The organism is Stenotrophomonas acidaminiphila (assembly GCF_014109845.1).
GTDB classification, from domain to species: Bacteria; Pseudomonadota; Gammaproteobacteria; order Xanthomonadales; family Xanthomonadaceae; genus Stenotrophomonas; species Stenotrophomonas acidaminiphila.
This window is the reverse complement of the sequence record NZ_CP043567.1, coordinates 2,096,338-2,151,432: the sequence shown is the minus strand read 5'-3', so window position 1 is coordinate 2,151,432 and position 55,095 is coordinate 2,096,338. Positions and strand designations below refer to the sequence as shown.

53 protein-coding genes (1 of these 53 only partly in view) are annotated in these 55,095 nt (G+C 70.6%); 14 read left to right on the top strand and 39 right to left on the bottom strand.

The genetic code is table 11. From position 1 onward, the window contains the following. The first annotated feature begins 80 nt into the window (after positions 1-80). Complete coding sequence (locus F0P95_RS09725) at positions 81-1,193, top strand: tetratricopeptide repeat protein (RefSeq protein ID WP_232528669.1); 1,113 nt, start codon at positions 81-83, stop codon at positions 1,191-1,193. 27 nt (positions 1,194-1,220) lie between these two features. Here F0P95_RS09725 and F0P95_RS09720 read toward each other — a convergent pair whose 3' ends face one another. The 4 genes from F0P95_RS09720 to F0P95_RS09705 all read right to left on the bottom strand — a co-directional run bounded on the left by F0P95_RS09720 (position 1,221) and on the right by F0P95_RS09705 (position 3,646). Then, complete coding sequence (locus F0P95_RS09720; RefSeq protein ID WP_182333997.1) at positions 1,221-1,553, bottom strand: zinc ribbon domain-containing protein YjdM; 333 nt, start codon at positions 1,551-1,553, stop codon at positions 1,221-1,223. Between the two features lie 81 nt (positions 1,554-1,634). Further along, positions 1,635-2,528 carry a DUF4097 family beta strand repeat-containing protein gene (locus F0P95_RS09715; RefSeq protein WP_182333994.1) on the bottom strand — a complete coding sequence of 298 codons (894 nt, stop codon included), beginning with the start codon at positions 2,526-2,528 and terminating at the stop codon, positions 1,635-1,637. Positions 2,529-2,540: 12 nt separating this feature from the next. Continuing rightward, positions 2,541-3,071: a hypothetical protein gene (locus F0P95_RS09710; protein WP_182333992.1), complete on the bottom strand. Its 531-nt coding sequence runs from the start codon at positions 3,069-3,071 to the stop codon at positions 2,541-2,543. Next, positions 3,068-3,646: an RNA polymerase sigma factor gene (locus F0P95_RS09705; RefSeq protein ID WP_182333990.1), complete on the bottom strand. Its 579-nt coding sequence runs from the start codon at positions 3,644-3,646 to the stop codon at positions 3,068-3,070. The genes F0P95_RS09710 and F0P95_RS09705 overlap by 4 nt, the downstream gene beginning before the upstream one ends. A gap of 367 nt (positions 3,647-4,013) precedes the next feature. Between F0P95_RS09705 and F0P95_RS09700 the strand changes: the two genes are divergently transcribed. The 3 genes from F0P95_RS09700 to F0P95_RS09690 all read left to right on the top strand — a co-directional run bounded on the left by F0P95_RS09700 (position 4,014) and on the right by F0P95_RS09690 (position 6,498). Then, positions 4,014-4,595 carry a mechanosensitive ion channel family protein gene (locus F0P95_RS09700; protein ID WP_182333989.1) on the top strand — a complete coding sequence of 194 codons (582 nt, stop codon included), beginning with the start codon at positions 4,014-4,016 and terminating at the stop codon, positions 4,593-4,595. A gap of 139 nt (positions 4,596-4,734) precedes the next feature. Then, a complete protein-coding gene (locus F0P95_RS09695) occupies positions 4,735-5,985 on the top strand; it encodes a sugar transporter (RefSeq protein WP_182333987.1) in 1,251 nt (416 codons plus the stop codon). Between the two features lie 48 nt (positions 5,986-6,033). Continuing rightward, positions 6,034-6,498: a GNAT family N-acetyltransferase gene (locus F0P95_RS09690; protein WP_182333985.1), complete on the top strand. Its 465-nt coding sequence runs from the start codon at positions 6,034-6,036 to the stop codon at positions 6,496-6,498. An 88-nt stretch (positions 6,499-6,586) separates the two neighbouring features. Here F0P95_RS09690 and F0P95_RS09685 read toward each other — a convergent pair whose 3' ends face one another. Further along, positions 6,587-6,853, bottom strand: a complete 267-nt coding sequence (locus F0P95_RS09685; RefSeq protein WP_056932757.1) for a DksA/TraR family C4-type zinc finger protein — start codon at positions 6,851-6,853, stop codon at positions 6,587-6,589. Positions 6,854-6,929: 76 nt separating this feature from the next. Continuing rightward, a complete protein-coding gene (locus F0P95_RS09680) occupies positions 6,930-7,487 on the bottom strand; it encodes a DUF2058 domain-containing protein (RefSeq protein WP_182333983.1) in 558 nt (185 codons plus the stop codon). A gap of 64 nt (positions 7,488-7,551) precedes the next feature. Between F0P95_RS09680 and F0P95_RS09675 the strand changes: the two genes are divergently transcribed. Together F0P95_RS09675 and F0P95_RS09670 are read left to right on the top strand one after the other, a co-directional pair. Next, complete coding sequence (locus F0P95_RS09675; protein WP_182336917.1) at positions 7,552-8,094, top strand: M48 metallopeptidase family protein; 543 nt, start codon at positions 7,552-7,554, stop codon at positions 8,092-8,094. Then, positions 8,091-8,801 (top strand): rRNA pseudouridine synthase, encoded by a 711-nt coding sequence (locus F0P95_RS09670; protein ID WP_182333981.1) that lies wholly within the window; start codon positions 8,091-8,093, stop codon positions 8,799-8,801. Before F0P95_RS09675 ends, F0P95_RS09670 begins: the two co-directional genes overlap by 4 nt. A 32-nt stretch (positions 8,802-8,833) precedes the next feature. Here the strand turns inward: F0P95_RS09670 and F0P95_RS09665 are convergent, their stop codons facing one another. Genes F0P95_RS09665 through sstT form a run of 3 tightly spaced genes read right to left on the bottom strand, consistent with a single transcriptional unit; the run spans position 8,834 to position 11,069 of the window. Then, on the bottom strand, positions 8,834-9,139 hold the full coding sequence (locus F0P95_RS09665; protein ID WP_054664471.1) for an AzlD domain-containing protein: 306 nt from the start codon (positions 9,137-9,139) through the stop codon (positions 8,834-8,836). Beyond that, complete coding sequence (locus F0P95_RS09660; RefSeq protein ID WP_182333979.1) at positions 9,136-9,858, bottom strand: AzlC family ABC transporter permease; 723 nt, start codon at positions 9,856-9,858, stop codon at positions 9,136-9,138. Before F0P95_RS09660 ends, F0P95_RS09665 begins: the two co-directional genes overlap by 4 nt. Before the next feature lie 2 nt (positions 9,859-9,860). Further along, the gene (sstT, locus tag F0P95_RS09655) at positions 9,861-11,069 is read right to left on the bottom strand and encodes a serine/threonine transporter SstT (RefSeq protein ID WP_182333977.1); all 1,209 of its coding nucleotides are present in this window, start codon (positions 11,067-11,069) and stop codon (positions 9,861-9,863) included. A 114-nt stretch (positions 11,070-11,183) separates the two neighbouring features. Here sstT and F0P95_RS09650 point away from each other — a divergent pair, with 114 nt between their 5' ends. Next, a complete protein-coding gene (locus tag F0P95_RS09650; protein WP_182333975.1) occupies positions 11,184-12,758 on the top strand; it encodes a phospholipase D family protein in 1,575 nt (524 codons plus the stop codon). 24 nt (positions 12,759-12,782) lie between these two features. Here F0P95_RS09650 and F0P95_RS09645 read toward each other — a convergent pair whose 3' ends face one another. The 4 genes from F0P95_RS09645 to F0P95_RS09630 all read right to left on the bottom strand — a co-directional run bounded on the left by F0P95_RS09645 (position 12,783) and on the right by F0P95_RS09630 (position 16,192). Beyond that, a complete protein-coding gene (locus F0P95_RS09645) occupies positions 12,783-13,850 on the bottom strand; it encodes an HDOD domain-containing protein (protein ID WP_182333973.1) in 1,068 nt (355 codons plus the stop codon). A gap of 49 nt (positions 13,851-13,899) precedes the next feature. Continuing rightward, on the bottom strand, positions 13,900-14,190 hold the full coding sequence (locus F0P95_RS09640; protein ID WP_182333971.1) for a hypothetical protein: 291 nt from the start codon (positions 14,188-14,190) through the stop codon (positions 13,900-13,902). Positions 14,191-14,280: 90 nt separating this feature from the next. Further along, positions 14,281-15,498 (bottom strand): MFS transporter, encoded by a 1,218-nt coding sequence (locus F0P95_RS09635; protein WP_182333969.1) that lies wholly within the window; start codon positions 15,496-15,498, stop codon positions 14,281-14,283. A 58-nt stretch (positions 15,499-15,556) separates the two neighbouring features. Beyond that, positions 15,557-16,192 (bottom strand): LysE/ArgO family amino acid transporter, encoded by a 636-nt coding sequence (locus tag F0P95_RS09630; protein ID WP_054664451.1) that lies wholly within the window; start codon positions 16,190-16,192, stop codon positions 15,557-15,559. 125 nt (positions 16,193-16,317) lie between these two features. Between F0P95_RS09630 and F0P95_RS09625 the strand changes: the two genes are divergently transcribed. Next, positions 16,318-17,223: a LysR family transcriptional regulator ArgP gene (locus F0P95_RS09625; RefSeq protein WP_054664448.1), complete on the top strand. Its 906-nt coding sequence runs from the start codon at positions 16,318-16,320 to the stop codon at positions 17,221-17,223. Positions 17,224-17,253: 30 nt separating this feature from the next. On the opposite strand, the gene F0P95_RS09620 is transcribed toward F0P95_RS09625, so the two are convergent. The 3 genes from F0P95_RS09620 to F0P95_RS09610 all read right to left on the bottom strand — a co-directional run bounded on the left by F0P95_RS09620 (position 17,254) and on the right by F0P95_RS09610 (position 19,943). Beyond that, complete coding sequence (locus tag F0P95_RS09620; protein WP_182333967.1) at positions 17,254-17,979, bottom strand: transporter; 726 nt, start codon at positions 17,977-17,979, stop codon at positions 17,254-17,256. Between the two features lie 77 nt (positions 17,980-18,056). Beyond that, complete coding sequence (locus F0P95_RS09615; protein ID WP_182333965.1) at positions 18,057-18,974, bottom strand: M14 family metallopeptidase; 918 nt, start codon at positions 18,972-18,974, stop codon at positions 18,057-18,059. Positions 18,975-19,055: 81 nt separating this feature from the next. Next, positions 19,056-19,943, bottom strand: a complete 888-nt coding sequence (locus F0P95_RS09610) for a 1-acylglycerol-3-phosphate O-acyltransferase, YihG family (RefSeq protein ID WP_182333963.1) — start codon at positions 19,941-19,943, stop codon at positions 19,056-19,058. A gap of 137 nt (positions 19,944-20,080) precedes the next feature. Here F0P95_RS09610 and rnt point away from each other — a divergent pair, with 137 nt between their 5' ends. Then, positions 20,081-20,716, top strand: coding sequence for a ribonuclease T (gene rnt, locus F0P95_RS09605; protein WP_425515854.1), 636 nt, complete (start codon positions 20,081-20,083; stop codon positions 20,714-20,716). A gap of 39 nt (positions 20,717-20,755) precedes the next feature. Here rnt and F0P95_RS09600 read toward each other — a convergent pair whose 3' ends face one another. From F0P95_RS09600 to F0P95_RS09565, 8 genes are all read right to left on the bottom strand, one after another. Continuing rightward, positions 20,756-23,818 (bottom strand): ligand-binding sensor domain-containing diguanylate cyclase, encoded by a 3,063-nt coding sequence (locus F0P95_RS09600; protein WP_182333962.1) that lies wholly within the window; start codon positions 23,816-23,818, stop codon positions 20,756-20,758. Between the two features lie 104 nt (positions 23,819-23,922). Beyond that, positions 23,923-25,323 (bottom strand): ATP-binding protein, encoded by a 1,401-nt coding sequence (locus tag F0P95_RS09595; protein WP_182336914.1) that lies wholly within the window; start codon positions 25,321-25,323, stop codon positions 23,923-23,925. After that, positions 25,323-26,024 carry a response regulator gene (locus F0P95_RS09590; RefSeq protein WP_182333960.1) on the bottom strand — a complete coding sequence of 234 codons (702 nt, stop codon included), beginning with the start codon at positions 26,022-26,024 and terminating at the stop codon, positions 25,323-25,325. Before F0P95_RS09590 ends, F0P95_RS09595 begins: the two co-directional genes overlap by 1 nt. Positions 26,025-26,077: 53 nt before the next feature. Continuing rightward, positions 26,078-27,595 (bottom strand): beta-N-acetylhexosaminidase, encoded by a 1,518-nt coding sequence (locus tag F0P95_RS09585; protein WP_182333958.1) that lies wholly within the window; start codon positions 27,593-27,595, stop codon positions 26,078-26,080. Positions 27,596-27,691: 96 nt separating this feature from the next. Then, entirely contained in the window at positions 27,692-29,032 is a 1,341-nt protein-coding gene (locus F0P95_RS09580) for a metal-dependent hydrolase family protein (RefSeq protein WP_182333956.1), read from the bottom strand. A gap of 105 nt (positions 29,033-29,137) precedes the next feature. After that, the gene (locus tag F0P95_RS09575) at positions 29,138-30,184 is read right to left on the bottom strand and encodes a S66 peptidase family protein (RefSeq protein ID WP_182333954.1); all 1,047 of its coding nucleotides are present in this window, start codon (positions 30,182-30,184) and stop codon (positions 29,138-29,140) included. A 303-nt stretch (positions 30,185-30,487) separates the two neighbouring features. Next, on the bottom strand, positions 30,488-32,110 hold the full coding sequence (locus F0P95_RS09570; RefSeq protein ID WP_182333952.1) for a sensor domain-containing diguanylate cyclase: 1,623 nt from the start codon (positions 32,108-32,110) through the stop codon (positions 30,488-30,490). 182 nt (positions 32,111-32,292) lie between these two features. Next, positions 32,293-35,838, bottom strand: a complete 3,546-nt coding sequence (locus tag F0P95_RS09565; RefSeq protein WP_182333951.1) for a methylmalonyl-CoA mutase family protein — start codon at positions 35,836-35,838, stop codon at positions 32,293-32,295. A 282-nt stretch (positions 35,839-36,120) separates the two neighbouring features. Here F0P95_RS09565 and F0P95_RS09560 point away from each other — a divergent pair, with 282 nt between their 5' ends. Beyond that, positions 36,121-37,218: a Glu/Leu/Phe/Val dehydrogenase dimerization domain-containing protein gene (locus F0P95_RS09560; protein WP_054664416.1), complete on the top strand. Its 1,098-nt coding sequence runs from the start codon at positions 36,121-36,123 to the stop codon at positions 37,216-37,218. 73 nt (positions 37,219-37,291) lie between these two features. Here F0P95_RS09560 and F0P95_RS09555 read toward each other — a convergent pair whose 3' ends face one another. Further along, on the bottom strand, positions 37,292-40,123 hold the full coding sequence (locus F0P95_RS09555; RefSeq protein ID WP_182333949.1) for an autotransporter serine protease: 2,832 nt from the start codon (positions 40,121-40,123) through the stop codon (positions 37,292-37,294). 184 nt (positions 40,124-40,307) lie between these two features. Here F0P95_RS09555 and F0P95_RS09550 point away from each other — a divergent pair, with 184 nt between their 5' ends. The 3 genes from F0P95_RS09550 to F0P95_RS09540 all read left to right on the top strand — a co-directional run bounded on the left by F0P95_RS09550 (position 40,308) and on the right by F0P95_RS09540 (position 42,586). Next, positions 40,308-41,483, top strand: coding sequence for a thiolase family protein (locus tag F0P95_RS09550; RefSeq protein ID WP_182333947.1), 1,176 nt, complete (start codon positions 40,308-40,310; stop codon positions 41,481-41,483). Positions 41,484-41,605: 122 nt separating this feature from the next. Next, a complete protein-coding gene (locus F0P95_RS09545; RefSeq protein ID WP_182333945.1) occupies positions 41,606-41,947 on the top strand; it encodes a hypothetical protein in 342 nt (113 codons plus the stop codon). Between the two features lie 243 nt (positions 41,948-42,190). Then, the gene (locus F0P95_RS09540; RefSeq protein WP_182333943.1) at positions 42,191-42,586 is read left to right on the top strand and encodes a hypothetical protein; all 396 of its coding nucleotides are present in this window, start codon (positions 42,191-42,193) and stop codon (positions 42,584-42,586) included. A gap of 115 nt (positions 42,587-42,701) precedes the next feature. Here F0P95_RS09540 and F0P95_RS09535 read toward each other — a convergent pair whose 3' ends face one another. The 9 genes from F0P95_RS09535 to rlmD form a co-directional block, all read right to left on the bottom strand. After that, positions 42,702-44,345 carry an acyl-CoA dehydrogenase family protein gene (locus F0P95_RS09535; protein ID WP_182333942.1) on the bottom strand — a complete coding sequence of 548 codons (1,644 nt, stop codon included), beginning with the start codon at positions 44,343-44,345 and terminating at the stop codon, positions 42,702-42,704. Positions 44,346-44,433: 88 nt separating this feature from the next. Next, a complete protein-coding gene (locus F0P95_RS09530; RefSeq protein ID WP_182333940.1) occupies positions 44,434-45,663 on the bottom strand; it encodes an FAD-dependent oxidoreductase in 1,230 nt (409 codons plus the stop codon). Between the two features lie 72 nt (positions 45,664-45,735). Next, on the bottom strand, positions 45,736-45,942 hold the full coding sequence (cspE, locus tag F0P95_RS09525) for a transcription antiterminator/RNA stability regulator CspE (protein WP_003488188.1): 207 nt from the start codon (positions 45,940-45,942) through the stop codon (positions 45,736-45,738). 90 nt (positions 45,943-46,032) lie between these two features. Continuing rightward, the gene (locus F0P95_RS09520; RefSeq protein ID WP_182333938.1) at positions 46,033-46,779 is read right to left on the bottom strand and encodes an S-methyl-5'-thioinosine phosphorylase; all 747 of its coding nucleotides are present in this window, start codon (positions 46,777-46,779) and stop codon (positions 46,033-46,035) included. A 231-nt stretch (positions 46,780-47,010) separates the two neighbouring features. Next, positions 47,011-47,562: a hypoxanthine-guanine phosphoribosyltransferase gene (locus F0P95_RS09515; protein WP_054664375.1), complete on the bottom strand. Its 552-nt coding sequence runs from the start codon at positions 47,560-47,562 to the stop codon at positions 47,011-47,013. Next, positions 47,562-48,569 carry a beta-N-acetylhexosaminidase gene (gene nagZ / locus F0P95_RS09510; protein WP_182333936.1) on the bottom strand — a complete coding sequence of 336 codons (1,008 nt, stop codon included), beginning with the start codon at positions 48,567-48,569 and terminating at the stop codon, positions 47,562-47,564. Before nagZ ends, F0P95_RS09515 begins: the two co-directional genes overlap by 1 nt. Positions 48,570-48,623: 54 nt before the next feature. Continuing rightward, on the bottom strand, positions 48,624-49,319 hold the full coding sequence (locus F0P95_RS09505; protein WP_182333934.1) for a DsbA family oxidoreductase: 696 nt from the start codon (positions 49,317-49,319) through the stop codon (positions 48,624-48,626). A gap of 26 nt (positions 49,320-49,345) precedes the next feature. Then, a complete protein-coding gene (locus F0P95_RS09500) occupies positions 49,346-49,849 on the bottom strand; it encodes a CYTH domain-containing protein (protein ID WP_182333932.1) in 504 nt (167 codons plus the stop codon). A gap of 212 nt (positions 49,850-50,061) precedes the next feature. Then, positions 50,062-51,399: a 23S rRNA (uracil(1939)-C(5))-methyltransferase RlmD gene (gene rlmD, locus F0P95_RS09495; RefSeq protein WP_182333930.1), complete on the bottom strand. Its 1,338-nt coding sequence runs from the start codon at positions 51,397-51,399 to the stop codon at positions 50,062-50,064. 124 nt (positions 51,400-51,523) lie between these two features. Between rlmD and F0P95_RS09490 the strand changes: the two genes are divergently transcribed. Then, positions 51,524-52,240 carry an Hpt domain-containing response regulator gene (locus F0P95_RS09490; protein WP_182333928.1) on the top strand — a complete coding sequence of 239 codons (717 nt, stop codon included), beginning with the start codon at positions 51,524-51,526 and terminating at the stop codon, positions 52,238-52,240. A 24-nt stretch (positions 52,241-52,264) separates the two neighbouring features. On the opposite strand, the gene recO is transcribed toward F0P95_RS09490, so the two are convergent. The 5 genes in view from recO to lepB are tightly spaced (at most 54 nt apart) and all read right to left on the bottom strand, a layout consistent with a single transcriptional unit that may run on beyond the window. Then, complete coding sequence (gene recO, locus F0P95_RS09485; RefSeq protein WP_182333926.1) at positions 52,265-52,987, bottom strand: DNA repair protein RecO; 723 nt, start codon at positions 52,985-52,987, stop codon at positions 52,265-52,267. A gap of 54 nt (positions 52,988-53,041) precedes the next feature. Then, positions 53,042-53,941, bottom strand: coding sequence for a GTPase Era (era, locus tag F0P95_RS09480; protein ID WP_182333924.1), 900 nt, complete (start codon positions 53,939-53,941; stop codon positions 53,042-53,044). Further along, positions 53,938-54,612 carry a ribonuclease III gene (gene rnc / locus F0P95_RS09475; RefSeq protein WP_054664356.1) on the bottom strand — a complete coding sequence of 225 codons (675 nt, stop codon included), beginning with the start codon at positions 54,610-54,612 and terminating at the stop codon, positions 53,938-53,940. Before rnc ends, era begins: the two co-directional genes overlap by 4 nt. Further along, positions 54,605-54,973, bottom strand: coding sequence for a DUF4845 domain-containing protein (locus tag F0P95_RS09470; protein WP_182333923.1), 369 nt, complete (start codon positions 54,971-54,973; stop codon positions 54,605-54,607). The genes rnc and F0P95_RS09470 overlap by 8 nt, the downstream gene beginning before the upstream one ends. Before the next feature lie 27 nt (positions 54,974-55,000). Next, a protein-coding gene (gene lepB, locus F0P95_RS09465; protein ID WP_054664350.1) for a signal peptidase I crosses the window boundary here: on the bottom strand, positions 55,001-55,095 show its final stretch. 724 nt of this gene lie beyond the right edge of the window; the window shows 95 of its 819 coding nt (coding positions 725-819); its start codon lies beyond the right edge, outside the window; its stop codon occupies positions 55,001-55,003.

The window sequence follows — 55,095 nt, the reverse complement described above, 5'->3', positions numbered from 1 at the left end:
TGTGGATTGCGCGGCGGCCGTGCCGGCGCCCACGGACAGGCATACACTGGCAGCGCCGCAGCACCTCACCGGTGGTCGCCATGATCGCTTGGAACGCCTTTGCCCTGCTCGCCGCCATCACCCTCGCCCCACCGGAAGCGCCGGTCGCGCCACCGACGCCCGAACAGATCATGGCGATTCCCCCCGCGCTGAAACAGCGGGTACGCGAAGAGGTCATCACCCCCTCCCTCTCCCCGGAGCAGCGCCTGCATCGGCTGGTCGAGCTGGTTTTCCAGCCACGCGCTGCGGATGCGAACGCCAGCCTGGATCCGGCACTGCGGTACGACACCGCCGCGACCCTGACCGTCGCCGAAGCCTGGTCCCAGCGCCGCGCCAACTGCCTGTCGTTCACCCTGCTGTTCGTCGCCCTGGCGCGCGAAGCGGGCATCGACGCCGAAGTCCAGGAAGTCGGGCGGGTCGTCACCTGGTACCAGGAACAGGGCGTGGTCTACAACGCCGGGCACGTCAATGTCGGACTGCGCGTCAACGGCCGCAGCGCCACCCTGGATCTGGACCAGAACGTGCTGTACGACCGCCGTGGGCCGCGCCCGGTTTCCGATCGGCGCGCGCTGGCCCATTTCTACAACAACCGCGGCGCCGAGTTGCTGGCTGCCGGCCAGGTCGCGGCGGCCCGCGCGCATTTCCGCATGGCGCTGGAGCAGGAGGGACGCTTCGCACCGGCATGGAACAACCTGGGCGTTCTGGAGACCCGCCTGGGCGATACCACGGCAGCGCTTGCCGCATTCGACAAGGCCCTGGCCATCGCCCCGGACCTGCCCTCCGCGCTGTCCAATGCCAGCGCGCTGTACCTGCGCATCGGCGACACGCAGCGCGCGGCGCGGCTGGACGCGCGGCTGCGGCGCGAGTACCAGCATGACCCGTTCTACCAGTTCATGCAGGGCGTGGACGCCGAGCGACGCGCCGACTATCCCGCCGCCATCCACTACTACCGGCATGCGGTGCGGCTGTACGCCAGCGCCCACCAGTTCCACTTCGGCCTGGCGCGGGCCTACTCGCTCAGCGGCGACAACCGCCGCGCACTGCGCGAACTGGAACGGGCCCGCGCGCTCGGCGGCAGCGACAGCCAGCGCGCGATCTACCAGGCCAAGCTGGATACGCTGCGCAGGCTCAGCGCCCGCCACGCCGGGCATTGACGCGCCCGGCGCCCGCCACGCCGGGGTTCAGGCCTTGCGCAGGAAGCAGGTCTTGAGCACCAGGCCCTTGATCTTGTCCGAGTTGCCTTCGATGTGTTCGGCATCGTCCTCGACCAGGCGGATGTTGCGGATCACCGTGCCCTGTTTGAGCGGGATCGACGACCCCTTGACCTTCAGGTCCTTGATGACGGTGACCGTGTCGCCGGCAACCAGCACGTTGCCGTTGCTGTCGCGCACCACCAGCGCCGATTCGCCGGCCTCGCCCGGGGTCCATTCGTGGCCGCAATCGGCGCAGATCCACAGCGCGCCGTCGGGGTAGACGTTCTGCGACGAGCACTGCGGGCAGGAAGAAACGGGCATGGCGACTCCAGACGATGACGTTGCAAGCCCGCTATTGTAGCCGCCCGCCCCGGCGCACCGGGGCGGACGCGCCGGGGACGCTCAGCGCGCGCCGAGGTCCACCCGCACATTGCCCGAATGCGAGGTGATGGAAATATCGCCATCGCCGCCGCCGATGCGCGCGTCCAGGCTGCTGCCCGGCCCGTAGCGCGGGCGTTCGACCTGGCCTACGTCCGAGCGGATGGAGCCGCTGAAACTGCTGACCTTCAGCTGCGCGGAGGTGCGCGCCGGCAGCGCCAGCGAGATCGGCGCGCTGACCGTCTGCAGGCTGATGCGCCCGCCCGGCTGCAGCCCGGCGCTGCGCACGCCGAGGCCGCCGGAGACGGTTTCCACGTCGAGCCGCTGCACCGCCGACAGGTCCAGGTCGACCGACCCGGATACCGAGTTGGCCGCCACCTCGCCGCCGCTGCTGCCGGCGGCATTGATCGCGCCGCTGACCGTGCGCAGTTCCAGCCGCGGGGTACGCAGTTGCGAGCGGATCGCGCCGCTGACGGTATTGAGGCTGGTCTGCCCGGCCTGCCCGCGCGCGGTGATGCCGCCACTGACGGTGTTGGCCTGCAGGCGCCGCAGGTCGACATCGGCCACGTCCAGCGCCGCGCTGACGGTGCCGGCCTGCAGTTCGCTGCCGCGCGGAACCCGCAGTTCCAGCACCGCACCGCGGCTGCCACGACTGTTGCGCGGGTACACCACCTTCAGCTGCACCCGGTTGGCGCTGTTCTGTACCTCCAGCCGCTGGCCTTCGCCGAGGGTACCGGTCAGCTGCACCTCGTTGCGGTCCCAGCCGCGCACGCTCACCGAGCCGGCGATGTTGCTGATCTCCACCCGCCCGCCGCTGGACAGCGCGTGGCGTTCATTGACCGGCGTCTGCGCCAGGGCCGGGGCCAAGGGGGCCAGCAGCGCGACGGCGGCCAGCAGGTGTCGCAGGGAAACATTCATGGGGATTCTCCTTCAGGTGGGAAGACCGGCGGCATCCAGGCCCTGCCGGGTAAGTTCAAGACGCAGCGCGTAGGTGCGCCGCAGTTGGCCAAGCAGGAAGCCGGCATCGGGGCTCTGCGCGATCGCCGAGCGGATGCTGCCTGCACTGGCATCGAGTTCGCGCAGCGCCGGGGCGAGTTCGGCGGGCACGCTGTCCTGCGGAATCGCCGCCAGCGCCTGGCGGTAGCTGGCGGCCAGGGCATCGGCCTGCGCCTCCAGCGGCGAAATCTGCGTGGCCTGCGCCTGCGGTGGCTGCACGGCCCACCAGCGGCCGGCGCCGAGCAGCGCCAGCGCGGCAACCGCCGCGGCCGCGGCGACGGACGGCCAGCGCCGGCGGCGCCGGGGCGGCGTGGCGATGGCGGGCCGCTCGCGCGGCGCCTCGTGCAGCTGCGTGGCGATGCGCTGCCAGGCCGCGGCCGGCGGCACCCGCTCGGAAGGAAGCTGGCGCAGGCGCGCGGCCAGGTCGTCGTGGTCGTGGTCGTAGTCGGAATCGTGTTCGTTCATGGTGTTTCTCCCAGACGCGCGCGCAACAACCCGCGCGCGCGATGCAGCTGTGCCTTGGAACTGCCGACGGCCATCTGCAGTTCCTCGGCGATCTCGTGGTGTTTCCAGCCCTCGATGTCGTGCAGTACCAGCACCGCACGGGCGCGCGGCGGCAGGGTCTCCAGCGCGCGCTCCAGGTCCAGCCCGGTGGCCTGGCAGCGGCTGGACGCCGGCATCTGCGCCAGCACGTCCATGCCGCCCTCGCCGATGTCCAGCGCCTCGAACGCGGCACTGGCGCGCAGCTCCATCAGCGCCGTGTTCACCGCCATGCGGTGCAGCCAGGTGCCCAGCGCGCTCTCGAACCGGAACTGCGGCAACTTGCGCCAGGCCTGGATGAAGGTCTCCTGCAGCGCGTCCTCGGCGCGCGCCGCGCTGCCACCGCACAGCCGCCACAGCAGCGCGTACAGGCGTGGGGCGTGGCGGCGGTAGATGCGCTCGTAGGCATGGCTGTCGCCAGCAGCGGCGGCACGCGCCAGCGCGGCGTCGTCGGCAGCCTGCGGAAAAGGGGCGGTGGAAGTCACGGTGGCGTCGAGCATATCCGTTGGATGCGGCGGCCAGCGGAAAGGTTTAAAGCCGCCTGCGATCTTTTCGCCGGGGCGGCGCGGCGGCCACGCCGGCATGGGCTGACAAGGTCGCGCCGGCTGGCCGACAATCCCGCTTCGCCCCCCGCCTGCCAACCATGTCCCTGTCCACCGCTGCCCGCACCGACGCCGGCGCCGCGCCCCGTCGGCGAGCCCACCGCGGCCGCTGGCGCCCGGCGTGCGCGGTACGTACGGCGGCCCCGCGCCGGCCCATGCCCGGGCCATGGCGCGGCAGTACCGGCGGCATGGCCACGCACCGCTTACCCGAACGTTGCAACGCAGGTGCCCGCGACCGGGCACGGCGCCGCAAGGAGACAGACCGATGAAAAACTACCTGCCCGAATGGATGCACGGATGGATCAACCTGCTCGACACCGCGCTGGTCGTCATCCTGATCCTGCTGGTGGCATGGCTGCTGCGCCTGCTCACCCGGCGCCTGCTGGCGCGCCTGGGCATGCACTACACGCTGCCGCCGCAGGTGGAAACCGCGGCCCGGCGGCTGTCCAACTTCGTGATCGGCAGCGCCGCGCTGGTGGCCATCCTCGACCAGCTCGGGGTATCGCCGACCATCCTGTGGACCGCGTTCACCGGTTTCGCCGCGGTCGGCGCGGTGGCGTTCTTCGCCGCCTGGAGCGTGCTGTCCAACATCTTCTGCGCGCTGCTGATCTTCACCACCCGGCCGTTCCGCCTCGGCGACCGCATCGAACTGCTGGAGAACGGCGAAAAACCCGGGCTGAAGGGCCAGGTGATCGACATCAACCTGATCTACACCACGCTGCAGGAAATCGGCGGCCCGGCCGAAGGCACGCTGATGCAGATCCCCAACAGCCTGTTCTTCCAGCGCGGGCTGCGGCGCTGGCCGGCCACCGCCGCCCAGGCGCACGTGATCCAGGGCGACGGCTGACCCCTGCCGGCGACGAGCGCGGCGCCGTCGCCGTCGCCCAGGGCGTACCACAGCGTTCCGCGCGTGCGCGGCCGGTGCGTGCGAAAATCCGGCCGCGGCACCCGCAAGGGGCCGTCCCCCACCGGCTCTCCCTTCCGCAATGCCCCGCTCTCCCACGCCCTCGTGTCCCGCCCCCGCTGCGGACACCGCTTCGCCCGTTCCCGTCGTCCGCAGCGACCGCCAGCGCTGGCTGGGGGTGGTCGCGCTGGCCATCGCCGCGTTCGTATTCAACACCAGCGAATTCGTGCCGGTCGGGCTGCTGAGCGACATCGGCGGCAGTTTCGGCATGCCCATCGAACACGTCGGGCTGATGCTCACCGCCTATGCCTGGGTGGTCGCATTGACCTCGTTGCCGGGCATGCTGCTCACCCGCGACATCGACCGCCGCCGCCTGCTGCTGGGCGTATTCACGCTGTTCGTCGCCAGCCACCTGCTGTCGGCGCTGGCCTGGAACTTCGGCGTGCTGATGCTCAGCCGCATCGGCATCGCCCTGGCGCACGCGGTGTTCTGGGCGATCACCGCCTCGCTGGCGGTGCGCATCGCGCCGGCGGACAAGCGCCCGCAGGCGCTCGGCCTGCTGGCCACCGGCACCTCGGTGGCGATGGTGCTGGGCATTCCGCTGGGCCGCGTGGTCGGCGAACTGCTGGGCTGGCGCGTCACCTTCCTGGCCATCGGCGGCGTCGCCCTGCTGGCGATGGGGGTGCTGGCACGGCTGCTGCCGCCGCTGCCCAGCCAGAACAGCGGCTCGGCGCGCAGCCTGCCGCTGCTGCTGCGGCGTCCGGCATTGCTGGCGCTGTACCTGCTGGTGATGGTGGTGGTGGCGGCACAGTTCACCGGCTACAGCTACATCGAGCCGTTCGTGCAGCAGGTCGGTGGCTTCGATGCGCACGTGACCACCTGGGTGCTGCTGCTGTTCGGCGGCATGGGTTTCTTCGGCAGCGTGCTGTTCTCGCGGCTGGGCATGCGCTGGCCGCGCGGTTTCCTGCTCGCCGCCATCGGCACCCTGGCGCTGTGCCTGCTGGGCCTGCGCCTGGCCACCGGCGGCGCCTGGATGCTGTACGCGCTGGCCTCGGTGTGGGGCGTGGCGATGATCTGCTTCGCGCTGTCGATGCAATCCAAGGTATTGCGGCTGGCGGCCGACGCCACCGACGTGGCGATGGCGCTGTTCTCGGGCATCTTCAACATCGGCATCGGCGCCGGCGCGCTGATCGGCAGCCAGGTCGGCCTGCACCTGGGCATGCAGCACATCGGCCTGGTGGGCGGGCTGCTCGCCAGTGCCGGCTGGCTGTGGTGGCTGTTCGCGATGCGGCGCTGGGCCGCCAGCTTCCGCACCGTCGACGCACCGCGCTGATCCGGCGCAACCGCTATGCTCGGGCCCTGCACGACGAGGGACGGGACGATGCCAGCTCGGATCACGGTACGCGGTGGACACGCGGGCGATGCGGCCGCGCTCTGCGGCCTGGTGACGCCGCTGGCGCGGCACCTGCTCGATGCCGGGCCCGGCACTGCGCCCTGCACCCACCCGCTGCTGGCCACATTCACCGCGGAGAGCTTTGCGCAGCGGTTGCTTTCCCCGCAGTTCGCGCACTACGTGGCCGAGCAGGACAACCGGTTGTGCGGCATGATCGCCCTGCGCGATGGCAGCCATGTCCAGCACCTGTTCGTCCGCGACGATACCCGCCGGCGCGGCATCGCGCGCCAGCTCTGGGAACACGCGCTGCGGCTCCACGGCGACCGCGCCTACACGGTCAATTCGTCCGAAATCGCGGTTCCGGTGTACATCCGGTTCGGCTTCATCGGCAGCGGCCCGGCGCAGACGGCCAGCGGCGTGCGTTTCGTGCCGATGCAGCGGCGGGTGCGGTAACGGGCAATCGCCGCTGCAGGTGCCACCGGCGGCAATGCATCAGGCCGTACGCACGGGCGCCCCTGCGCGGCCGCTACCGGCCCGCTCCTCAGCGCAGTTGGCTGTCCTTGCTGCCGCGGCGGTTGTAGCCGCTGTGCGCCGATTCCTCCACGTCCAGCGCCTGCTGGCAGGCCACGCACAGGCGCACGCCGGGAATGGCCTTGCGCCGCGCCTCGGGAATCGGCGCATCGCATTCCTCGCAGCGCTCCAGCCCGGGCCCGCTGGGCAGGCGGCTGCGGGCGCGCTTGATCGCGTCCTCGACCGTGGCGTCGATCTGATCCTGAACGGCGGTGTCTCCCGCCCAACCGGTGGCCATGGCTGGCTGCTCCGAAGTGACCCGGTTCCAGCCTAGCGCAATCGCCTGTACGCCGGGCCAATGCACCGCGGCGGCATCACCACACCAGGTCGTCGGGCACCACGAACTGCGCGTAATAGGCGTCGTCTTCGGCATTGCCGCTGGACGCCGGCGTCTCCCCGGCCTGGCCGTGGTCGAGCACGATCAGGCCGGCATCGCGCTCGCGCACTTTCTCCGCGGCCAGCCGTGGCACCAGCTCGAACCCCTCGCCGTGGCGCACGATCACCAGCGTGCCGGCGGCCAGCTGCCGGCGCAGCGCCTCGTCCACCAGCAGGGTGCGGATCGCCGCGCCGTCGCTGAAGCGGTACTCCAGTTCGCCGCGGCGCGGCACCCGGCGGTCGGCGATGATCTGCCGCGCCTGCGCACGCAGTTCCTCGGCACGGCGCTGGATGTTGCGCTCGGCGGCCAGTACGCGGTCGCGCTCGGCCTTTTCCGCGCGCGCGCGCTCGGCTTCCAGCTGGCTTTCACTGGGGCCGGCAGGCGCGCCCTTGGCGTGCCGCGCCTTGTTCTGCTCGCGCGCGACCTGCGCGACCTGGGATTTCTTCACCAGGCCGGCCTTGAGCAGTTGCTCCTGCAGGGGGTTCGCCTTTGCCATGTTTCGCACTACGTGATCGGAACGATACGGCATGATACCGGCCCACACCCGCCCGCGCCCGCCGATGCAGCCCCTGAACTACCTCGCCGGCTACCCCGAACACCTGCAGCAGCGCGCCCGCGAGCTGCTGGCGCAGGGTGCCCTGGGCGAGGCCGTGCGCCGCCGCTACCCGCAGCCGCATGCGGTGCGCAGCGACCGCCAGCTCTACGACTACGTGCAGGCGCTGAAGGAACGCCACCTGCGCCAGTCGGTGCCGCTGGGCAAGGTGCTGTACGACGGCAAGCTGCAGGTGCTCAAGCACGCCCTGGGCCTGCACATGGCCGTGTCGCGCAACCATGGCGGCAAGCTCAGGGCCAGCCGCGAGATCCGCATCGCCAGCGTGTTCCGCGATACCCCGGCGCCGTTCCTGCGCATGATCGTGGTGCACGAACTGGCGCACCTGAAGGAGGCCGAGCACAACAAGGCCTTCTACCAGCTGTGCCTGCACATGGAGCCGGACTACCACCAGCTGGAGTTCGACCTGCGCCTGTACCTGACCGCACTGGAGCACGAGGTTCCCCGGCAGGCGCTACACTCGCCGCCCGCCGCACCTGCCCGCCCCCGATGACCACCCCGATCCGCCTCGACAAGCGCCTCGCCGCGCAGCTGAACTGCTCCCGCGCCCAGGCCCGGCACTACATCGAGGGCGGCTGGGTCAGCGTCGACGGGGTGGTGGTGGAAGCACCGCAGGCGATGGTGGCCGGGCAGACCGTCACCCTCGCCGCCGGTGCCGCCAGCGAACCGGCCGAGCCGGCGACGCTGCTGCTAAACAAGCCGGCCGGCTGCAGCGCCGCGGACCTGTCCGCGCTGCTGCGCGAGGAGGCCCGTTTCGCCGACGACGCCTCCGGCATCCGCCTGCTGCACCGCCATTTCCTGCGCCTGGAAACGCCGATGCCGCTGGACGACGACGCCTGCGGACTGGTGGTGCTTACCCAGGACTGGCGCGTGCGCCGCCACCTGCTCGAGACCGGGGCATCGCTGGAACAGGAATACATGGTGGACGTGGACGGCGAAGGCAGCCCCTGGGCGCTGCCGAGGCTGACCCACGGCCTGGAGTACCAGGGGCGCGCGCTGCCGCCCTGCAAGGTCAGCTGGCAGAGCGAACAGCGCCTGCGTTTCGCGATCAAGGACGTGCGGCCGGGCCAGCTGCGGCACATGTGCGCCGCGGTCGGGCTGCGCGCCACCCAGGTACGCCGGCTGCGGATCGGCCGCATCGGCCTGAACAGGATGCCGGACGGCCAGTGGCGTTATCTCGCTTCCGCCCAGCGCTTCTGAGCCACGCCGCCGCCGGCAACGGCGCCGGGCGGCTACGCCAGCAGCCGCAGCACCGCCGCCGCCAGCGCACCGGCCAGCACCACGCCCAGGAACGGCAGCCGCAGCAGCAGGGCCAGTGCGGCCGCCGCCAGCGCCCCCAGGCGTGCGTCCAGTACCACGCCCTGCCCCGCGGACACCGCGTTCATCGCGGTCAGCGACGCCAGCAGGCCGATGGTCAGCGCACCGGCCACGCGGGTCATGCGCGCCGATTCCATCCAGCGCACCGGCACCAGGTAGCCGCAGAACTTGACCGCCCAGGCCACCGCGCTGGCCAGCAGCACCCAGCTCCACAGGCTCATCGGGTGCCCGCCGGGTCGTGGCCGGGGGTCACGTCCGGCTCCAGCCCTTCATCGGCCGGCCCGCACCCGAACCAACCCCACAGCGCGGCGACCGCGGCCGCCAGCAGGATCGGCACGCCCGGCGGCACCCAGGGCAGCGCCAGCACCGTCACCAGCGCACACGTCACGGCGATGGCCAACGGTTCGCGCGCACGCAGCCGCGGCCACAGCAGGCCGAGGAAGGCCGCCACCGCGGCGCCGTCCAGTCCCCAGCGGCGCGGGTCGCCCAGCGCATCGCCCAGCAATGCCCCGAGCAGGGTGAACAGGTTCCACAACAGGTACACGCCCACCCCGGCCACCCAGAATCCGCGGCGCTGCTCGGCCGGCGCGTCCTGGCCGGCGGCGGTGGCCGCCGATTCGTCGATGGTCAGCTGCGCCGACAGCGGGCGCAGCCAGCCGCGCGGCCGCAGCATGCGGTTGATCTGCGCACCATAGACCGCGTTGCGGATGCCCAGCAGGGTGGCCGCGCCGAATGCGGCCATGCCGCTGCCACCGGCACCGATCACGCCGATGAAGGCGAACTGCGAGCCGCCGGTGAACATCAGCAGGCTCAGTGCCGCGGTCTGGCCGACGCTGAAGCCCGAGGCCACCGCCAGCGCCCCGAAGGACACGCCATACAGGCCGGTGGCCAGGGCGATGGACAGGCCGATGCGGACCGCGGGCGTCAGGCGCGGGGCCATCCTCAACCGCGCCCGCGCGCCTGTTCGGCAGCGGCCACGAACACCACGTCGGTGGAGGAGTTGAGCGCGGTTTCGGCAGAATCCTGCACCACGCCGACGATGAAGCCCACCGCCACCACCTGCATGGCCACGTCGTTGGAAATGCCGAACAGGCCGCAGGCCAGCGGGATCAGCAGCAGCGAGCCGCCGGGCACGCCGGACGCACCGCAGGCGCCGATCGCCGCCACCACGCTCAGCAGCAGCGCGGTGGGCAGGTCCACGGCGATGCCGAGCGTGTTGACCGCCGCCAGCGTCAGCACCGAGATGGTGATCGCCGCGCCGGCCATGTTGATGGTCGCGCCCAGCGGGATCGCCACCGAGTAGGTTTCCTCGTGCAGGCCCAGCTTGCGGCACAGCTCCAGGTTGACCGGGATGTTGGCCGCCGAGGAACGGGTGAAGAACGCGGTGATGCCGCTTTCGCGCAGGCAGCGCAGCACCAGCGGGTACGGGTTGCGGCGGGTGGTCAGCGCCACGATCAGCGGGTTGCCGACGAAGGCCATGAACAGCATCGCGCCGACCAGCACGCACAGCACGTGCAGGTAGTTCGCCAGCGCGCCCAGCCCGGACTCGGCCAGCAGCGAGGCGACGATGCCGAACACGCCCAGCGGCGCCAGCCGGATCACCATGCGCACGATCCAGGTGATCGCCGCGGACAGGTCGCCGACCATCGCGCGCGTGCCGGCGCCGGCGTGGCGCAGCGCCAGCCCCAGTCCGATGGCCCAGGCCAGCAGGCCGATGTAGTTGGCATGGGCCAGCGCGTTGACCGGGTTGTCGACAACCTGCATCAGCAGCGTGCGCAGCACCTCGCCGATGCCGCCCGGCGCGCTCAGCCCGGCGTCGGTGGGCGCCTTGAGCAGCAGCGTGCTGGGGAACAGGTAACTGGCCAGCACGCCCACCAGCGCCGCGGCCAGGGTGCCGGCCACGTACAGCAGCAGGATGGTGCGGATGTGGGTTTTCTGCCCCTGCTGGTGGTTGGCGATGGAGGCGGTCACCAGGACCAGCACCAGCACCGGGGCCACCGCCTTCAATGCCGATACGAACACCGTGCCGAGCAGGCCGGCCGCGTGCGCGCCCTGCGGCCAGGCCAGCGCCAGCGCGATGCCGGCGAGCAGGCCGATGATGATCTGGACCACCAGGCTGGGGGCACGGAAGGAGCTGGAACGGTTGTGCATCGGTGGGCTCGGGCAGGACAAACCGCGATTCTCCCCCAGACCGGCCGCCGCCCACACCCCCGGAACGTCATGACCGACCCGGCGGCATCACCCGGACCCCGCTAGGATGCACGCATGGAACCTTCCCCGTCCCGCGGCAGGCGCCTGCTGCGCCTGTGCACCCGCATCCTCGCCGCGCTCCTGCTGCTGGTCGCCAGTGGCCTGCTGCTGGGCGACTGGCTCACCCCGCGCGCGGTCGGCGAGCCCTCCACCGCACTGCCGCCGCGGGCCGGGCAGACCCCGCTGGACCGTGCGCTCGAAGCGCAGCTCGCCGCGCACCCGGGGCAAAGCGGCGCGGCCTACCTGGTCGACGGCCTGGAAGCCTTCGCCGCGCGCTCGGTGGTCACCCGCCAGGCCGGCCGCAGCCTCGACCTGCAGTACTACATGTGGCACGACGACATGGTCGGCCACCTGCTGGTGAACGACGTGTACGCGGCGGCCCAGCGCGGGGTGCGCGTGCGGCTGCTGCTGGACGACATGAACGCAAAGGGGATGGATGCGCAGCTGCTGGCGCTTGACGCCCACCCGCGCATCGAAGTGCGCCTGTACAACCCGTTCCGCAACCGCGAGGGCCTGTGGCGCCTGCTGGAGATGGTGCAGCGGGTCTTCAGCATCAACCACCGCATGCACAACAAGGCCTGGATCGCCGACGGCCGCGTCGCCATCGTCGGCGGCCGCAACATCGGCGCCGAGTACTTCGACGCGCGCCCGGACGTCAATTTCCGCGACCTGGACCTGCTGCTGGCCGGCCCGACCGCCGGCGAGGCCAGCGCCATCTTCGACGCCTTCTGGAACAGCCGCGCCGCCGTGCCCATCGCCGCCCTCGCCCCGCCGTCGGCGCGCCAGCTCGACCAGCTGGTCTCGCGCACCGAGCTGGATACACGCCGGGCCGAGGCGCTCCCCTACCTGCAACGGCTGCGCGAGCGGCTCACCGGCACCTATGTCGGCGGGCGCCTGGCGCTGCACTGGAGCGACCGCATCCAGGTCCATTCCGACCCACCGCTCAAGCACCGCGACAACGACCGCAGCGACTGGCTGGTGACGCGCCTGGGCGCGGAGCTGGGCCAGGCGCGGCACAAGACCCTGCTGATCTCGCCGTACTTCGTCCCCGGCGACACCGGCACCCGCGAGCTGCTGCAGCAGGTGGCCAACGGCGTGCACGTGGGCATCGTCACCAACTCGCTGGCGGCCAACGACGTGGCCGCGGTGCACAGTGGCTACATGCACTACCGGCTGCCGCTGCTGCGCGGTGGCGCCCAGCTGTACGAACTCAAGGCGCGCGGCAGCGGCGGCCGCAGTTCGGCCTTCGGCAGCAGCGGCGCCAGCCTGCACACCAAGGCCATCGTCGTCGACGACCGGCGCGGCTTCGTCGGATCCTTCAACCTCGACCCGCGCTCGGCGTACCTGAACACCGAAATGGGCGTGCTGTTCGACGATCCGGTGCTGGCCGCGCAACTGCGCGAGGAGTACCTGCGCCTGTCCGGCCCCGACCTGAGCTACTACCTCTATCTGGACAGCGCCGGGAACCTGCGCTGGCTGGACCACGTGCGGACGCCGCCAACCGGGTACGTCGTCGAACCGGATACCACCTGGCTGCAGCGCGCCACCGCCCGCGTGATCAGCTGGCTGCCGCTGGAATCACAACTGTGATCGTGCCGCGCCGCGATGCGCGGCTCAGCCCTCGCCCGGCGCGTCCGGGCTGACCCGCTTCCACAGCCAGCCACCGACATGACCGGGAACGCAGGCGGACAACGTGTCCAGTGCCTGCGCTTCCTCCAGCAATCCGTCCCGGCACAGCATCGACAACGCCGCGGCCAGTTCGCCGACCTCCAGCGAACGCGCCAATGGCGTCGACGGCGCGCCCTGCCCGCCAGCCTCCAGCGCCGCGGCGACATCGGCGGAAAGCTGCCATGCGCGCGCGATCCGCGCCGCCAGCAGCGGGGTGCACCGTTCCAGCAGGGACAGCAGCAGCGCCGGCGAAGGCGCCAGCGTCTGCCGGTGCGAATAGGCGTCGGCGGTGGCGCGCAGCACCATCACCATCGCCAGCCCGCGCAGCAGGCCGGCCAGCTGCGCGGAGAAACCGTCCTCGCGCTCCACGCTGCGGGCATGGTCGGCCGCGGCCAGCGACATGCGCAGGGTGTAATCCCATACCCGCTGCGAGAACCGGCCGCCATCGCCGTCGGGAGGGTTCATCACCGGCTGCACCAGCGCCGCGGAGATGATCTGGCGGATGCCTTCGTTGCCGACCACGGTCACCGCGCGTTCGATGCTGCGCACTTCCTGCTGCTGGAAGCGGTACAGCGCGCTGTTGGCGATGCGCAGCAGGTTGACCGTCAGCAGCGGGTCGCTGCCGATGATGCGGCCGATGGAACGCGCCGAGGCGGTGCTGTCGTTGACGCTCTGGATCAGCTGCGGCAGCAGGTGTGGACGCCGCGGGATGTAGCGTTGCGACAGGTCCGCGCGCTCCAGCACCGCCATCACCGTATCGCCGATCTGGCGGTGCCCGGCCGCATCGGGCAGCTCCGCCGCGTCGTCTTCGATGCCGAGCGCGGCACGCAGGAAGCGCTGGCGCATCCGCGGCAGCAGCACCGGGTCCATTGCCGGCGCTGCAGCGTGGTCGGCATCGGCGGCCTCGGGGACGAAACTCCAGGCCGCGTCCGCGCGCCGCCGGCCGAACCACCACGCCGCACCCGCGCCGGCCAGCAGCGCGGCCAGCAGCGCGGAGACGATCACCGGCTCCACTGCTGGCATCCCGGTCGGGCAGGAGCTGAAGGCCGCATGCAGCGCCCCGTTACCTGTCGGCTTTTTCCAGACGGATGCCGAGCGGACCGCCCAGCGAACCGTCTTCGTTGATGGTGAAATTCAGCGACGCGCCCTTCTGCGGCAGCGCCACCTTCAAGGTATCGCCCTCGCGCACATAGGTGGTTTCCTGCGAGATGCCCATCGCCTCGATGGTGACCGTGCCGCCGGGCGTGAAGCTGTACCGGGTGACGCCCATCGCATCGGCATAGACGCCCTTGATCCCCTGGCTGCAGGCCGACAGCAGGCACAGCATGGCGATGACGGGCAGGTACTTCTTCATTGCTTCCCCCGGGGTAATGGCGCGGCCATCCACGGCCGCCGCATGCGGATTGATTCTGCCACAGGCCGGCGGCGACCAAGCCGCCGGTCGTCAGTCGTCTGCGTCCGCCCGTGCGCCGCCGGCAACAGCGGCCTGCGGCAGCGGCGCGCGCACGAAGCGCGCGGACAACCGCAGCGCATAGACCAGGCCGGCGACCAGCGCCAGCCCGGCACCGCTGGCGAACGCCGCGCCCAGCCCGAAGCGCGCGGCGACCAGGCCAGCCAGCACCATGCCGGCGCCGATGCCCACGTCCAGCGCGCAGAAATACGTGGCCACCGCAGTGCCGCGGCGGGCGTGGCCGCCGAGATTGACCATCATCGTCTGGTAGGCCGGGTACACCACCCCGAAACCGAAGCCGGCCAGCAGTCCGGACAGGTAATACGTCGCCGGCGCGGCCGCGTACGCCATCAATCCCAGCCCGGCGACGATCGCCAGGCTGCCGCCGTTGGTCGCCAGCACCACCCGGCCGCCATCGATCAGGCGCCCGGAAAAGGCGCGCGAGACCATCATGCCCACCGCCATCAGGGTGAAGAAGATGCCGGTATTGCCGGCGCCCAGCTGTTTGCCGTGGAGCGCGGCGAAGGCCAGCAGCATGCCGTAGCCCAGGCCGATCACGGCCAGGTTCAACGCCAGCGGGATGCCGCGCACCAGCAGGAAACGATCCAGCGACAACACCGTGGCGGCGCCGTCGCGCCGCTTGCGCGGCGCATGCACCCGCGACGCCACCAGCAGGCCGGCGATGCCGGCGGCCACCGCCGCCTCGAAGATCACCTGGAACGGATGGTGGTCCATCAGCCACAGCCCGGCCATCGGGCCCAGCGCCATCGCCAGGCTGCTCATCAGCCCGAACAGGCCGATGCCCTCGCCGCGGCGCGCCGAGGGAATGATGTCGATGGCCTGGGTGTTGGCCGCGGTGCTCATCACCGCGAAGGTCACGCCGATGCCCAGCCGCACCAGCACGAACACCAGCACGGTGTGCGCCAGCAGGTAGCCGGAGGTGAACAGCACGTAGGCCGCCAGCGCCATCAGGTAGGCGTGCTTGGCGTTGAAGCGATCCACGATGAAACCGGAAAACGGCCGCACCAGCAGCGCCGCGATCACGTAGCTGGACAACACCAGCCCCACCGTGGCCTCGCCGATCCGCAACTGCTCCACGAGATGGAACGGCAGCGTCGGCATCAGCACGTAGAACGACATGCCCATCAGGAAGTTGGCGATGCACGCCAACACGAAGCCCCGTGTCCACAGCGCGGGCCGCGGCTGGCTCATGCGCGCCCCGGTACCACATGGGCGCCCGCGCGGATGCGCCTGCGCAGCGCCCGGGCCATCAACCGACGCCGCGCAGCGCCAGGGTCAGCGCCAGCACGCTCAGGATCACCGCGATGGTGCCGTCCAGCACCCGCCAGGTGCCGGGCTTGTGGAACAGCGGCGTCAGCAGGCGCGCGCCCAGGCCCTGCGCGGTCAGCCACAACGCGCTGGCGGTGACCACGCCGGCGGCGAACGCCATGCGCGCGTGGCCGAAGTTGTCGGCGATCGAACCGATCACCACCATGTCCAGCCAGAAGTGCGGGTTGATCACCGAGAATCCGGCCGCGGCCATCATCGCCGCGCGGCGCGAGGACTCGGCGCTGTCATCCAGCTGCATGCCGCCACCGCCGGCCACGGCCCGCCGCGCCGACTGCAGCGCATACCAGACCAGGAAGGCGACGCCGCCCCACAACAGCACCGTGGTCAGCCACGGCAGCTGGTCGGTGAGCGTGCGCAGCCCGGCCACGCTGGCGAAGATGAAGGCCGCGTCGATGGCGAAGCAGGTGGCGATCACCGGGATCACGTGCTGGCGCAGGATGCCCTGGCGCAGGATGAACGCGCTCTGCGCGCCGACCACGGCGAAAAGACCGATGCCGGTACCGGCACCGCTGAGCCAGGCGGCGCTGGTGGCCTGGGCGGTTACGACGGAAAACATGGGGGAACTGCCTGTCTGCAAAGAGGGGGGACGGCACCGGGGGTGCGTCGATGGCGGCAATTGTCGCAGTGCAGCATCGAGAAGTGGAGCTAAACTTCTTAAACCCTCATTAGCCAGACTTAATCATGCGCATCGATCATGCCCAACTCCGCGCCCTGGCCGCGGTGATCCGCGAAGGCAGCTTCGAACGCGCCGCGCTGGCACTGAACGTCACCGCCTCGGCGGTATCGCAGCGGATCAAGGCGCTGGAGGAACGCGTCGGCAAGCTGCTGGTCCGGCGCACCACCCCCACCGAGGCCACCGCCGAGGGCCAGGTGCTGGTGCGCCTGGCCGAGCAGACCGCGCTGCTGGAGCGCGACGCGTTCGAGCGGATCGGCCTGTCCGACGCCGACCTGCCGCGCGCCAGCATCCCGGTGGCGGTGAACCACGACAGCATGGAAACCTGGTTCCCCGAAGCCGCGCTGGCGTTCGCCCGGCTCGGCAGCACCACGCTGGACCTGCATACCGAGGACCAGGACCACACCGCGGCGCTGTTGCGCCAGGGTGCGGTGCTGGGCGCGGTCACCACCCTGTCCGAGCCGGTGCAGGGCTGCCAGATCCACGCGCTGGGCAGCATGCGCTACGCCGCCACCTGTACCCCCGAGTTCCATGCGCGCCACTTCGCCCGGGGCGTCACCGCGCAGGCCCTGGCGCAGGCCCCGGTGCTGGTGTTCAACCGCAAGGACGACCTGCAGGCGCGCTATGCCCAGCGCCTGACCGGCTCGCAGCAGCCGCTGCAGGCGCCGACCTGGTGGATCCCCTCCACCCGCGCCTTCGTCCACGCCAATCTCGGCGGCCTGGGCTGGACCATGAACCCGCTGCCGCTGGTGCGCCGCCACCTGGACAGCGGGCGCCTGGTCTACGTCAAGGCGCGCGCCTGGGAGGACATCCCGCTGTACTGGCAGCACTGGAAGGGCGAGGTCGCCTCGATGGCGCTGCTGACCCGCGCCATTCTGCAGGCCTCCTCGACCCTGATCCGCAGGCGCCGCTGAGCGCGCCGGTGCGCACCGCCCGGGACCGCGTCAGTCGAAGTACAGCGCCAGCCCGACGCCGCCCTGCCAGTCGGCGGTCTCTGCGTCCAGCCCGCGCAGGAACGAGACGTCGAGCTGCAGCCACGGCGTCGCCATCCAGGCCAGCCCGGCGCCGGCGGCGCGCATGTGCTGGGCGTCTTCGCCGTAGCCGGCTTCGACATAGGCCGCCACGTCCTCGCCCAGCGGGAACCCGTAGCTGGGCGAGAACAGCCAGCCGCTCCCTTCCGCGCCCCATTGCCGGTCGGCGTACAGCGCCAGGCTGGTGTCGGCCGGCAGCGCCCAGGCCACGCTGACGCCCGCGTCGCGGACGTGGCCATCGCCGCCCAGCGGGGCGCGTCCCCAGGGCAGCGTGGTGCCGAGCCTGAAGGCGACCGTCAGCGTGTCGCTGGCCAGCGCCGGCGCCCACTTCAGCGCGACGCTGCCATCGCCGCCGCCTTCGGCACGCTCGCGCAGGCCGGCGCCGCGGATGCGCTGGCCGCTCCAGGTGTCCGCGCCCAGCTGCAGCTCCACGGTTGGGGCCAGGCCAAGCCGCAGCAGCGTGTCGGCCGTCCATGCGGTGGTGGTCACCCCGCCGCTGCGGTCGCGGCTGCCATCGGGCAGGCCCTGCTCCCAGGCGAGCACACCCTTGCCCACCGTGCTGGCCGAGAAACCGATGCCCGGCCGGTCATAGGCCGGCGCCTGTGCCGCCTGCGCGCCGGCGCAGGCCAGCAGTGCCATCGCCATTCCCGTCAGAAACCCGTGCATGCCCTGCCGCCCCGCTGTGCTGGAGCCCGGCAGTGTACGCACGGGACCGCTCAGCGGTGCGCCAGCGCGTAGGCCAGGGCGCCGGCGACCGCGGCCACCTGGGCGTCGTCGCACTGCTCGGGCGTGGCGCGCGGGCTGTCCGGGTAGACCTCGGTGGTGGTGGTATGGCGCGCGCCGGTGATGCTCGCGCACAGGCCCAGCGCCTTGAGCGGGTATTCGATGACGCCATGCGCCACCACCGGCGAGCCGATGATCCGGCCCTGCGCATCCGGCGGCGCGATGTGGGTGACCTTGGCCACCGCCGCGATCACCGCCTGCTGGAACGCCGGCTGCGGGTTGAGCGAATCGGCGCACAGGTAGAAGCCGTCGGGGACGCTGTCCGGTTCGAACGGTTTGCCGTCGCGCGCGGCCAGCGCCGGGCGGAACTCGCTCTCGTCGCTGTCGGTGGTCTCGTGCAGGTCGACGTGCATCAGGAAGCGCCCCGCCAACGGCTGCACCAGCGCCATCAGCGCCGCCGATTCCGGGGCCGGGCTGGCGGCGATGAAGTTGCGGTTCGGATCCAGCGCCAGCGCGTTCCAGCGCTGGATCCGCTCGTAGCCCCACGGGCTCACGCAGGGCGCGACCAGCAGGTTGCAGCGGCCGGCGTAGTCGGCCGCGTGCCGCTCGACGAACTTCAGCGCCCCCAGCACGCCGCTGGTTTCGTAGCCGTGCACGCCGCCGGTCACCAGCGCGACCGGCAGGGCGTCGTCCCAGCCACGGCTGCGGATGGCCAGCAACGGGTAACGACCGGAGGGATAGTCCAGTTCCCCGTAACCGGCCACCTCGAAGCGGTCGCGCAGGGCGTCGATCCGGGCCAGCACGTCGTCGGCATAGCTGCGCTGCACGCGCTGCCGGGCCAGCCATTGCGCCTTTTCCGCCGCGCCCCAGGCCTGGCCGGGGGTTCCGATGGGATAGAAGGCGGTGGTCATGGCGGCTCCTGGATGTGACGGACAGGCGCGCACTCTACACCGCCGGGCACGGCAGCGATGCCGCACCCGGGCCCGCCTGCGTCATCTGCCGGTATCGGCGAGCAGCCGGGCGATGTCCTCGTCCTTCTGCTGCCACATGCCGTTCATCCACTGCTGGAAGCGCGCGCGGAAGGCACGGTCGCCCTGGTAATCGCCGGCGACCAGCTCGGCCGGGATCGGCCGCTCCCGCACCAGCACCTTCACCTCGGGCACGCGGTTGGCCATCAGGTCCAGCATCGACGGGATGCCCCCGGGGTAGACGATGGTCACGTCCAGCAGCGCATGCAGGCCCTGCCCCATCGCATCCAGCACGAAGGCCACGCCACCGGACTTGGGCTTGAGCAGGTGCCGGAACGGCGAGCCCTGGCCGTCGTGCTTGGCGCGGGTGAAGCGGGTGCCTTCGACGAAGTTCATCACCGCCACCGGGATGTCGCGGAACCGCGCGCAGGCACGCCGCGTCGCTTCCATGTCGCGCCGGCCCAGCTCCGGGTTGCGGGCGATCTGCTTGCGGCTGTAGCGGCCCATGAACGGGAAATCCAGCGCCCACCACGCCAGCCCCAGCACCGGCACCCAGAACAGCGAGCGCTTGAGGAAGAAACGCAGCAGCGGGATGCGCCGGTTGAACACCTTCTGCAGCACCAGGATGTCCACCCAGCTCTGGTGATTGGCCAGCACCAGGTAGTGGCCGTCGCGCTCCAGCGTGGCCGGGGCGTCCACCTGGAAGCGGGTACGGGTGAACGCCTCCATCATCGCGCTGTTGACCCCGATCCAGCTCTCGGCCAGCCCGGTCAGCAGCGGATTGCAGGCGCGGCGCACCACCGCCAGCGGCAGCAGCGCCTTGAACAGCGCCACCGCGAACAGCGGCAGGCAGTGCAGCAGGGTGTTGAGCGCGATCAGCAGCAGGATCGGGACGATGCGAAACCATTTCATGGGGGGAATATCTCGCGCAGTGCGGGCCTGGGCCGCCATCGAAAAACAAGCGGCACAGGGTAACAAACCTGCCGCCGGCGCCGCTCCCGCGCACGCCCGGGAGCGGGGCCGGCACGGGCCTCTGCTACCCTATCGCGATGAACCAAACCGCTGACCCTTCGGCCACCGCTCCTGTTTTCACGCCGATGGCGCAACGCTTCCGCGGCTTCCTGCCGGTGGTGGTGGACGTGGAGACCGGCGGCTTCGACTGGAACCGGCACGCGCTGCTGGAAATCGCCGCCATCCCCCTGGAGATGGACGAGAACGGCCTGCTGCTGCCCGGCCAGACCAGCTGCGCGCACGTGGTGCCGGCCGAAGGCACCGACATCGACCCCAAGTCGCTGGAGGTCACCGGCATCGTGCTGGACCACCCGTTCCGGCTGGCAAAGCCCGAGCGCGAGGCACTGGAGCACGTGTTCGCACCGGTGCGCGCGGCGCTGAAGAAGCACAACTGCCAGCGCGCGATCCTGGTCGGCCACAACGCCCATTTCGACCTGAACTTCCTCAATGCCGCGGTCGCCCGCAGCGGCCACAAGCGCAACCCGTTCCATCCGTTCAGCGTGTTCGACACGGTGACCCTGGCCGGCGTGGCCTACGGCCAGACCGTGCTGGCGCGGGCGCTGCAGGCCGCCGGATTCGAGTGGGACGCCAACCAGGCGCACAGCGCGGTGTACGACACCGAACAGACCGCGCGCCTGTTCTGCCAGATCGTCAACGGCTGGCCGCGCCCGTAGGCACCCGCACGCGACAGGCGGTCGCGGCCGGCACCTCTGTCACCCCAGGCAGATCCGGTCGCGGCCGTCGCTCTTGGCCTGGTACAGGGCCTTGTCCGCGCGCTGGAACAACAGCAACGGCGTGCGGTCATCGGCGGCGAGCTGCACCAGCCCGGCACTGAAGGTCACCCGCAGGTTGTCGATGCCGGCCCAGTTGCGCTGCGCATGGAACAGCCCCTGCAGGCGCGTGCACACCCGTTGCGCCTCGTCCAGCGCGGTGTCGTTGAGCAGCAGCGCGAACTCCTCGCCGCCCAATCGCGCCGGCAGGTCGGAATCGCGGCAACTGGCCGCCAGCAACCCCGCCACCTCGCACAGCACCTGGTCGCCCACGCTGTGCGACCAGCTGTCGTTGACGGTCTTGAAGTGGTCGATGTCCAGCACCAGCAGGCTCAGCGGGTGGCCGCTGCGCTGGGAGCGGGCGAAGTCGCGCGCCAGCGCCTCGTCGAAGGCGCGGCGGTTCGGCAGGCCGGTCAACGGGTCCTCGTGGGCCTGGCGCTCGAACGCCACGGCCTGCTGGCGCAGGCGCTCGGCCAGCGCGGTCTTTTCCTGGTTGGCCGCCAGCAGGCGCTCGGCCTGCAGCTGCAGGTCGGCGGTGCGCTCGGCGACCTGGCGCGCCAGGCGCATGTTGCTGGTCTTGTAGCGGTGGATCAGGTACCGGTACAACGCCACCAGCGCCAGCAGCAGCGCGACGCCGGCCGCCGCCTGCACGCTGTGACGCTGCCACAGCAGCGGCTCGACGGTGAACTTCCAGGCCGCCTCGCTTTCGCTCCAGCGCCCGCCCGGATGCATCGCCGACACGTGCAGGGTGTAGTCGCCGGGCGGCAGCCCCACGAACTCGACGCTGCGCTGGTTGCCGCGCTCGATCCAGTCGCGGTCCAGCCCTTCCAGCCGGGTGCGGTAGCGGATCCGGTCGGACATCAGGTAGCTCAGGCCGACGTAGCCCACGGTCAGCCGGCGCCCGCCGGGGATCGCGGCGACGCCGTTCGCCTGCCAATGCAGCGGCACGCCATCGAGCTGCACGCTTTCCACCACCACCGGTGGCGGCAACCGCTCGCGGAACCGCTGCAGCCGCAGCGGGTCGACCATGCTCAGGCCACCGGCGGTGGCGACCCAGTAGGTCCCGTCGCCGCGCAGCACCGCCGACGGCCCGGTGCTGCCGTTGGCCTGGGCGTTGTACATGCCGTCGATCTCGTTGTAACGCTCGACTTCGATGCGCGGGCTGCGCCCGTCGGCCACTGCGTCCAATGCTGCCTGGGTCGTGCGCAGGATGCCGCGGTTGCTGCTGATCCAGACGTTGCCCAGGCGGTCGGGCACCATTTCGAACACGGTATCCACCGGCATGCCCTGCTCCAGCCCCACCCGCGCCAGGCGCCCGTCGCGGTAGCGGTACAGGCCGCGGTCGGACGTGGCCCACATCGCGTCGCCCACCGGGGTGAAACCGAAAATGCTGCGGCCACCGCCCAGTCCGTCCACGTCCAGCCGCTGCACGGTGGTTCCGCGCAGCACGCGGATGCCTTCGATGGTGCCGATCCACAGGCCGTCGTCGGTGTCGCGCAGCGCGGTCACCAGCCCCCCCGGCAACCCGGCAGCCACCGGCACCTGCACGCCCTCGGCGGTCAGGCGCACCACCCCGCGCTGGGTACCGGCCCAGATGCCATCGCCATTGCGGTCGGCAGCCATCACCCGCACGTTGCCCGCCGCCAGGCCGTTGGCCGTGCCGTAATGGCGGCTGCGGCCATCGCGGTCGATGCGGTAGATGCCGTCGCCGAAGGTACCGACCCACATCGCGCCGTCGCGGCTCTGGATCACGCTCAACACCGACGGCGCCTTGCCGACGCTGTTGCGCAGCGGCACCGGTACGATGCGGCCATCGTGCTCCATCCGGTCCAGGCCGGCGGCACCGCCGATCCACAGGCGCCGCTGATCGTCCTCGATCACCGCGCGCACGTAGTCACCGCTCAGGCCATCGCGGGTGGTATAGCTGGTGAACAGGGTCTCGCGCAGCCGGTACAGGCCGCCGTTGCCGCCCACCCAGATGCTGCCCTCGGCATCCTCCATCAGGCTGGTGATGCGCCCGTTCTGCATCTGCCGGCTGTCCGGCAGGCGCTCCACGCCATGGCTGCCGATACGGAACAGCCCCTGGTTCTCGGTGCCCAGCCACAGGTCGCCATGGTGGTCCTGCAGCATCGCGGTGGTGTGGGAAACCCCGGGCAGCACGTGCACCCGCCGCGCGCCGCCGGAGTGCATCCGGTACAGCGCGCCATCGGTCACGATCCACACCGCGCCGTCCGGCGCGCGATAGGGCCAGGCCGGGCCCGGCGGCAGGTCCAGGGCGGCCGGCGCGTCGCGCAGCACGCCATCGTCGCCGCGCAGCTTCAGGCCATCCATCGTGCCGACCCAGACCCGGTCCCTGTCATCGACGGCCAGCCAGTTGGACAGGGTCATGTTCACCTGCGCGCCTGGTGGTGGCGGCTCGTAGACCAGGTGTCCGTCGGGCGCCAGGTAGCCCAGCCCGCGGCCCTCGTAGAGCAGCCACAGCCGGCCCTTGCTGTCCTTCTGCATCGCCTGGATCAGCACCTTCGGCGCCGGCGGCTGCTGCGGCCATTGCCGCCAGCGCCCGTCGAGCGTGCGCCGCAGGACGTTGCCGCGCGAGTCGGTCACCCACAGCGCACCATCGTGGTCCACGTACAGCGCACCTATGCCGTTGTCGAGCAGGCCGGGCCGGGTGCTGCGGTCATAGAGGTCGAAATCGAGCCCGTTGTAGCGCGCCACCCCTTCCCAGGTGGCGAACCACAGGTGGCCTTCCGGGGTCTGCGCGATGCCGCGCAGCGAGTTGTGCGGCAGCCCGTTGCGCGAGGTCCACATGTCCACGGCGTAATCGCGCAGCGGCGGCGTCTGGTCGGCCGCGGCCACGACCCCGGTCGCAGCCAGCAGGCACAGCCACAGCAGCACGAGGGGGTGGATCCAGCGGCCGCGGCCAGCGCCGTGGCGGCACGATCTGCGGCGTCGATCCAACGACAGGGCCGGGCGGTCGATGCGGTCGGACGGCTGCGGCAACGTCATGTGCACTGGCAGGGGGAGAGTGGGCACATGGTAGGGGGGATTGCCCGCCCCGTGCAGCCCCCGGCGCTGGAACCGGCCAGCGACGCCGGCAGGGGCATTGCCGCTCAGCCGCGGCGCCCGGCGTCCGCGGCGGGCGCCGGCCAGGTGACTACCGCTTCCAGCCCGCCATCGGGATGGTTGCGCAGGACCAGGGTGGCGCCGTTCTTCTCGGCCAGCGTGCGGGCGATGGTCAGGCCCAGGCCGGCGCCGCCGGTATCGCGCGAGCGCGAGGTCTCCAGGCGCAGGAACGGCGTGAACACCGCCTCCAGCGCGTCCTCCGCCAGCCCCGGCCCGTGGTCGCGGATGCGCACCTCGACCTGGCCGTCCCGTGCCTGGGCGCGGATATGCGCCGAGTGCCCGTACTTGACGGCGTTGTCCACCAGGTTGGAGAACAACCGGTGCATGGCCAGCGGGCGCAGTGGCAGCACCGCGCCGCAACCCTGCTCGAACTGGACCGGGTGCCCGGCGTCGGCCGCATCCCCGGCCACGCTCTGCAGCAGCGAGTCCAGGTCCAGCACCACCCGCTGCTCGGCACTTTCGGCGCTGCGCGCCAGTTCCAGGCCCTCGCGCACCAGGGCCTGCATCGCCGCCAGGTCGGCGATCAGGCGATCGCGCAGCGCTTCGTCGGCCACGTTCTCCAGCCGCAGCCGCAACCGGGTGAGCGGCGTCTGCAGGTCATGGGTGATGGCCGCGAGCATCTGCGTGCGCTCGCCGATATGCCGCTGCAGGCGCTGCTGCATGGCATTGAAGGCTTCGGCCGCGCGCCTTACCTCCTGCGGCCCGGCCACCGGCAGCGGGTCGCGCTGCAGGTCCTGGCCCAGTTCGGTGGCCGCGTCCGCCAGCCGCTGCAGCGGCGAACTGGCGATGCGCGCCACCACGTAGGCAAGCACGGCGATGGCCAGCGACAGCAGCGACAGGAACAGCGGATCGAAGGCGAAGAGGCTGATACGCGCCGTCGCCGGGTACTGCAATGTCAGCCGCAGCGGGGTGCCGTCGCCCAGGGTCAGCTCCACCAGGCGGCAGCGCGGCGGCACCACCGCCGGATAACGGTTGCGCAGATGCCGGGAAAGCCGCGCGCGCTGCTGCAGCAGCTCCGGCAGCGGCGGCAGGCAGGCGCGGAAGCCGGTGACGTATACCCGTGCATTGGCCACCGGCCCCTCGCGGTCGTCCAGGACGGCCATCAACGCCACGTCCTCTTCGCCGGCGTGGACCTCGCCCCGGGCCTGGCTCACGCTCGCGCCGCCGGTTTCCAGCAGGCGCGCGCGCAGTTCCGGGTTGCTCTCAAGCAGGCCCACGAAGCCCTGCAGGCGGTCCGCCATGCGCATCAGGTTCTGCTGCTCGAACTCCTGGCGGCGGTGCGCATCGGCCAGCAGGGTGGCGCCGATCGCCGCGGCCAGCATGCCGGCCAGCAGGATCACGAACAGCCGCCCGGCCATCGAGGCCAGGAACCGCCGCAGCCGGCGCATCATGCCAGGGTCACCACGCCGGCGAACACATAGCCTTCGTTGCGCACGGTCTTGATCAGGCCGCCGGCAGCGCCGAGTTTCTGCCGCAGGCGGCTGACCTGCAGGTCCATCGCGCGGTCCTGGGTCTCATAGCTGCGCCCCCCCCCCAGTGCGGCCAGCTGATCGCGCGAGAGCACTTTGTTGGCATGCCCGACGAATACCCGCAGCAGGCGGAACTCGGCGCCGGACAGCATCACCACGCGCCCGGCCGGATCCACCAGGTGGCGCCGCTCCAGGTCGAACACCCAGTCGGCAAACGTCGCCCGGCGCATCGCCAGCGGTTCCAGGTTGGCCGGCAGCGCCTCGGTCCGGCGCAGCACGTTGCGGATGCGGGCCAGCAGCTCGCGCGGCTCGAACGGCTTGGCCAGGTAGTCGTCGGCGCCCATCTCCAGGCCGAGCACGCGGTCGATCGGCTCGGCGCGGGCGGTGAGCATGATCACCGGGGTGGTGGAGCGCGCGCGCAGTTCGCGGCACAACGCCAGCCCGTCCTCGCGCGGCAGGTTGAGGTCGAGCACGATCAGGTCGATGGGTTCGCGCGCCAGCGCATGGCGCATCTCGACGCCGTCGGCGGCGGTGCTCACCGCATAGCCGGTGCGGCCGAGCTGCTCGGCCAGCAATCCGCGGATGTCACTGTCGTCGTCGACCACCAGCAGGCGATGCATGGTCCGGACCTCCTTCGTGGGCAGGGCGCCATGCTAACCGAGCACGGCGCGCCTCAGCGCGCGTCCGCCGGGCCGCTCCATCCCAGGTCCGGCTCGCGGTAGTAGCGGACGCCCAGTGCGTCCAGGTGCGGCCGCAGCGCCCCCAGGCGCCGCACGAAGCCTGCATAGCCGCGCCGCGGCGCGGGACTCCATGCCACCTCGGCCACCGCCGCCAGGCGCGGCCACAGGCGCTCGTCGGCGGCAGCGTCGGTATGCACGAATTCGCTCCACAGGGCCGCTTCCACGCCCACCGCCGTCCTGTACGGGGTCGGGTCGAAGGCATACACCCGGGCCAGCGGCACGCCTTCGGCGCGGCACCAGTCGGCGCCGGGCTGGCCCGCATGGTTGCCATGATCGATGTACAGGTACGAACACGGCGACAGGATCAGCGGGTGCCCCCTGGCGACCGCCGCATCGATGGCATAGCCGTCGTTCCACAACTGCAGCAGCGCGCCGGGCTGCAGGTCGGCCACCGAGCCCTCCTCCCAGACGATGGGCCTTCGCCCCATCGCCTCCACCATCGCCGCGGTGCGTGCGACGAACCCGGCGTACAGCGGGTGCCTGATCTCGTCGCCGCCGATATGGATCTCGGCGGACGGGAAGATCGCCACCACCTCCTCCAGCACATCGCGGACGAAGGGGTACACGACGTCGGGCTTGTCCAGGCACAACACGCTGAAGCCCACCTCCACGCCCGAGTAGGTGCCGCGGTTGGCCACGTCATCGCAGGCCAGCGCGTTGTACGAGGCCAGCGCCGCCTGCACGTGCCCGGGCATGTCGATCTCCGGCACCAGGGTGACGCCGCGCGCCTGCGCGTAGGCCACCAGGTGCTTCAACTGCGTCTGGGTGTAGTAACCGGCGCGCCCACCCTGCACCGCGCTGGCACCGCCGATTTCCACCAGCCGGGGATGCCGCTTGATCTCGATCCGCCAGCCCTGGTCGTCGGTCAGGTGCAGGTGCAGCCGGTTCAATTTGAACAGCGCCATGCGGTCGATGTGCCTTTCCAGGTAATCGACCGGCAGGAAGCTGCGCGCCACGTCCAGCGAGAGCCCGCGCCAGCGGTAGGCCGGCACGTCGGTGATCGCCAGCCGTGGCACCCGGTACGCCGGGCCGGCGCTGGCCGGCAGCAGCTGGCGCAGGCTCTGCACCGCGTGCAGCAACCCGGCATCGGTACGCGCGCTCAGGTGGATCGCATCGTCCACCACCAGCCGGTAGCCCTCCTCGCCCAGCGCGGCATCGTCGACCCGTTGCAGGCGCAGCGGCGTGCCCGTGTCCGCGGTGGCGATGTCCAGCGTCGCCAGCAGTTCGTCCAGCGCACGCCGGGCCATGGGTGCGGTGCCCGCGTCTTCCACCGCCACCGCCGCGGCAATCCGCAGCGCGCCGGGACGGGTCTCGATCGCGCCTGGCAAGGGCACGATGTGCGCCACCGGCGTCGCCTCCACGACCGCCGTTGGCACCCGGTGCGCACAGCCGGCCAGCACCGCCAGCGCCACCCAGGGCAAAAGAATGTCGAGCTTGAACAACCGTTTCATCGCGCCCTCGCCTGCCGGCAGTGGAGCAGCGGCAGCCTGCCGGCGCCGCAACGGCGCCCCCACGGGCGGGCACCCTGCCCGCCCTGCCCGCCGTGATCAGTCGGCACCCTTGACGATGCGCCCGTCCTTGACGATCACCGCGAAGTTGCGCGCCGGGTCGGCGATCACCTGCAGGTCGTCCAGCGGGTTGCCCTCGACCAGCAGCAGGTCCGCCAGCGCCCCCTCCTCGACCACCCCCAGGCGCCCGCGATAGGGGCTGCGCAGGCCGGACAGCGCCAGCAGTTCGGCGTTGTCGTGGGTGACCATGCGCAGGACCTCCGCCGGCGTGAACCACTCCCGCAGGCCGAGGATGAAGGCGTTCTGCTCGACATTGAGCGCCGGCTCGAACAGGAAGTCGGTGCCCCACGCCATGCGCACCCCGGCACGCTTGGCCATGGCCCACATGCGCGCCTGTCCGTCGATCACCGGCTTGCGCTTCTCGCGGCGCAGCGGGTCCATGTTCTCCGTGCTCGCGCGCAGGGTCTGGCTGGACAGCCAGACGCCACGGCGGGCCATCAGCTTCAGCGTGTCCTCGTCCAGCATCTGCCCGTGTTCGATGCTCTTCACGCCGGCCTCGATGGCGCGACGCACCGCACGCACCGTATAGGCATGCACGGTGACGTAGGTGCCCCAGTCCTCGGCGGCCTCCACCGCGGCGCGCATCTCGTCGAGCGTGTACTGGGTGACGTCCACCGGGTCGTAGGCCGAGGACGTGCCGCCGCCGGCCATCAGCTTGATCTGGCTGGCCCCCATGCGCAGGTTCTCGCGCACCGCGGTGAGTACCTCGTCGCGCCCGTCGGCGATGAAGGTCGCGCCCATTTCCTCGGCCAGCGCCGGCTTGCCGAAGAAGCGCCGCGAGCGCTCGTGCGGCAGGCGCATGTCGCCATGCCCGGCGGTCTGGCTGATGGTGGCGCCGGACGGCCAGATGCGCGGGCCGCGCGCGCGGCCGGCATCGATCGCCGCCTTGAGTTCGAAGATCGGCCCGCCGACATCGCGCACGCTGGTGAAGCCGCGCAGCAGGGTGCGCTCGGACTCGGCCGCCACCCGCGCGGCGAGCTGGTCCGGCGTGGCGGCCAGGGCCTCCATGTCCGCCTGCGACAGTGCGGTGAAGGTACTGTGCCAGTGCGCGTCGATCAGCCCCGGCATCAGCGTGCGGCCACGGCCCTCGACCACCGTGGCCGCGGCCGTCGGCGTCGCCGCCGCGCCGATCGCGGCGATATGGTTGCCGCGCACCAGCACGTCGGTGGGCGCCCCCAGCGTGCCGCGCACGGTATCCAGCACCCGGACCCCGCGGAACAGCAGTTCGCCCTCATCCGGTGCGGCCTGCGCGAATACCGGTACGGCGAACGACAGCGCCCACAACAACGACAACGGGCGCATCAGCCAGACGATGGACATGGCGGTTTCTCCCTGTGGCATGCCGATACCGCCGGCCGGCGGCCGCGCCAGTATAGGCGGCGGCATCGCCGCGCCGGCAGGGGGAGCCCCCGGCGCCGCGAACCGTCAGCTGCCGGCGAACACCGGTTCCAGCAAGCGGAACGTACCGGCATCGGCATCCATTTCCACGCGGCCGCCGACCGGCACGATGAACTGTTCGCGGATGTGGCCGATCATCGCCCCGCGGAAGGCCGGGATCTTCAACGGCGCGATGTAGTCGGCGAACAACTGGTCCAGGGTCAGCGAGCCGTAGCCGTCGCCGGGCGTGCAGCCGGTGCATTCGCCGAAGATGAAGCCGGCGATTCTGTCCAGCGCTCCCATCAGCTTCAACGTGCTGAGCATGCGGTCGATGCGGTACGGCGCTTCGTCCACGTCCTCCAGGAACAGGATCTTGCCGTTGAAATCGGGCAGGTACGGCGAACCGGCCAGCGCGGTCAGTACCGTCAGGTTGCCGCCCACCAGCTCGCCGCGCGCGGTGCCGCCGGTGATGGTGCTGGTGCGGTTCTTGCGCGGCACCAGTTCGTCGTCGGTATCGACGCTGTTGCGGTATTCCATCAGTTCGCGCTTGAAGAACAGGCGCTCGAACTGGTCCACGTTGAACCGGTTCCAGCTGCCCGAGCCGATCGGTCCGTGGAAGGTCACCAGCCCCGTCTTCGCCTGGATCGCGCAATGCAGCGCGGTGATGTCCGAGTAGCCGAGCAGCACCTTGGGGTTGGCGCGGATGGTGGCGTAGTCCAGCAGCGGCAGCAGCCGCGCCGCGCCGGAACCGCCGCGCACGCAGACGATGGCCTTGACCTGGCGGTCGCCGAACATGGCGTTCAGGTCGCCGGCGCGCTCGGCATCGGTGCCTGCCAGGTGGCCGTAGCGCGCGCCATAGTGGGCGCCGGTCCTGACCTTGAAGCCCAGCGCCTGCATCGCCTCGCGCGCCAGCTGCAGGCTGAGCTGGTCGCTGCTGGCCGCCGACGGGCTGACCAGCCCCACCGTATCGCCTTTCTCCAGCGGCAGCGGCAGCAACCGCGCGCCGCGTTGCGCCGCCAGCGCGCTGCCCGTGCCCATCAGGGGCAACAGGGCCCCCGCCAATGCCGTGCCGCCGAGGAATCGCCGCCTGTCCATGCCACCGCCTGTCTGCAGAAAGTCCGGCCGAGGGTAGCAACGGGCCCGCCTGCCCGACAGTGCGGCGCCGGCTTCATGCACACCGGCCTCCGCACACTGGAAAAGCGCATGGCACAAGGCACCCGGCGTGTTTCGTGCAGCGCTTGCCGGGGCGCATCCATAACCGCGCGGCATGGGTGCCGCACGAACTGTCATGCCCTGCCACGGGCACGCCACGCATGCCTGCCGGGCGGTCAGTCTCCCGGCACCGGAGAAACGCCATGCAAGGCACTGCTCACGGCAACGCCGGCCGAGGCAGGCGGGTCATGAGGCCACGCACACGCCCAGCGACCGGCTCTTGGCGCGGTACATGGCCGCATCGGCCGCGCGCAGGTAGTCGTCGATCGTCTTCAGGCCGGACTGGCTGCTGACCAGGCCGATGCTGGCGCTGCTGCTCACCGTATGCGGGCCGATCATGTACGGCACTTCGAGCGCCGCGGCGATCTGCCGGGCACGCTCGGCCGCCTCGCCGGGGTCGATGGATTCGAGCAGCAGGTTGAACTCGTCGCCGCTCATGCGCGCGACCAGGTCGACGTTGCGTACGCACGATTCGAGGCGACGCGCCACCTGCTGCAGCAACTGGTCGCCGACATGATGGCCCAGGCTGTCATTGACCGCCTTGAACCGGTTGAGGTCCAGCAGCAGCACCGCGAACATCGTGGTCCCGCCACGCGCCGGCATGTCCGCGCCGTCGCCGGATTCGTTGCGGTGCAGGGCGATGGCGTGTGCCAGGCGGGCCCGGAACAATGGCCGGCCCGGCAGGTTGGTGAGCGCGTCATAGGAGCTGCCGCGTTCGGCCAGGTCGCTCAGCGAGCCGGCCATGCGCACGGCAACGCCGTCGTCGAACTGGGCCACGCCGCGCCAGTTCACCCACACCAGGCGCCCCGAGCCATGGAACGCCCGGAAATCCACCGAGAAATTCGGGCTGTTCCCGGACAGGTGCCGGCGGTAGGCCAGCTGCACGCGGGCGCGGTCGTCGGGGTCGATGAGCTGCTGCAGGAAGTGCCAGCCGCCGTGATGCACCGGGTCGCTGTCGCCCATCCCCACGATCTGGCGGAAGCGCTCGGATACGTGCATGACATCGGTACGCAGGTCCCAGTCCCAGATGCCGTCATTGGAGCCGAGGGTGGCCAGCGCATAGCGGTTGTCCGAGCGCAGCAGTTCCAGCTCGGTGTACTTCTCGCGGGTCACGTCGATCATCAACCCGATCATGCGGTTCGGCCGGCCCGGCTCGACCACCGCCCGGCACAGGTCCCGCACCCACACCACCTTGCCGCACTTGGCGATCAGCCGGTAGCTCATCTCGTAGGCGTAGCTGTGCGTGGCGTTGTACGCGGCTTCGTCGATGACCAGCGCCTCGGCCAGGTCGTCCGGGTGCACATGCGCGCGCCAGAACCCCGGATCGGCGCGCCATTCCTCCACGGTGTAGCCGAACAGCCGCTCCACCTGCGGGCTGAGGAAGGTATTGCCCACCCCGCGCTCGGCCTCCCAGACCACGCCGTCGATGGTTTCGAGCAGACGCAGGAAGCGCTGGCGGACCTCCACCAGCACCTGCTCGGTGACCTCGGTGATCTCGATCAGCACGCCCTGGCGGCTGATCACCCGCTCGGCCTCGTCGGTCTCCGGATGCAGCTGCAGCCGCACCCAGCGGTAATCGCCCGCGGCAAAGCGCAGCCGGAACACCGGCATGCCCGAGCGCAGGGTGCCCACGTCGTCGGGATGCACGAATTCCAGCAGCGACCGCCCCAGCGCCGCGTCCAGCGGATGCCCGGTAAGCGCGTGCCAGGCCGGGTTGAGGTAGGTGATCGCCCATAACGCATCCGTCTGCACCACCGCTTCGGGCAGCAGCTGCAGCAGGCTCGCGGAGGGCGTGGGGAGGGCGGACATACGGGGCTATGGTCACCGAGCGCCATCGCCCCGTCCAGCGGCGGGCCCGCGCGGGCGTTCATGCGGGCGGACGCGCATGATCGCGGTCGGACGATCCGGCCCACCCAAGACCGCCAGCCGGCGCCAGCGGGTGCGCCCGGCAACGCGGCAAGGCCCACTCCGGGCCCTGCCGTCGCGGCCAATCACATGTTCCGCCGGTACTCCCCGCCCACGTCGTACAGCGCGTGGCTGATCTGGCCAAGGCTGTGGGTCTTGACCGCCTCGATCAACGCCGCGAACACATTGCGGCGCTCGCGCGCGGTGTTTTGCAGGTAGGCCAGGCCGTGGCCGTCGTGGACGCCGTCGTCGTTGCAGGCGCTGCCGACCACTTCGTGGCTGTGCGAGGTCTCGCCGGCCGGGGCCAGCACATTGCGGTTGCGCTGCCAGGTGCGCACGTTCTCGATCTGCTGCCCCTTCTCCTCCTCGGTGGAGCGGATCAGCTCGATCTCGGTCGCCACTTCGCCGGCATGCTCCTTGGGCAGGAACATGTTGACCCCGACCAGCGGCAGGCTGCCGTCGTGCTTCTTGTGCTCGTAGTACAGGCTCTCTTCCTGGATCTTGCCGCGCTGGTACATGGTGTCCATCGCGCCAAGCACGCCGCCGCGCTCGCTGATCGCCTCGAATTCCTTGTACACGGCCTCCTCGACGATGTCGGTGAGCTTGTCGACGATGAAGCTGCCCTGCCACGGGTTCTCGCAGAAGTTCAGCCCCAGCTCCTTGTTGATGATCATCTGGATCGCCACCGCACGGCGCACGCTTTCCTCGGTGGGCGTGGTGATGGCCTCGTCGTAGGCATTGGTGTGCAGGCTGTTGCAGTTGTCGAACAGCGCGTACAGCGCCTGCAGCGTGGTGCGGATGTCGTTGAACTGGATTTCCTGCGCGTGCAGCGAGCGGCCCGAGGTCTGGATGTGGTACTTCATCATCTGGCTGCGCTCGTTGGCGCCGTAGCGCTCGCGCATCGCGCGCGCCCAGATGCGGCGGGCGACGCGGCCGATGACGGTGTATTCCGGGTCCATGCCGTTGGAGAAGAAGAACGACAGGTTGGGCGCGAAGTCGTCGATCCTCATCCCGCGCGCCAGGTAGTACTCGACGATGGTGAAGCCGTTGGACAGGGTGAAGGCCAGCTGGCTGATCGGGTTCGCGCCGGCCTCGGCGATGTGGTAGCCGGAGATCGACACCGAGTAGAAGTTGCGCACGCCGTGGTCGACGAAATACTGCTGGATGTCGCCCATCATGCGCAGCGCGAACTCGGTGGAGAAGATGCAGGTGTTCTGCGCCTGGTCTTCCTTGAGGATGTCGGCCTGCACGGTGCCGCGCACGGTGGACAGCGTCTCGGCCTTGATCCGCGCGTAGGTGTCGGCATCCACCAGCTGGTCGCCGGTGACGCCGAGCAGGCCCAGGCCGAGGCCGTTGTTGGTCGGCGGCAGCTCGCCGTGGTACTGCGGCCGGGTACGGCCTTCGAACATCGCTGCGATCTTCTTCCCGGCCTCGGCCCAGCGCGCCGGGTCGGCCTTCAGGTACTTCTCCACCTGCTGGTCGATGGCGGTGTTCATGAACATCGCCAGGATCATCGGTGCCGGGCCGTTGATGGTCATCGACACCGAGGTGGTCGGCGCGCACAGGTCGAAGCCCGAGTACAGCTTCTTCATGTCGTCCAGCGTGGGGATGTTGACCCCGGAGTTGCCGATCTTGCCGTAGATGTCCGGGCGCGGCGCCGGATCCTCGCCGTACAGGGTGACGCTGTCGAAGGCGGTGGACAGGCGCGCGGCCGGCTGGCCGACGCTCAGGTAGTGGAAGCGGCGGTTGGTGCGCTCGGGGGTGCCCTCGCCGGCGAACATGCGGATCGGGTCCTCGCCGCTGCGGCGGTACGGGTAGACGCCGCCGGTGTACGGGTAGGAGCCGGGCAGGTTCTCCTTCTGCAGGAACACCAGCAGTTCGCCCCAGCTGCGGTAGGTGGGCGCGGCGATCTTCGGGACCTGCTGGTGGCTGAGCGACTCGCGGTAGTTCTCGACACGGATGGTCTTGCCGCGCACCTGGTACTCGTTGACCTCGTCGGTGATCGACTTCAACCGCGCCGGCCACTCGCGCAGCAGGCGCAGGGCCTCCGAATCCAGCGACTGCACCGCGTCGTTGTAGCGCTGGCGCAGGGTGCGCAGGCTGGTGTCGGCGGCGGCATCGGTCAGGGCGTCGGCCGGGTACAGGTCCAGTGCCGCCGGCAGCGCGGCATCGTCCAGTTCCTTCAGCGCCTGCCAGCACCCCTGGGCGCGCTCGGCCACCTCGGCCTGCGATTCGATGCGGGCATTGATGGCGCGGCCCTGCTCGGCGATCTCGGCCAGGTAGCGCACGCGGCTGCCGGGAATCAGCACGGTCGCGCGCGGCTCCTTCAGCGTGGTGTCGATGGCCGGCATCCAGTCGCAGCCGCCCTGCGCTCCCGCCTCCGCGTTGCCCGCTCCGCGCGTGTCGCGCAGCAGCCGGCACAGGTTGGCGAACATCCAGCTGATGCCCGGGTCGTTGAACTGCGAGGCGATGGTCGGGTACACCGGCACGTCCTCGTCCTTCATCGCGAACGCCACGCGGTTGCGCTTCCACTGCTTGCGCACGTCGCGCAGCGCGTCCTCGGCGCCGCGCTTGTCGAACTTGTTGAGCACCACCAGCTCGGCGTAGTCGAGCATGTCGATCTTTTCCAGCTGGCTCGGCGCGCCGAAGTCGCTGGTCATCACGTACATCGGGAAATCGACCAGGTCGACGATCTCCGAGTCGCTCTGGCCGATACCGGCGGTCTCGACGATCACCAGGTCGTAGGCCAGCGACTTGAGGAAGCCGATGCAGTCGCGCAGCACGGTATTGATCGCCGCGTGCTGGCGGCGGGTGGCCATCGAGCGCATGTACACGCGGGGGCTGCGCAGCGAATTCATGCGGATGCGGTCGCCCAGCAGCGCGCCACCGGTGCGGCGGCGGGTCGGGTCGACCGAGACCACCGCGATGCGCATCTGCGGGAAGCTGGCCAGGAAGCGGTTGAGCAGTTCGTCGGTGACGCTGGACTTGCCGGCGCCGCCGGTACCGGTGATGCCGATGACCGGGGTCCTGGCGCCGGCCAGCTGCCATTGCCGGCGCAGGTGCGCCAGTTCCGCTTCGCCGAAGGCGCCGTCCTCCAGCCGCGACAGCATGCGGCCGATGGCGATCTCATCGCCGATGCCGGGCACGCCGTCGTCGTCCACCGCCGGTGCCGCGTCGCGGGCATCGCCGGCGCGCCGGACCACGTCCTCGATCATCTCCACCAGCCCCATCTTCATGCCGTCGTTGGGGTGGTAGATGCGCTCGACCCCGTAGGCCTGCAGTTCGCGGATCTCTTCCGGGGTGATGGTGCCGCCGCCGCCGCCGAACACGCGGATGTGGCCGGCGCCGCGCTCGCGCAGCATGTCCACCATGTACTTGAAGTACTCGACATGGCCGCCCTGGTAGGACGACAGCGCGATGGCATCGGCGTCTTCCTGCAGCGCCGCGCGCACCACGTCCTCCACCGAGCGGTTGTGGCCCAGGTGGATCACCTCCGCGCCCTGCGCCTGGATCAGCCGGCGCATGATGTTGATGGCCGCGTCATGGCCGTCGAACAGGCTGGCGGCGGTGACGAAACGCAGCGGGCTGGTTTCCGTCTGCGTCTGCGGGAGGTGGGGGGCGGGCGTGCTCATGGGCCGTGCGACATCTCGGTTTCTGTTGAAACCGATGATAGAGCCGCGCGCCGCGCAGGTCAGGTTGCAGCGCAGCGTGACCCGACCGTCACGCCGCCCCTGCCCCCGGAGGCACCCGCCCCTCGGCCCCCCGGCAGCCTGAACATGCGCTGGCCGCCGAATGCTTTAGAATGGCGCCCCGCGACCCGTCACCGCAACGACGAAGTCGCATTTTTGTTTTCTGGCCCACCAGTTGTCTGCAGGATCACGGACGTTGTCGCAGTAACGCCCATCGGAGCTTCCATGCTTTTCGAAACCCTCGCCACTTCCGGCCACGAACAGGTCGTGTTCTGCCACAACCGCGATGCCGGCCTGAAAGCGATCATCGCCATCCACAACACCACCCTGGGCCCTGCCCTGGGCGGTGTGCGCATGCGCCCCTACGCCAACAGCGACGACGCCCTGCGCGACGTACTGCGGCTGAGCCGCACCATGACCTACAAGAACGCGCTGGCCGGGCTGAACGTCGGCGGCGGCAAGGCGGTCATCATCGGCGACCCGCGCACCGACAAGAGCGAGGTGCTGTTCCGCGCATTCGGCCGCCAGGTCGAGGCGCTGGGCGGGCGCTACATCACCGCCGAAGACGTCGGCAGCGACGTCAACGACATGGAGCAGATCTACCTGGAGACCGGCTATGTCACCGGCGTGCACCAGGTCCATGGCGGCTCCGGCGACCCGGCCCCGTTTACCGCCTACGGCGCGCTGCAGGCGCTGATGGCCTCGATCAACCGCAAGTTCGGCCACGAGGAAGTGGGCAAGGTCAGCATCGCCGTGCAGGGCCTGGGCCACATCGGCATGGAACTGGTGAAGCTGCTGCGCGAGCGCGGCGCCAAGCTCTACGTGACCGACCTGGACCCGGTGCTGGTGCAGCGCGCGGTCACCGAGTACGGCTGCGAGGCGATCAAGCCCGATGCCATCTACGACGTCGCCGCGGATGTGTTCGCGCCCTGCGCGATGGAAGGCGCCATCGGCATGGAGGAGCTGGACCGGCTCAAGGCCAAGGTCATCTGCGGTACCGCCAACAACCAGCTCGCCAGCCATGCGGTGGGCGACGAACTGCACCGGCGTGGGGTGCTGTGGGCGCCGGATTACGCGGTCAACGCCGGCGGCGTGATGAACGTGTCGCTGGAGATCGACGGCTACAACCGCGAGCGTGCCATGCGCCTGATCCGCAGCATCTACCACAACCTCGGGCGCATCTTCGACCAGTCCGAGCGCGATGGCGTCTCGCCACAGCGCGCGGCCGACCGCATCGCCGAGACCCGCATCGAGGCCATCGGCAAGCTGAAGATGCCGCTGGGCCGCGCCGCACCACGCATGAGCCGCCTGCGCGGCGAGTAGACACGGCACCCGGCCGGCAGAAAAAAGGCGGGCGACCCGGTCGCCCGCCTTTTGCATGCCCGCTGCCGGCGGCTCAGAACCCGCGCATGAACCGCAGCGACAGCTGCCGGTTGTCGCCGCGTCCGCCCAGGCGCTGGTCGTAGCCCAGCGACAGCTGCGCATCGCGCGCGACCCAGGCATCGAGCGACACGCCGAACAACCCGGCGGCGCGCGCGGGCTGCAGGCCATACAGCGGCGCCCAGGCATCGATACCGGTGAAGCGTGCCTGCAGCGGCCCGGCGCCGGCGGACAGCGCCTGCTGCCACTCGGCATAGCCGTTCAGCTCCAGCCCGCGCCAGCGGTAGCTGCCGCGCATGCCCGCCATGGCCCGCACCTGGCTGGAATGCCAGCCGCCGGCGCTCAGCCCGAACCCGTAGCCGCCCTGCTCCTGGAACGCGTCGCTGTCGATGCGGGCGTAGTCGGCGCCCAGGTACGGGGTGAACGCGCCTGGCCCCAGGTCGAAGCGGTAACCGGCCTCGGCACTGCCGGACAGGAAGCGGCCGTCGTAACGCGCCATCACCCCGGCACGTTCACCCCCCAGCAGCAGGCCACGGTCCAGTTCGCGCTGGTAGCCACCAAAGCCGAGCTGCCCGAGCGCATACGCCTGTCCCCACTGGCGCCCGGCATAGAACCGGGCCTGGGTCTGGCGGTCGCGGCCGCGGTCGCTGGCCTCGCCGCCGGCCAGTTGCGCCTGCATCTGCCCGAACGCGAAGCCCACCCGGGCATCGCCCATGCCGGTCTCGCGGCCCAGCATCCAGCCACCCAGGCGGTAGTCGCCACCGGCGTAGCCGCCCTGCCCGCCACCGCCCAGCGAACGCGACCAGGCCCCGTCGGCGCGGCTGCCGCCCTCGCCGAACTGCGCGGACAATGCCCGCCGGTTCATGTCGATGCTGTCGAAGGTCATCGCCAGCGCCAGCGCATGTGCTTCGCCGGTGAGGCTGCGCAGGCTCGCGCCCAGTCCGTCGAAGCCGCCGCCGCCACGCTGCAGGGCGCCGGCACCGGCCGCAAACGCACCTGACCGCAGGTTCACGTCGCCATCGAGTAGTTCGAACGCCTGCTCCACCCGCTGCGCCGCCGCCATCGCCGTGGCATCCGCGCCCGCCACCCGCGCGGCTGCGGTCACACTGACCTGCTGCAGGTCCAGCCAGGCGTTGTGGCTGTCATAGCCATAGTCGGCCTGCAGCAGCGCCAAACCGGCATTCTGGGTGGCGGCCGGGGCCATGTCGAACTGTCCGCTGAGGCCGCCATCGGCGCGGATGAGATCCTGCCGCGTGCCGTCCTGCGGCACGTAGCCAGGCACTATCCCGTTGACGAGCACCCTGCCCCCCTGCAGCGTCGCCGAGCCGGTCACGTGCAGCGCGTCGATGCCCAGCGCGATGATCATCCGCGCGGTGCTCTGCTGTACGTAGTTGCCCTGGATCGTGGCACTGCTGTTGCCATTCATCACGTACAGGTTGCCAGCGCTGTCGACGTTGCCAACCACCCGGTTGTTGCCCTCCATGAAGTACAGACTGGGGGTATAGGGGCTCGCGGGACCGCCGATGGTGACATCGGAACGAATCGATGCGCCATCGCGCAGGGCAAGCATGCCCAGCTCGATCCGCGTCTGACCGGAGTAGGTGTTGGTACCGGTCAATGTCAGCGCACCGGGGCCGCGCTTTATCAGCCCGCCGGTGCCGCTGATGTCGTTGCTCCAGACCGACCCCAGCCCCAACTGGTTGACGTCCACCGTCACATCGCCCCAGTCGAACCGGGCCGGGCCTTTCACCGCCTTGCCGACGTTGAGCAGGCCGTAGCCGAACACCGCATCCGGGCCGGGATCGCCCAGGTCGGTGGCGGTGCCCAGCAGGGTCTGCCGCACCAGGTTGTTGTCGAAATACGGGAACGCCTGCCACACCAGTGCCGCCGCGCCCGATACCAGCGGCGCGGCGTAGGAGGTGCCACTGCCGTAGTAGTAGGACAGGTTCGACGCCGTGGCATTGGGGCCGACGAAGGCGGACGTGCCCGGCGCCACCAGGCAGTAGTTCCTGGCCACGCCGCAGGCGTTGGAGTAATCGGCCAGGCGGCTCGGATTGGCGGTATCCAGCGCCGCCACCGCCAGCCAGCCGCGCTCCAGATCGGCCGCCGGGCGCGAACCGTTCTCCCCCGGCTGGCTCGGCAGCGCGGCCATGTCGCTGGGATTGGCGCGCGATTCGTTGCCGGTGGCGAACACCACCAGCCCGTCGTTGCCGACGATGAACGGGCGGTACTCGGTGGCGATCTGCGCCGTCACCGTCGGCCGCGTCCAATACAGCCCGCCCCAGGAGTTGTTCATGATGCGCACGCCGGCCCGGATCAGGTCGTCATGCACGCCGCCCATGCCCAGGCCACCGGTGACCTCGTTGCCCTGCCCGGAACCGTCGTCCTTGGGCCGCTCGTCGTTGATGATGCGCGCCGAGACGATCTGCGCGCCCGGCGCGATGCCACCGGGCCATTGCCCGGCGGCGGCTCCGGCGGCCAGCTGCGCCACCGTGGTGCCATGGCCGACCACGTCGTCCACCGCCAGGTTGTTGCGGCGCGGATCCACGTAGCTGAAATTGGCCACCACCCGCCCGGCCAGCGTGGGATGGTTGCGCATCACGCCCGAATCGACCACGCCGATGCGGATGCCGGCACCGGTGAAGCCGGCCGCCTGCGCGGCCCTGGCGTTGGTCAGCGCCAGATGCGCGTCCATTGCCGGCTGCGGCGTGGTCGTGGTCGGCGGCGGCGAGGTCGGTGGCGGATTGGGCGGCGGAGTCGATTTGCTGCCACCACCGCCACCGCATGCGGCCAGCGCCAATGCCATCGAAGCGGCCAGTGCGTTATGGCCCCTGAACGTGCTGCGCATCCCCTCTCCCCCATGACTGGCCGGACACCGGAATCCCTTCGGGTAGTGCCACCTGCCGGCCATGCGGTGGCTCACCTTCTATACTGCAACGACAAACCGCTGTCTGCCGGGATGTGCCGTTGGTCCAATGGGCACCCCGCCGGCGGCTTTCGATAATCGTTGCAGGATACAACCGAGACCGCACATGTCCGACATCGTCATCGCCGCCGCAAAGCGCACCGCCATCGGCTCCTTCCTCGGCCAGTTCAACGGCGTCCCCACCCCGACCCTCGGCGCCACGGCGATCCGTGCGGCCATGGAACAGTCCGGCGTCGCCGCCGCCGATGTGTCCGAAGTGATCATGGGCTGCGTACTGCCGGCCAACCTGGGCCAGGCACCGGCGCGCCAGGCGTCGCTCGCCGCCGGCCTGCCCGCCAGCACCGGCTGCACCACGCTCAACAAGGTGTGCGGCTCGGGCATGAAAGCGATCATGCTGGGCCACGACCTGATCAAGGCCGGTTCGGCCAGCATCGTCGTCGCCGGCGGCATGGAGTCCATGTCCAACGCGCCGCACATGATCCCCAACTCGCGCACCGGCAACCGCTACGGCAACTTCCAGGCGGTGGACCACATGGCCTGGGACGGCCTGACCAACCCCTACGACGGCCAGGCCATGGGCGTGTTCGCCGAAGGCACCGTCGCCAGGTTCGGCTTCACCCGCGAAGAGCAGGACGCCTACGCCATCGAGTCGGTCAGGCGCGCGCAGGCCGCGCAGGCCGCGGGTGCGTTCAAGGATGAGATCGTTCCGGTCAAGGTCGCCACCCGCAAGGGCGAGGTCGAAGTCGACCAGGACGAGCAGCCGGGCAAGTCCGACATCGCCAAGATCCCGACCCTGAGGCCGGCCTTCAAGAAAGACGGCAGCGTCACCGCCGCCAGCTCCTCCAGCATCTCCGACGGCGCCGCCGCCGTGGTGCTTATGGACGCCGGCGAAGCCGCGCGCCGCGGCGTGCAGCCATTGGCCCGGATCGTCGCTCACGCCACGTTCGCGCAGGAGCCGGCGTGGTTCACCACCGCGCCGATCGGCGCGGTCAGGCAGGTGCTGGACAAGGCCGGCTGGCAGGTCGGCGACGTGGATCTGTTCGAGATCAACGAAGCCTTCGCGGTGGTGGCGATGGCGCCGATCCGCGAGCTGGGCATCGCGCATGACAAGCTCAACGTCAACGGCGGCGCCTGCGCGCTGGGCCATCCGATCGGCGCCTCGGGCGCGCGCCTGGTGGTCACGCTGGTCAACGCGTTGCGCAGCCGTGGCCTCAAGCGTGGCATCGCCTCTCTCTGCATCGGCGGTGGCGAAGCAACGGCCATCGCCATCGAATTGATTTGATTGGGCTTAATGCCTTTTTTACAAAAATGAATGCGCGGTCGCTTGACAGTCCAAATGGGCTTGTCATCATGTTTAAGGCGCGCAATGGCGCGTTGCCTAATCTAACGACGAGGATTCACACAATGAGCATCAACAAGCTGCTGATCGCGATGGCCCTGGGCCTGGCCCTGGCCGCCTGCTCGAAGCAGGAAGCTGCCCAGGACGCCGCTGCTTCGGCCAACGAAGCCGCCACCGACGCCCAGGCCGCCGCTGACCAGGCTGCTGCCGCCGGCGCCGAAACCGCCGACGCCGCCCAGGCTGCTGCCGACACCGCCGCCACCGCTGCTGACGCCGCTGGTGACGCCGCTGCCGCCGCTGCCGGCGCCACCACCGAAGCTGCTGCCGGCGCCGCTGCCGACACCGCCAAGGCTGCCGAAGGCGTGGCCGACAAGGCCAAGGACGCTGCTGAAGAAGCCAAGAAGTAATAACTTCTGCTTCGACGCAAGTCGGAAAAGCCGCTGGTTCGCCAGCGGCTTTTTTTTGTCTCATCGAACCCTGTTCCACTGCCGGCACGTGGCGCAGGCGGGCCGACCGCCGGCCTGCCGGGCGCCCGACCCGGCACGGCACCGGGTGGCCGCTGCCACCGGCATCGCCACGGTGGCGTTGACGCAATCTGAATCCGCCTCCCCCTACGCTGCGCGCGTCGTCCCCCAACCCAGGAGAACGCGATGAAGCTGTTTGTCCCGCTGCTGGCCGGCAGCCTGATGCTGGCCCTGTCCGCCTGCAACGACCCCAATGCCGAACAGGCCAAGCGCGATGCCGAGGCCGCGGCCGACCACGCCGCCGAAGCCGCGCGCAACGCCGGCGAATCGGCCGCCGACGCCGCCCGCAATGCCGCCGACCGTGCCGCCGACGCCACCCGCGAGGCGGCCGCCAGGTCCGAGCAGGCACTGGACCGCGCGGCCGATGCGACCACTGCCGCGGCGGATGATGCCTCCGTAGCGGCCAAGGAGGCCGCCGCCAATGCCAGCGCCGCGACTGCGGATGCCGCGCAGAAGGTGGCCGACCACGCCCACGACGCCGCCGAGAAGGCCCGCCAGAAGGCGGATGACGCCAAGCACTGATCCAGCGGCGCAGCCCTCCCGGACGGGCGGTTGCGCCATTCCTTCCACGGCGGCAATACAGCCCTGTGCGGATCCCGCGCAGCCGCGCCGTCGCCGATGACCGTGGCGACGGCGCTCAGCTCGAGGGCGCCGCCCGTTCCAGGATGTCGCTGAACGCCACGGACGCATCCAGCATGCCGTAGGCCGGGGGCATGGGCGCCGCCAGCCGCGCGGCGACGAACGCGCCCGCCGCCGGGCTGCCGGCGCGCAGCAGCGTGGCCGCCTGCAGCAGGATCGCCAGCGAGGCGGCAATGCGCCGCGCTGCGGCTTCGGCCAGCACCGCGCCCTCGCCTATCGGCGGCAACGCATCGAGCGCGGCGTCGTAGCCGGCATCATGTCCCCGCGCCTGCTCCAGTTCGTGCAGCAGTACCTGCCGCGACTGCGGTTCGCGCGCCAGCGCGCGCAGCACATCCAGGCACTGCACGTTGCCGCTGCCTTCCCAGATCGAATTGAGCGGCGCCTGCCGGTAAAGCCGCGGCAGCAGCGACTCCTCGATGTAGCCGGCGCCGCCCAGGCACTCCTGCGCTTCGTTGACGAAGCCCGGTGCCCGCCGGCATATCCAGAACTTGCCCAGGGCCGTGGCCACGCGTGCGAACGCCGCTTCCGCCGGGTCGCGTGCGGCCGCATCCACCGCACGCGCGACACGCATCGCCAACGCGGTGGATGCCTCCGACTCCAACGCCAGGTCGGCCAGCACGTTGGCCATCAGCGGCTGCTCGACCAGGCGCCGGCCGAAGGCGCGGCGGTGCCGTGCATGGTGCAGTGCCTGGGCCAGCGCCATGCGCATTTCCGCCGCCGCGCCGAGCATGCAGTCCAGCCGCGTCAGCATCACCATCTCGATGATGGTCGCCACGCCACGCCCTTCGGCGCCGATGCGCCTTGCCCACGCGCCGCAGAACTCGACCTCGCTGGAGGCGTTGGCCCAGTCGCCGAGCTTGTCCTTCAGCCGCATCAGCCGGAAGGCGTTGCGCGCGCCGTCGGGCAGCCGCCGCGGCATCAGGAAGCAGCTCAGTCCGCCGGGCGCCTGCGCCAGTACCAGCCAGCCGTCGGACATGGGCGCGGAAAGGAACCACTTGTGCCCGACCAGGGCGTACTCGCCCTCGCCCACCAGCGGGGTCGCGCAGGTGCGGTTGCTGCGCACGTCCGAGCCGCCCTGCTTCTCGGTCATGCCCATGCCCACGGTGATGCCGGCCTTCCCGGCGATGGGTACGTCGCGCGGGTCGTAGTGCGGCGCGGCAGCCTTGGCCGCCCATTCGGCCAGCGCCGGCTCGCGGCGCAGCACCGGCACCGCGGCGTGGGTCATGGTCAGCGGGCAACTGCTGCCGGCTTCCGCCTGGTGGTGCAGGAAACTCAACGCGGCACGCGCGACGTGCGCACCGGGCTGTGGCTGCCGCCACGGCAGCCCGGCCACGCCCTGCGCCTTGGCCAGTTCCATCAGGCGATGCCAGGCGGGATGGAAATCCACGGTATCGACGCGCTGGCCCTGCGCATCGTGGGTGCGCAGCGAGGGCCTGTACCGGTTGGCATCGAAACCGAGCCGGTACAGCTCGCCGCCGGCCAGCGCGCCATAGCCATCCAGCAGCGTGGCGAACGCCTCGCCGCCTTCGCGCGCGACCGCTTCGCGCAGCACGCGGTCGTCACGCCACAGGTTGCCCTCGGGGAACGGCGGCGGCTGGTTGAATACCACGTGGGTTTCGAACGGCGCTGCATCGGTGTTCATGGCCAGCCCCTGCGCACGCGAGGATGCCGCCATTCTGCCGCACGCCGCCCGCGCCGGCGGCGACGGGGCTGCGTGCGGCGGCCCCGGCTCAGTCGCCGCCGGCAAGCGCGCGCACGAACTCCGGCGCCAGCGGCAGCGTGCCGAACACGCCCTGCTGGGTGCCGCTGAGCACGCGCAGCATGTGCCCGCGCCCGCCCGGCATGCGCCCCAGCGGCCTGAACAGGAGGTCGCGCGCATGCGCGATCCAGTCGCGGTCGGACTGGAACAGCGGGGTCAGCCAGCGGCTCCAGAGCTGGTACAGGCGCACGTGCGCCTGGCGCGCGGCCTGGTAGCGCGCCAACGCCGCATCGACATCGGCCTGGCCACGCAACGCATCGCGCAGGGCCAGGGCATCGAGCAGGGCCATGTTCACGCCCTGCCCGAGTTGTGGGCTCATCGAATGCGCGGCGTCGCCGGCCAGTACCAGGCGGCCGCGGTACCAGCGGTCCATCACCGCATCGCGGTAGCTGGCCCGCGCCAGGTGCGGCGGCTGGGCGATGTCCTGCAGGCGCTGCCGCGCCTCCGGCCACAGCTGACCGATCTCGTCGAGCCAGGGTTCGAGCCCGGCCCGCTCCCAGGCACCGAACCCATCGCACGGCAGGCTCCAGAAAAAGCTCAGCCGCGGCACCGCATCGCCGGGGCGCGTGCCCACCGGCAGCAGGCCGATCATCCGCCGCGCCGCCACGTAGCGCTGGCGCAGTTCGTCGGCGAACGGCCAGTCGCCCGCGGGCAGCAGGCACCACAGCGCCCCCCACGGGTACGGGCGGTCCAGCCGGGTGCCGCGCACCTGCGCGCGCAGCGCCGACGCGGCGCCGTCGGTGGCGACCACCAGGTCGAATGGGCCGTGCCACTGCCCATGCTGGTCGCGCACCCGGCGCAGGCCGTCGTCGATGGCGCCGATGCAGCGGTCCACGTGCAGCGCGTCGCCGCGCTCCCAGGCCGCGTCCAGCAGCGAGAACAGCGCCCCGCGCTGCATGCCGACCCCGTGCAGGCGCGCATCCAGCCCGGCGTAGCGCATGTCCATCACCGCGCGGCCGCAGGGCGTCTCGCCGTACAGGCGGCGCACCACCGCGCCATGGGCCAGCACCTGCGGCAGCAGGCCCATCCGCCACAGCACCTGCAAGCCGCTGGGCTGCAGCAGGAAGCCCGCGCCTACCGGCCCGGGCCGCGGCGCGCGCTCGAATACCTGCACGCGGTGGCCGTCGCGCGACAGCAGCACGGCCAGCGACTGGCCAGCCGTGCCATAACCGACGATGGCGATATCCAATGACCTGTTCATTGCGTTTCCCGGGTCCGGCGGCCTAAAAAAAAACCCCGCCTCGGCGGGGTTTTTCCGGCACAGCCGAGTGGATCACTCGACCGGCGTGATATTGGAAGCCTGGGCGCCCTTCGGGCCCTGGGTCACGTCATAGCTGACGCGCTGTCCTTCCTGCAGGCTGCGGAAACCCTTGGAATTGATCGCGGAGAAGTGCGCGAAGACATCGGCGCTGCCGTCCTCCGGTGAGATGAAGCCAAATCCCTTGGCGTCGTTGAACCACTTGACGGTACCGTTCGGCATGGTGATGCGAGACCTTGTTCGATGAATGGATTGATGCACGCTGAATGAAGCGCACTCGCTGAGTATGCAAAGCTTGGGCCGGGATGACAATCACCCCCGGGCCAGTTCCCCCACCAGGGCCGGCAGCCCCGCCGACGCCGCGGCGACATTGGCCAGCACTTCGTCCATGGTGATCTCGGCCGCGTCGCCGCAGCCCGCCGCCCAGTTGGCGACGATGGCCAGGCAGGCGTAATCCAGCCCCAGCTCGCGCGCCAGCCCGGCCTCGGGCATGCCGGTCATGCCAACCAGATCGCAGCCGTCGCGGCGCATCCGCGCGATTTCGGCGATCGTCTCCAGGCGCGGCCCCTGGGTGGCGCCATAGCAGCCGCCGTCATGCACCGCGACGCCGCGCGCGCGCGCCGCGGCCAGCACCTGGGCGCGCAGCGATGGCGTGTACGGGTGGCCGAAATCCACGTGCAGCACCTCGCTGCCCTCCTCCTCGCACAGCGTCGAGATCCGCCCCCAGGTGTAGTCGATCAGCTGGTCCGGGCAGGCCAGGACGCGCGGGCCGAAGTCGTCGCCGATGCCGCCGACGGTGTTCAGCGCGAGCACGCGGGTGGCACCCAGCTGCTTCAGCGCGGCCAGGTTGGCGCGGTAATTGACCTTGTGCGGCGGGATCGAATGCCCTTCGCCATGGCGCGCCAGGAACGCCACCCGGCGGCCATCCAGCCGGCCGATGCGCACCGGGCCGGACGGCGCCCCGTAGCGGGTCTGGACCTCATGGGTCTGGACGTCGTCCAGCGCGGCAAGCTTGTAGACACCGGTGCCGCCGATCACGGCCAGTGCGATATCGTCCATCATTGTTTCCTGGTGTTCTGTTCGCAGTCGAAAGCGACGCGGGGCGCGGCCGGGTCATCGTAGCGGCCGATGGCCGGCACCCGCCAGCGTCGTGCGCCCCGGAAGATGTCCGGGGCCCGTCCCCTTGGGCCAGGGGTACGTGGCAGGCCGGAGACGCGGCCCACGGTTCGCGGCGCGGACCGTGGGCGGCAGCGCGAGGCGATCGCGCGTGCCGGCCGACGCCTGGCCCTGTTACTGCTTCATCGCATAGATCGCCGGCAGCGAACGCAGCGATTCGCTCACGTCCATGCCGAAGCCGAACACGAAGCGGTCCGGCAGTTCGATGCCCGCGTAGTCGGCCTTGACGCCGTCCAGGCAGCGGTCGTGCTTCTTGACCGTCAGTACCGCGATGCGGACGTCGGTGGCACCCTGCTCAAGGCACCAGTCGCGCACGCCCTGCAGGGTGAAGCCCTCGTCGAGGATGTCGTCCACCAGCAGCACGCGGCGGCCGAACAGCGAGGACACCGGGCGGTGCTTCCAGACCAGCTCGCCGCCACTCTCGCCGTGGTAGCGCGAGGCCTGCATGTAGTCGAACTGCGCGTCCTGGCCGCGCGCGCCCAGTTCCAGCGCCAGCTGGCCGGCAAACGGCAGCGCGCCGTTCATGATCGACAGGAACACCGGGACCTCGCCCTTGTAGTCGCGCGCGATGGCGTCGGCGATGCCGGCGATGGCCTTGTCGATGGCGGGGCGATCGACCAGCAGGTCGGCCTGGGCCACGGCTTGTTCGAGAGTGAGTTTGGACATCAGGCGGTTCTTCCAAGAGTTTCGAGCAGACGGGTTCGGGTATCGCCGTGGCGGGCGTCGGCCAGCAGGCCGCCCCAGCCCATGGCACCGTGGGCGATCAGGCCCAGCAGCGCGGCGGTGTTGAGGCTGCGGCCGGCCACGGCCTGCAGCGATTCTTCGACCAGCTCCGGGTGGCAGACCAGCACCACGTCGCAGCCGGCATCCAGGTGGGCATCGACCCGGGCCTTGACGCCACCGGCGGCGGACGACGCCGCCATGCCGATGTCGTCGGAAAACACCACGCCGCGGAAGCCCATCTGCCCGCGCAGGATCTGGTTGATCCAGCGCGGCGAATAGCCGGCCGGTTCCGGCGCCACCTGCGGGTAGACGACGTGGGCCATCATCACCGCATCGGCCCCGGCCTGGATGCCGGCGCGGAACGGTAGCAGATCCTGCGCTTCCAGCTCGTGCAGCGGGCGCGGGTCGATGGCGGTGTCGTGGTGGGTGTCCTCGCGCACCGTGCCGTGGCCCGGGAAGTGCTTGAGCGTGGCGGCCATGCCGGCCGCGTGCATGCCGCGCACATAGGCCTGCGCCAGCGCCGCCACGACCTGCGGGTCCTCGGCGAAGGCGCGGCTGCCGATGGCCAGGTTGCCGCGCCCCAGGTCCACCACCGGGGCGAAGCTCAGGTCCAGCCCGGTGGCGCGGATTTCGCTGGCCATCAGCCAGGCATGCTGCTCGGCCAGCGCCAGCGCGGCGTCCGGGTCGGTGGCGTGCAGCCGGCCGAAGCCGTCCAGCGGCGGCAGTTCGGTGAAGCCGGCGTGGAAGCGCTGCACGCGGCCGCCTTCCTGGTCCACCGCCACCAGCAGCGGACGCGCGGTGGCGGCACGGATCGCAGCGGTCAGCTCGACCACCTGGTCGCGCGAAGCGAAATTGCGCTTGAACAGCACCACGCCGGCCACGGCGTCATGCTGCAGCCAGTCGCGTTCCTGTGCGGTCAGTGTGGTGCCGGCGACGCCGATCAGAAGCATGTGCGGATTCCCATACGGCCAAGCCCGGCATTGTCGCAGATGGCGCCCGCCACGTCAGACGCTGCAGCCGTCCGCGCCGCAGGCCGGTTCATCGTTCCCGGCGACCGGCGCCGGCGCCAGCTCGGCGGCGACCTTCTCCAGCACCTGCGCGAACACCTCCGGCGGCTGCGCGCCCTGCACCGCGTAGCGGCCGTTGATGACGAAGGTCGGCACCGACTGGATGCCCAGCGCCTGCGCCTGTCCCAGCCCGGCACGGACCTCGGCCAGCCCCTCGTCCGAGGCCAGCAGGGCCTCGACGCGCGCGGCCGCAATGCCGCCAGCGGCGGCGGCCGCGGCCAGCACCTCAGGGTCGGCCAGGTTGCGGCCCTGCTCGAAATGGGCGCGGAACAGCGCTTCGCCGACCGCTTCCTGTACCCCCTCGCGCCCGGCCAGCCACAGCAGGCGGTGCGCCGGCAGCGTGGTCACCCGGACCTGGCCGCGGTCGAAGTCCATCGGCAGGCCTTCGGCGCGGGCGGTGGACTGGGTCTGCGCCAGCATCTGCGCGGTGCGCTCGGCGCCGCCGAACTTGGCCGCGTAGGCCTCGCGCAGCGGCACCGGGGTGGTGTCGGCGTCCGGATCGAGCAGGAACGGGTGCCAGCGCACCTCCACCTGCGGGGCCTTGTCGCCCATCAGTTCCAGCGCGCGCTGGAAACGGTGCTTGCCGATCCAGCACCAGGGGCAGACCACGTCGGACCAGATGTCGATGCGCATGGGGATTCCTTCGTTTCGATGGGGGTTCAGGCCCGCTCGTCCGCATCCCATCGGGTATAGGGATGCGAGGCCAGCGCGAGGTTGTAGTAACGGGACTGGTCGGTCACTTCGGTGCCGGCCCAGCCGGGTTTGTCGAAGGGCTGTCCGGCATGCTGCAGCTCCACTTCGGCCACCACCAGCCCGGCGTTGTCGCCGAGGAACTCGTCCACCTCCCACAGCAGCCCGCCATGCCTGACCAGGTGGCGGCGCTTGTCGATCAGGCCGCCGACGCACAGCGCCAGCAGCGCGCGCGCCTCGTCCACCGGAATCGGGTAGTCGAACTCCTGGCGGGTATGGCCAAGTTCGCGCGACTTGATGTTCAGGTACGCCGCGTCGCCCTGGATGCGCACCCGCACCGAGGCCTTCTGCGCGCCGCTGTCCATCGCCGCCATGTCATTGATGTAGCCCTGCGCCATCGGGATGACGGCGTGCGCGGCAGCGCGCCAGCCGTCGTCGGTGACCAGGAACTTGCGCTCGATCTCGATGCCCATCCGGAACCTCGTAGGTGTGGATCCCTCACGGAATCAACGCACGTCCATATGCGCGTATTCGACTGGCGCGGATCCCTCGCAGGAACAGCGCACTTCCCTGTGCGCGGATTTCACTTATGCGAGTCCCTCGCAGGAGCTGCGCACATCCCTGTGCGCGGATTTCATTTATGCGAATCCCTCGCAAAAGCAGCGCACATCCCTGTGCGCGGATTTCATTTTTTCTCGAACACCGCGATGCTTTCCACATGCGCGGTGTGCGGGAACATGTCCATCGCACCGGCCGACACCAGGGTGAAGCCCTGCTCATTGACCAGGTAGCCGGCGTCGCGCGCCAGCGAGCCGGGGTGGCAGCTGACGTAGACGATGCGCTTGAACTGTTTGAGCGGCAGCTGCTGCAGCACGTCGATCGCGCCCGAGCGCGGCGGGTCGAGCAGCAGCTTGTCGAAGCCCTGCCGCATCCACGGCGCACCGCGCTGGTCCTGGGTGAGGTCGGCAGCGAAGAACTGCGCGTTGTCCAGCCCGTTGCGCTGCGCGTTTTCCTTCGCCCGCGCCACCAGCCCGGCCTCGCCCTCCACGCCCACCACCTCGCGCACGGTACGCGCCAGCGGCAGGGTGAAGTTGCCCAGACCGCAGAACAGGTCGAGCACGCGCTCGTCCGGCTGCGCATCCAGCAGTGCCAGCGCATGCGCGATCATCTGCTGGTTGAGCTTGGCATTGACCTGGATGAAGTCGAGCGGGCGGAATGCCAGCTCCACGCCCCACTGCGGCAGCGCGAACGACAGCGGCACGCCTTCGGCCGGCCACAACGGATGCACCGACTCCAGTCCGCCCGGCTGCAGGTAGATGGCAAAGCCATGCTGCTGGCCGAACGCCTGCCAGGCCTGCCGGTCCGCATCGGACAGCGGCTGCAGGTGGCGCACGGTCAGGGCGATGGCGGCATCGCCGCCGATGAATTCGATCTGCGGGATGTCGCGCTTGCCGTCCAGGCCCTCGATGAAGGCCGACAGCGCCGCCACCCGGGTACCGATCTCGGGGATCACGGTCAGGCACTGCGACAGGTCGGCGACGAAGCGCGGGTCCTGCTCGCGGAAGCCGACCAGCGTCTTGTCCTTCTTTTCGACCCGGCGCACCGAGAAACGGCCCTTGCGCCGGTAGCCCCAGTTGTCGCCCACCAGCGGCGGCAGCACCGTGCCGGGGCTGACATGGCCGATGCGGGTCAGGTTATCCATCAGCACCTGCTGCTTGGCCACGATCTGCCGGCCCTCGTCCAGGTGCTGCAGCACGCAACCGGCGCAGACGCCGAAATGCGGGCAACGCGGCTGCACCCGGTGCGGCGAGGCGGTGAGCACCTCCACGGTGCGCGCCTCGTCGAAGTGGCGGCTCTTGCCGGTCTGCTCGGCCATCACCGTCTCGCCAGGCAGCGCACCGGCCACGAAGGTCACCTTGCCGCCCTCGCCTTCACGGCGGGCGACGCCGCGGCCGTCATGGCTGAGGTCGAGGATGTCGGTCTGGAACGGGGTCTTGTCTATGCGGGATCTGGATCGGGCCACGTGGCGGAAAGCTGCGGGTTGCGGGGCGTCATTGTCGCAGATGCACATCGGCCTGACTTCCGCCGCTTGCGTGGCCGCGCCACATCGCCAATCATGCCCGGCACGGCTGACATGGAGGCAGCAGATGAATACGCACGCCCAGGGGGATCCACCGCGCCTGCTGCTGGTCGAGGACGACGCGACCAGCCAGGGCTTTTTCAGGGCCGCACTGGAAGCGCTGCCGGCCACGGTCGATGTCGCCGGTTCGGTCGCGCAGGCCTTGCAGATGGGCAGCGCCACCCACTACGACCTGTGGCTGATGGACGTCCATCTCCCCGATGGCAGCGGCCAGGCACTGCTGCAGCGCCTGCGCGCGCTGTACCCGCAGGTCCCGGCGCTGGCGCACACGGCCGACAATGGCGCGGGCGTCCGGCAGTCGCTGCACGCGGCCGGTTTCGAGCGGGTGCTGGTCAAGCCGATGCCCCGCGCCGAGCTGCTCGCCGCGGTCCGCGACTGCCTCGGCCAGGCCGCTGCCGGCCATGCCCCGGCCAGCGAGGACGCCCCCGCGCCGGACTGGGACGAGAGCGCTGCGCTGAGCGCGCTCAATGGCCAGCAGGCCCATGTCGTGGCGCTGCGCGAACTGTTCCTGTCCGAGCTGCCGGTCGCCCGCGACGCCGTTTCGGTGGCGCTGCGCCAGCACGACGACGGCGCCCTGCGCAGGCAACTGCACCGGCTGCAGGCCAGCTGCGGCTTCGTCGGTGCCTCGCGCCTCGGCCGCGCGGTACGGCAGCTGCACCAGGCCCCGGAGTCGGACATGGCGCGGCGCCAGTTCGATGCGGCGGTGAGCGCCCTGCTGCATTGAGCCCGCAGGCCGCCGCGGCGGGAACTAGCTCCCGCCTTTGAGTTCACCCAGCATTTCCCAGGATTTGAGCCCGCGCCCACCCAGATGGTGCAGCAGTACCGCGCGCATCTGCGGCCGCAGGCTGGCCAGGTCGGCCGCCGCCGGCGCCTGGTCGGCCGCCAGCGCCAGCAGCGCCGCACCGGTGGCCAGGCCGCGGCGCTCGGCGGCGCTGCGCTCGCTGAGCAGGCGCAGTGGCCCCTCCTGCGGGTCCAGCCGGTAACGGGCCGCCGGGTCGATGGGCTGCCCGTCCGCGCTGCTGGTCCAGTCGAAACCGAAGCCCAGCGCATCGAGCAGGTCGCGCTCGAAGCGCCGCAGGGTCCACGCCAGCCCGGCCGCATCGGCCAACTGGTCGCGAACCTGGCCATAGGCATGGTGCAGTTCGGGCAAGGGATCGTGGCGCGGCGCCAGCCGCAGCACCAGTTCGTTGACGTAGAAGGCGGCCAGCATCGCCTGTCCATGCAGGCGCGGCGCCGCGTCCTGGCTCTCGGCACGGCGCAGCTGCGCCAGTTCGCCGGTCATCACCGCATCCAGGCGGATCGACTGCAGCGGCTGCAGGGCCGCGCGCAGGAGCTGCTTTTTCGGCCCCTGCACGCCGCGCGCCAGCAGGCCGATGCGGCCGTGCGCGAGCGTCAGCGCCTCGACCAGCAGGCTGGTCTCGCGCCAGGGGCGCGCATGCAGCACATAGGCGGGTTCGTCGTCGATCCGCATTGGCGCTCGCTGCGGGCGCGGGCGGACGGTCCGCCCGGCACGCCCGCCTGCCGGTTACTCGCCGTACCCGAAGGCCCTGAGCGCGGCTTCGTCGTCCGACCAGCCTTCGCGCACGCGCACCCAGGTTTCCAGGAACACCTTGGCGCCGAACAGCCGCTCCATCTGCAGGCGGGCCTTGGCACCGATTTCCTTCAGGCGCGTGCCGCCCTTGCCGATCACGATGGCCTTCTGGCCCTCGCGCTCGACCCAGATCACCGCACCGATGCGCAGCAGGTTGCCGTCCTCGGCAAAGCGCTCGATCTCCACCGTGGTCGCATACGGCAGCTCCTCGCCCAGCTGGCGCATCAGCTGCTCGCGCACCAGTTCGCCGGCCAGGAAACGCTGGCTGCGGTCGGTGATCTCGTCCTCGCCGAACATCGGCGGGGCCTCGGGCAGCAGCTTGAGCACGTCGCGCACCAGCGCTTCCAGGCCGCTGCGCTTCTGCGCCGAGATCGGGTGTACGCCGGCGAAATCGCGGCCTTCGGTGATCTCCTGCAGGAACGGCAGCAGCCCGCCCTTGTCCTTCAGGCGGTCGACCTTGTTGACCACCAGCAGCACCGGGATGCCGGCGTCGCGCAGCACGTTGAAGGCCAGCGTGTCCTCTTCGTCCCAGCGCCCGGCCTCGATCACCAGCAGGCCGGCGTCCACGCCTTCCAGGGAGCTGCGCGCGGCGCGGTTCATCACCCGGTTCATCGCCCGCTTCTGCTGGCGGTGCAGCCCGGGGGTATCGACCAGCACCAGCTGCCCCTCGGGGAAGGTGGCGATGCCCAGCAGGCGGTGGCGCGTGGTCTGCGGCCGGTTGGAGACGATGCTGACCTTGGCGCCCACCAGGGCGTTGGTCAGGGTCGATTTGCCGACATTGGGGCGGCCGATGACGGCGACGCTGCCACAGCGGTGGGAGGAGGTGTCGTTCACTTGGAATCCAGTTGCTCTATCGCGGCCGCAGCCGCCTGTTGTTCGGCCAGCCGCCGGGAGCTGCCTTCGCCCTCGGTGGTCACGTCCGGGTCGGTCAGGCGGCAGCGTACCCGGAAATGCCGGGCATGGTCATCGCCGGTTTCCGATACCAGTTCATACACCGGCAGCGGTTTCTGCCGCGCCTGCAGCCATTCCTGCAGGCGGGTCTTGGGGTCTTTTTCGGGTTTGCCGACCGGCACCGCGGCCATCGGCGCGTCGAACCAGGGCAGCACCCGCGCGCGGCAGGCCTCGAAACCGGCGTCCAGGTAGATCGCCGCCACCACCGCCTCGAAGGCATCGGCCAGGATCGAGTCGCGGCGGTGGCCGCCGGACTTCATCTCACCGGGCCCCAGGGTCAGGCGCTGGCCCAGTTCCAGGGTACGGGCCATGGCCGCCAGCGCGCCTTCGCACACCAGCGCCGCCCGCGCCCGGGTCAAGGCGCCTTCGTCGGCCTTGGGCCAGCGGGCGAACAGGGCCTCGGCCACGATCAGGTTGACGATGCTGTCGCCCAGGAATTCCAGGCGCTCGTTGTGCGGCGCGCCCGCGCTGCGATGGGTCAGGGCCTGCTGCAGCAGACCCGGATCCCGGAACGGGTGGCCGATGCGGTCACCCCGCGTCACCGTCCTACTCACCGTGCGAGGTCAGGTCCTGGGAGTTCTCGAAATGGCCGACGATGTCGAGGTTGCCGACCAGCGAGCGGCGCACTTCATAGCTCACGTTCATGCGCACCCCGCCATCGATGCGGTCGAACTTGATGTTGTCGCGCTTGACGCTGTCCGAGTAGTTCATGTCCATGCGCTTGAAGAACAGTTCCTGCGCCTTGGCCGGATCGGACGTGCCCGGTTCCCTGGCCAGGGCCTTCATCGAGGTCTTGACCGCGTAGAACTCCTGGTACATCGGGAACAGCTTCATGCCGACGTACAGGGCGAAACCGACCACGGCCAGCACCATCAGGAACGACGTCAGCGTCATGCCGCCTTGCTTGCGATTCATAGCGTTCTCCCCCGGGTTGCGCCTAGGTTACTGGATGCCGGAACCGATCCGCGACGGCTCGAAGCCGTCCTTGCAGAACCAGCCACTGCAGTTGAGCCAGATCAGGAACGCCTTGCCGCGCA

What these genes read in the sequence shown, in the direction of transcription:
- F0P95_RS09470 (WP_182333923.1), bottom strand. Translation starts at nt 54,973, where the DNA reads ATGAATCGCAAGCAAGGCGGCATGACGCTGACGTCGTTCCTGATGGTG.
- F0P95_RS09720 (WP_182333997.1), bottom strand. Translation starts at nt 1,553, where the DNA reads ATGCCCGTTTCTTCCTGCCCGCAGTGCTCGTCGCAGAACGTCTACCCC.
- F0P95_RS09550 (WP_182333947.1), top strand. Translation starts at nt 40,308, where the DNA reads ATGTCCGACATCGTCATCGCCGCCGCAAAGCGCACCGCCATCGGCTCC.
- F0P95_RS09665 (WP_054664471.1), bottom strand. Translation starts at nt 9,139, where the DNA reads ATGAGCCTGTGGAGCTGGGTGCTGCTGGCCAGCGCGGTGGCCTGGGCG.
- F0P95_RS09670 (WP_182333981.1), top strand. Translation starts at nt 8,091, where the DNA reads ATGACCACCCCGATCCGCCTCGACAAGCGCCTCGCCGCGCAGCTGAAC.
- nagZ (WP_182333936.1), bottom strand. Translation starts at nt 48,569, where the DNA reads ATGCTTCTGATCGGCGTCGCCGGCACCACACTGACCGCACAGGAACGC.
- F0P95_RS09625 (WP_054664448.1), top strand. Translation starts at nt 16,318, where the DNA reads ATGCGCATCGATCATGCCCAACTCCGCGCCCTGGCCGCGGTGATCCGC.
- F0P95_RS09555 (WP_182333949.1), bottom strand. Translation starts at nt 40,123, where the DNA reads ATGCGCAGCACGTTCAGGGGCCATAACGCACTGGCCGCTTCGATGGCA.
- F0P95_RS09600 (WP_182333962.1), bottom strand. Translation starts at nt 23,818, where the DNA reads ATGACGTTGCCGCAGCCGTCCGACCGCATCGACCGCCCGGCCCTGTCG.
- F0P95_RS09650 (WP_182333975.1), top strand. Translation starts at nt 11,184, where the DNA reads ATGGAACCTTCCCCGTCCCGCGGCAGGCGCCTGCTGCGCCTGTGCACC.
- cspE (WP_003488188.1), bottom strand. Translation starts at nt 45,942, where the DNA reads ATGCCGAACGGTACCGTCAAGTGGTTCAACGACGCCAAGGGATTTGGC.
- F0P95_RS09700 (WP_182333989.1), top strand. Translation starts at nt 4,014, where the DNA reads ATGAAAAACTACCTGCCCGAATGGATGCACGGATGGATCAACCTGCTC.
- F0P95_RS09680 (WP_182333983.1), bottom strand. Translation starts at nt 7,487, where the DNA reads ATGGCAAAGGCGAACCCCCTGCAGGAGCAACTGCTCAAGGCCGGCCTG.
- F0P95_RS09710 (WP_182333992.1), bottom strand. Translation starts at nt 3,071, where the DNA reads ATGAACGAACACGATTCCGACTACGACCACGACCACGACGACCTGGCC.
- F0P95_RS09630 (WP_054664451.1), bottom strand. Translation starts at nt 16,192, where the DNA reads ATGTTTTCCGTCGTAACCGCCCAGGCCACCAGCGCCGCCTGGCTCAGC.
- F0P95_RS09535 (WP_182333942.1), bottom strand. Translation starts at nt 44,345, where the DNA reads ATGAACACCGATGCAGCGCCGTTCGAAACCCACGTGGTATTCAACCAG.
- F0P95_RS09520 (WP_182333938.1), bottom strand. Translation starts at nt 46,779, where the DNA reads ATGGACGATATCGCACTGGCCGTGATCGGCGGCACCGGTGTCTACAAG.
- F0P95_RS09560 (WP_054664416.1), top strand. Translation starts at nt 36,121, where the DNA reads ATGCTTTTCGAAACCCTCGCCACTTCCGGCCACGAACAGGTCGTGTTC.
- F0P95_RS09690 (WP_182333985.1), top strand. Translation starts at nt 6,034, where the DNA reads ATGCCAGCTCGGATCACGGTACGCGGTGGACACGCGGGCGATGCGGCC.
- F0P95_RS09715 (WP_182333994.1), bottom strand. Translation starts at nt 2,528, where the DNA reads ATGAATGTTTCCCTGCGACACCTGCTGGCCGCCGTCGCGCTGCTGGCC.
- F0P95_RS09565 (WP_182333951.1), bottom strand. Translation starts at nt 35,838, where the DNA reads ATGAGCACGCCCGCCCCCCACCTCCCGCAGACGCAGACGGAAACCAGC.
- rnt (WP_425515854.1), top strand. Translation starts at nt 20,081, where the DNA reads ATGAACCAAACCGCTGACCCTTCGGCCACCGCTCCTGTTTTCACGCCG.
- recO (WP_182333926.1), bottom strand. Translation starts at nt 52,987, where the DNA reads ATGCGGATCGACGACGAACCCGCCTATGTGCTGCATGCGCGCCCCTGG.
- F0P95_RS09635 (WP_182333969.1), bottom strand. Translation starts at nt 15,498, where the DNA reads ATGAGCCAGCCGCGGCCCGCGCTGTGGACACGGGGCTTCGTGTTGGCG.
- F0P95_RS09590 (WP_182333960.1), bottom strand. Translation starts at nt 26,024, where the DNA reads ATGCATCGCCTGCTGGTGGTCGACGACGACAGTGACATCCGCGGATTG.
- F0P95_RS09585 (WP_182333958.1), bottom strand. Translation starts at nt 27,595, where the DNA reads ATGAAACGGTTGTTCAAGCTCGACATTCTTTTGCCCTGGGTGGCGCTG.
- F0P95_RS09575 (WP_182333954.1), bottom strand. Translation starts at nt 30,184, where the DNA reads ATGGACAGGCGGCGATTCCTCGGCGGCACGGCATTGGCGGGGGCCCTG.
- F0P95_RS09705 (WP_182333990.1), bottom strand. Translation starts at nt 3,646, where the DNA reads ATGCTCGACGCCACCGTGACTTCCACCGCCCCTTTTCCGCAGGCTGCC.
- F0P95_RS09615 (WP_182333965.1), bottom strand. Translation starts at nt 18,974, where the DNA reads ATGACCACCGCCTTCTATCCCATCGGAACCCCCGGCCAGGCCTGGGGC.
- F0P95_RS09500 (WP_182333932.1), bottom strand. Translation starts at nt 49,849, where the DNA reads ATGGGCATCGAGATCGAGCGCAAGTTCCTGGTCACCGACGACGGCTGG.
- F0P95_RS09540 (WP_182333943.1), top strand. Translation starts at nt 42,191, where the DNA reads ATGAAGCTGTTTGTCCCGCTGCTGGCCGGCAGCCTGATGCTGGCCCTG.
- F0P95_RS09515 (WP_054664375.1), bottom strand. Translation starts at nt 47,562, where the DNA reads ATGTCCAAACTCACTCTCGAACAAGCCGTGGCCCAGGCCGACCTGCTG.
- F0P95_RS09660 (WP_182333979.1), bottom strand. Translation starts at nt 9,858, where the DNA reads ATGGCCCCGCGCCTGACGCCCGCGGTCCGCATCGGCCTGTCCATCGCC.
- F0P95_RS09695 (WP_182333987.1), top strand. Translation starts at nt 4,735, where the DNA reads ATGCCCCGCTCTCCCACGCCCTCGTGTCCCGCCCCCGCTGCGGACACC.
- F0P95_RS09640 (WP_182333971.1), bottom strand. Translation starts at nt 14,190, where the DNA reads ATGAAGAAGTACCTGCCCGTCATCGCCATGCTGTGCCTGCTGTCGGCC.
- sstT (WP_182333977.1), bottom strand. Translation starts at nt 11,069, where the DNA reads ATGCACAACCGTTCCAGCTCCTTCCGTGCCCCCAGCCTGGTGGTCCAG.
- F0P95_RS09490 (WP_182333928.1), top strand. Translation starts at nt 51,524, where the DNA reads ATGAATACGCACGCCCAGGGGGATCCACCGCGCCTGCTGCTGGTCGAG.
- F0P95_RS09685 (WP_056932757.1), bottom strand. Translation starts at nt 6,853, where the DNA reads ATGGCCACCGGTTGGGCGGGAGACACCGCCGTTCAGGATCAGATCGAC.
- F0P95_RS09725 (WP_232528669.1), top strand. Translation starts at nt 81, where the DNA reads ATGATCGCTTGGAACGCCTTTGCCCTGCTCGCCGCCATCACCCTCGCC.
- F0P95_RS09675 (WP_182336917.1), top strand. Translation starts at nt 7,552, where the DNA reads ATGCAGCCCCTGAACTACCTCGCCGGCTACCCCGAACACCTGCAGCAG.
- F0P95_RS09530 (WP_182333940.1), bottom strand. Translation starts at nt 45,663, where the DNA reads ATGAACAGGTCATTGGATATCGCCATCGTCGGTTATGGCACGGCTGGC.
- F0P95_RS09545 (WP_182333945.1), top strand. Translation starts at nt 41,606, where the DNA reads ATGAGCATCAACAAGCTGCTGATCGCGATGGCCCTGGGCCTGGCCCTG.
- F0P95_RS09580 (WP_182333956.1), bottom strand. Translation starts at nt 29,032, where the DNA reads ATGTCCATCGTCTGGCTGATGCGCCCGTTGTCGTTGTTGTGGGCGCTG.
- F0P95_RS09505 (WP_182333934.1), bottom strand. Translation starts at nt 49,319, where the DNA reads ATGCGCATCGACATCTGGTCCGACGTGGTCTGCCCCTGGTGCTGGATC.
- F0P95_RS09595 (WP_182336914.1), bottom strand. Translation starts at nt 25,323, where the DNA reads ATGCGCCGGCTGCGGCGGTTCCTGGCCTCGATGGCCGGGCGGCTGTTC.
- F0P95_RS09620 (WP_182333967.1), bottom strand. Translation starts at nt 17,979, where the DNA reads ATGGCACTGCTGGCCTGCGCCGGCGCGCAGGCGGCACAGGCGCCGGCC.
- F0P95_RS09610 (WP_182333963.1), bottom strand. Translation starts at nt 19,943, where the DNA reads ATGAAATGGTTTCGCATCGTCCCGATCCTGCTGCTGATCGCGCTCAAC.
- F0P95_RS09570 (WP_182333952.1), bottom strand. Translation starts at nt 32,110, where the DNA reads ATGTCCGCCCTCCCCACGCCCTCCGCGAGCCTGCTGCAGCTGCTGCCC.